Genomic DNA, 49,768 nt, shown 5'->3' on the forward strand with positions numbered 1-49,768 from the left:
CGAGGCGTTCGGCGAACAGCTGGACAAACTCTTCTCGATTCCGTGGAAAGGATACGAAGTGGACAACCTCTCGTGCTTCATCGGCCAGTACTGCCACGGCAACCAGCCCGACCACAGTTTCCCGTACCTCTATTATTTCATCGGTCGCCAGGAGCGTTCGCAGGAGTTGTTGGATTACATTCTCGACCGCTTCTACGGTATGGGGCCGGAAGGGCTGGCGCTGTGCGGTATGGACGATGCGGGCGAGATGTCGTCGTGGTACGTATTCAATGCCATCGGCCTTTACACCTATTCGCCGGCCGACCCCGAATATATCGTGACCGTGCCGCTGTTCGACAAGGTGCAGGTCGCGCTGGGCGACGGCAACCGCTGGACGATCCGCCACGACGAGCAGGGACGTAAGATCACGGGCATCACCTGCGGCGGCAAGCCCGTCGACGGTTGGTTCGTGTCGCACGATGCGCTGAACAAGGGCGAACTGGTGATTACGACCTCCGAAAAATAACGGTGCAGGGCAACCCCGCGCCTTTCGCTTCCCTCGGGCGGGAGCTTGGGCTGCCGGCCGGAACGTGCCCGAAGGTGCCGGAGCCGGGAAGGTGCAGCCGGGTGCCCGTGCCCGGGATGATCGTTGCATGAAGCGGCGGCAGGAATACCCCTGCCGCCGCTTCATGTCGTTTCTATGGGGTTGGGGTGTTGTTGGGGTTGGCGGGGCCCGGCTGCTGTTCCGGCCGTGCGGGTCAGGGCTTTTCGGCCCAAATGCGGATGGTCGGGCTTTGCACGTGCACGCCGAATTCGGCGGCTTTGGCGAGTATGCGCCGCGCCAGTGCGGCTTTCTCCGTATCGGGAGCATAGCGGAAATAGGCTTCCGCCGCACGGACGTGCTCGGCGTCGACGAGCGGGAATTCGCGCGTTTCGGGGATGCCGAATGCCGAATCGGGAAGTTCGTGCCGCTCTGCGGCGGTGAGGCGGTCGTGCGGTTTGGTCTGTGTCGTCATGGCTGTTGCAGCATTGGTGTTGTTGCGGGGATACGCAAATTCCCGGCCAGCCGCCGCTTTTTTGCACAGCGGCTGCTTCGTTGCCCAATGTGCTTCGCCCGGTGACGGCGCTTTACGCGATGATTGTGGCAACGATGCGGCGGCCCGGGGCGCGGTTACGGAACTCACAGAGGTAGATCCCCTGCCAGGTGCCGAGGTTGAGCCTGCCGCGGGTGACGGGAATGGTGAGTTCGACGCCCGTGAGCGTCGATTTGGCATGTGCGGGCATGTCGTCGTCGCCTTCGAGCGTATGGGTGTAGTAGGCCTCGCGTTCGCTTACCAGCCGGTCGAAGATCGCCCCGAGGTCGTTGCGCACGTCGGGGTCGGCGTTTTCGTTGATCGAAAGCCCTGCGGAGGTGTGCTTGACGAAGAGGTGTACCAGCCCGGCGTCGGGCAGCGGCTGAAGGTGGCATAGCACCTCGTCGGTAACCAGGTGGAACCCGCGGCTGCGAGGCGTGAGGGTGAATTCTGCTTGCTGAACCATGGTGGAATATTGATGTACGTGTGCAAAGGTACGAAAAATCGCAGTGCCCCTCACGGTGGCGTATCGCCTGTCTCTGTCGGATTTTTGTCGGATTGGCCCGATTGCAGGCGGTTCGGCGGTCGGGGATAATGTCGCAAAGTATTGTAAAATCCGGTATTTATTTTGATATTCGTACAATCAAATCCGATCGTTATGTCCGCCGTCCTGAATTTCCTGTTCCCGGGGGAACCCCGGGATTCCCGCAGCTCGTGGCTGCTGCTTGCTGCGCGTGTCGTTTTCGGCCTGCTGCTGATGTCGCACGGCATCGCCAAGTTGCAGAACTTCGAGGCGCTCTCGGCGACGTTCCCCGATCCGCTGGGTGTCGGGAGCCGGGTGTCGCTCGTGCTGGCCGTTTTCGGGGAGGTCGTTTGCGCGGCCGGGTGTGTGGCCGGGTTATTCTACCGGCTGGCGCTGATCCCGATGGTCTTTACGATGTGTGTGGCTTTCTTTGCGGTACACGGCGGCGATCCCTTTGCCGCACGTGAGCTGGCGCTGGTTTACCTGGTTGTCTTCGTCCTGATGTACGTTGCCGGCCCTGGCCGCTACGCCGCCGATACGCTCATTGCACAACGGATCCGCGCGCCGAAGCGTTAGCCCCGGTTCTTGCTGAGGGTGGGGAGGATAGTAGGGGTGCCGTGAACCCGTTTCGTCCCCGGCCTCCGGCCTGTCGGCCGCCGGATGGAAACGATGAAGGCAGATGCCTTTTATCATCTGCCCTCAGCTTTTTGCGGTCATAGACCTTTTTCGACTTGTGTACCCGGCTGAAACTGACCGGGCGGTCGTGATTCCCGATCTCGGCCTCACGGCTTGCCCTGCGGTTGGCCTTGAGGTAATCACGCAGTCCGTTCGTCTTTGTTTTCATCACTACATCGGTTTTACGGGGACAAAGATAATCGGAATATTTTAAGGGGGAGCGCCCTGAGGCTAATTTCCCGCTCCGGTGCCGTATTATGCCTGCTGCAGGTCGGCGAACCAATAGGAATAGCTCTTTTCCGATCCGTCGTCAAGGCGGATGCGGTAACTTCGGCGCAAAGGCGTGCCGAGCCGGAACGGGACGGGGGTGCGGAAGATCGGCCCGTCGTAACAGAATGTGTGGTATTCGCCGTTCTCGCCGTTGGGATCGACGCCTGCAGGCAGCGAGGCGATGAATGCGGGGTCTATTTCCTGCCCGATGGCGTCGGCACCGAGGCTGTCAGCCATCGTGGTGACGATGACCGTCCTGAGCCCCGAGGCGAGGAAGTCGTGCATCACCATGCCGGAGGATTCTCCCCAGAGCGGTTCCGCGACCCCGATGCCGTGGGGTGCGAGCTGCCTCTCGCGGTATTTGCGTACGTCGTGTAGGAAGATGTCCCCGAAGATGAAGCAGGTTACGCCCTGCGCCTTGAAATGCTCCACGGCACGGGACATGGCGGCGCCGTAGTCCTCCATATTGCCTTTCGGGGTGAGGTCGACGATGTGCAGGGGGATGCCGATACTGTCGGCCTGTGCCTGCAGCAGGGCGGTCGGGATGCCGTGCATGGTCGAGCGGTGCGTGTCTCGGTTTACGGTCGTCAGCAATGCGACGATTTCGTATTTGCCCGACTGCATCGCCCGCAGCAGGGCATGGGCGGAGTCCTTGCCGCCGCTCCAGTTGAAAACCGCCTTTATCCGTTCCATGTCACATGTCCGGCGTTGTGGAAGAATCCGCAGACGAGGGTTAGGTATTCGGGCAATTTGCCGTCCGTGCCCCATTTCAGGTCGATGCCGAAGAGCTCGGCGGTAGTTTTGCCGATGTCGAATCCGCAGGCTTCGAGCGACGGGCGCACCAGTTCGGGGTGTCGGCAGGGCTTCCCGTCGGGACGTGTGCAGGTGCCTTCGGGGCAGTGGAGGCATGTCCCGACGTAGGCGAACGACAGGCCGCCGTACTGCCGTTCCATCCCGAGTAATTGCTGTTCGAGGCGTCTGCGTTCGGGCAGGATCAGCCGTCCGGCTTCCGACGAGGGGAGCCCCTGCTTTTGCGGAACGATTTTCGTAACGGTGAGCAGTGCCGTGGCGTAGCCGGAAAGGTACCTCCCGACGCTGAATCCGAAAGGGGGGCATCCCCAGCTGCGCCCGTAATTGGGGCAGGCGCGGCAGTAGCCCCCGATCCGTTCGGCATCGCGGAAACGGGCGATGTAATCGGCAGCGGGAAGTTCTGCCGAAAAATCCCGGGCCGTATATGGAAGCGAAATATCCACGTGGTAAAAATAGCGGTTTTACCGTGCCGTGGTGCCGGTTTGTGAAAATAATCCGGATTTCCGGACAATTTTTCGGAATAATCCGCTATATTTGCTTCAGATTTGGTTCTCCGCTCCCCGTCGCGGGAGGGTGTGAAAAGGGAATCGGGTGCAAATCCCGGACAGTCCCGCTGCTGTGAAGCCCCGTGACGTTCCGAATATCTCAGCCACTGCCCCGCGGGGCGGGAAGGCTTCGGGACAGGGGTCAGTCAGAAGACCTGCCAGATCGATTCGTTGTCGGAAAGCCCCGCGGACTGGGCGTCTGGTTTCGGTCGTATGATGCTTTGGGATTTTATGCAATCGGCGTTTTGCAGGGATTACTGTCCTGTTTTTCGATGCGAGGTTTATGCGGACTGCCGGGCGGATCCGGACGTATTCCCGTAAGCCGTGCGGCGGAAATTTTGAGAATTGACAAACCGGAAAGGCATGGTAATATGGAACACGATGCTGTAATGAATTTTGGGATGCGGCCATGTCTTTTGTAAATAACGATGGTTATGAATATCGTACTGTATGGAGTATCGGCGGAAATCGCCGGGAAAATCGCCGGGAAATACGGCCTCAAACTGATAAGTACACCCGATAAGTTCCAGCCTTCGGGAACCGTGGTGCTGGTGCCGCCTATGGGCACCCCGCGGCAGTTGCTCGCTTTCTACAATGCCATGCTGCGCCATGAGGACGACGTCGATGCGGTGATCGTCTGCGGTATCGAATCCTGCGAGGCGGCCAGCACGGTGCAGTATTGCACGCCCCCGGGGAAATTCTTCTCGCTGGGCGGAGACCTCGAACCCGAAGAACTGGAGTCGGAGTTGTACGTGATCCTCGATTCCCTGTTCGCGGAAGGCAACCAAATCAATTTCTAAGTCCCGGGGGCAGGTATCGCCGCAGTTGCGGTGCACCGTTCCCGGCCGGCATAATCCGGAATTATATCCTCCCGTGCGCGGGCGGAACTGTTGCGTAATTTCTGCGTGCTGGGCCGTTTCGGGTATGGGTGTCCTGAGGTCGGTGCGGGGCGCCGCATGGGGTTATACCCGCGTGCAGCGTCGTGCGGCCGCGGTGCCCGGCATGTCTGCTGTGGGCATTATTTTCATGATGCCAGAATTTTATTTTCCCACGCAATGCTTTGAAAATATGTGCTTTAGCACTTCTTCGGAGGCTAACGAATTGCGTCCCGTGACACTGCCGACATGGTGGATGACCTGGCGGATTTCTTCGCTCAGCAGGTCGGTCTGAAGGCCGCTGCCGAGCCCGTCGAGGGCCCGGCGGAGCGCATCGCCGGCGGCCGTGAGGGCTTCGTAATGGCGGTTGTTCGAAACGATTGCGTCGCCGTGGTAGAGGGCTTCCGTATCCACAAAGGAGCGTAATATCCGGCGCAGGCTCTCTATGCCGTCGCCGTTGCGGGCCGAAATGCCGATCGTGCCTTCGGGCAGGGGGCAGTCCGGTGCCGTATCCGTTTTATTTACCAGCACCAGCAGTTTCTGGTCGGCACGGAGCGGGAATTCCGGGGCAACGGGCGCACCTGCTGCAAGGCGTGCCGCGTCGGTCATGTAAATCACGATCTGCGCCCGTTCGATGCTCGACATCGTGCGCTGGATGCCCATCTGTTCCAGCCGGTCGTCCGTTGCGCGGATGCCCGCCGTGTCGAGGAACCGGAAGACGACCCCGTCGATGTTGATCCGCTCCTCGATGACGTCGCGTGTCGTGCCCGCGATGTCCGAGACCAGGACGCGCTCTTCGTTGAGCAGACGGTTGAGCAGGGTGCTCTTGCCGACGTTCGGGGCTCCCGTGATCGCTACGGCGACCCCCTCCTTGATGGCATTCCCGAGCGTGAACGAATTGCGCAGGGCGTCGATATGCGCCCCGATCCGCTGCATCGCCTCCCGCAGTTGCGCGCGGTCGGCGAATTCGACCTCTTCCTCCGAAAAGTCGAGTTCCAGTTCGAGGAGCGCAGTGAGTTCCAGCAGCTTTTCGCACAGTCCTTCCAGCGCGTCGGAATAACCTCCCCGCATCTGGTTCGCGGCGAGCGCATGGGCCGCGCGCGACGATGAAGCGATGATGTCGGCCACGGCCTCGGCCTGCGAGAGGTCTAACTTGCCGGCGAGGTAGGCGCGGATGGTGAATTCGCCCGGCCCGGCCATGCGGGCGCCGGAGGCGGTGAGCAGCCGCAGGATCTCGGAAACGATGTATTGCGATCCGTGGCAGGAGATCTCGGCGGCATCCTCGCCGGTGTAGGAGCGGGGTGCACGGAATACCGTGACCAGCACGTCGTCCAGTACGCGACCGTCGTCCACGATCTCCCCGTAGTGTACCGTGTATCCTGCTGCTGCGGCCAGCGGTTCCCTGCCGCGGAAGATACGGTCGCAGATGCGCAACGCCTCCTCCCCGCTGATGCGGATGACGGCTAATGCCCCTCCTGCGGCGGTTGCCGGGGCTGCGATGGTATCGTGATCCCGGATCATGTTATCTTCCTTCGATGCGGATTCGCTGTCCCAGACGGAGTTTATGGGCGTTTTTGATGCCGTTCCAGCGCATCAGCTGCGCTGTGGTCACGCGGTAGCGGCGGGCGATGGCGCCCAGTGTATCGCCCTTCTTGACCACGTAGACCGTACCCGAGCGTTCCTGGCGTTTCTTGTCGATGTTCGCCGGGTTGATGTACTCCTTGAGGTAGGCCGAGTCTTTGGCGAAGATCGCAGGCTCGTTGGCGATGTATTGTGTGATGTTGCGCTGCGGCAGCACGAGCGTATAGGGTTTGGTCGTGGCCGGGATGATGTCGAGTTTGTATTGCGGGTTGAGCTGCCGCAGGGTTTCGATCGGGATGTCGATCGTCGAGGCGATCTGCCCGAGGTGCATCAGCCGGTCGATGCGGATGGTATCCGTGGCCAGCGGGATCGGGGCTTCGGTGAGTTCGATGCCGTGCTGGCGGTGGTAGGCATAGGCGTACGAGGCGCCGATGAATGCGGGGACGTAGCCGCGCGTTTCGCGGGGCAGGTAGTCGTAGATGTCCCAGAACGTGCGCCCGTTGCCGCCGGAGCGGGCTATTGCCTTGTTGACGTTGCCCGGGCCGCAGTTGTAGGCGGCGATGGCCAGCGACCAGTCGTTATAGATGGCATAGAGGTCTTTCAGGTAGCGGCAGGCGGCCTGTGTCGAGCGGACTGGGTCGCGGCGTTCGTCGACCAGCGAGTTGATTTCCAGTCCGTAGCTTTTGCCCGTCGAGGGCATGAACTGCCACAGGCCTACGGCGCCCATCGGCGACACGGCCGTGGTGGAAAGCGCCGATTCGATGATCGGCAGTGCCCGCAGTTCGACCGGGAGCCCCTCTTTGAGCAATTCGTCCTCGATGAGCGGGAAATAGTACTGCGACATGCCCAGGATGCGGCTGATCGTGCCGTAGCGCGAATCGGTGTAGCGGTTGATGTAACCCCGTACGATGCTGTTGTAAGGCAGCTGGATGGGCGAGACGAGCGCCCGCAGCCGCTGGATGTAGACCGAATCGGGGGTCGTGCCTTCGGCCGTGCTGTCGACCAGGATGTAGTTGTCGAAAAATTCCTGGTAGGAATCCCCGCATTGCCGTTCGCGCCACACGGCGACCAGCGAATCGGCCTGTTCTGCCGTGAGCCCGAGCGTCATGTCGTCGTACTGCACCTCGGCGGGGTCGGGAAGTTCGGGCTCCTCCGGCTCGGGGGCGGCTTGCTGCCCGGCCACGGGGGCAGCCGGGGGTGTTACGACGGCTTCGGTCTTGTTTTTCTTCTTGTCTTTTTTGCGGGGGCGGCGGTCGAGTGCCGGGGCCGGGACGGCGACTGCCAGTAGCAGCAGTATGGTCAGGAGGGTTCTCATCGGTTAGAATTTGATGCTCATGTTGAAGCCGAATACCGGGCGGTTGCCGCCGAGCGAGGGCACGTAGGTGTAGTCGACCATCGGTTCGAGGTTCATCGTCAGGTCGTCCGAGATGTCGTAGTCCTTGAGGTGGGCATCGACGTGGGCATCGACGATCTGCAATACGTACAGGCCTGCGGAGATGATGATGCACAGGTCGCGGTTGCGCCGGAAGTTGTTGCGCAGGTTGCGGATATAATCCGCCGAATAGCGGCCGTGGAATTCGTCGGTAGGCCCGTCAGGGAATTTGTCGGGGTTCTGTTCGTACTCGTTCAGCAGCCTGTACGCCTTCTTGAAACGCTGGTAGCCGCGGTTGTTCCAGTCGATGCAGTAGATCATCGCCGCGAAACCTCCGACCACGAAGGGGACTTTCCAGTAGCTTTTGTTGTAGATCTGCCCCGCGCCGGGGAAGATGCAGGCCAGCGTTGTGGCCTTCTTGACATTCGACACGTCGTTGGTCGAGTAGTTTACCGCCGCATCGCCGATGAAATAGATGTACGAGGCGACGGTCAGTCCCAGGTAGACCTGGCGGCGGGTGTTGCTGCGGATCATCTTGGCCTGCAGTGCGTCCAGTTCGGGCGTACGCGTGAGGTTTTTGTCGGTATAGGCGTCATACTCGCGCTTGAGCGGCTTGTATGTCCTGTTTTCGTTGATGTAGAGCGCCAGCCCCGCTCCCACCGTACCGTAGAGTATGGGCAGCTTCCAGTATTGTTTGTTGTATATCTGTCCGTAGCCGGGCAGGACGGTCGAGATCCAGCAGACCTTCGAAAGCGACATCGAGTCACTCATGAGCCAGCCTTTCTTGTGCCGCATGGAATCCGGTTCGGTCTTGATGCCGGCCAGCCTGAGCTGCATGAGCGAGTCCGTGGCGCGGATGTCGTCCGTGCGCAATGCCGTCACGGCGAGCGAATCGGCCGTGAAGTCCAGTGTCAGGAGCGAGTCGAGTTCGCGCGTGAGGGCGTTGTTGGCCAGCGAATCGCTCTTGTGGCGCAGCGAATCTGGCTTGACAAACATGCCGCCGCGTACGATGGTGCGTCCCCCGCGGTGGAGCTGTGCCTCGGCGGGGAGCCACAACATGAGCGCTGCGAGCATCGGCAGCAGGTGTCTGAACCGGATACTTACCATATTATTTAATGCGTCCCGAAAACCGTTCGATGAACTGTTCGATATCCTTGTCGTCGCCGAACCCGATGACGATGCGCCCGCCGCCGTTCTTCGAGCGTTTGATGCTGATGTCCTGCGAGAAGAACTTTTCGAGTTGCTCCACCAGCCGCGAATAGCTTTCGGGATACTCCTCGTCCTCCACATTCTGTGCCGCTGCGGCCGGTTGTTCGGTGAGCGAGCGTACCAGCTCCTCGGCCTGGCGTACCGAAAGGCCTTTCTTGATGATGCGTTTGAGCACGCGTACCTGCATCCCGTCGGGGGCGCCGGCGATGGCTTTGGCGTGCCCCATCGAGATGAGCCCCTCCTTGAGCGCCAGCTGCACCTCGTCGGGCAGCTTGAGCAGCCGCATGTAGTTCGAGATGGTCGAGCGTTTCTTGCCCACCTTTTCCGAGAGGGCGTCCTGCGTCAGGTTGCACTCGTCGATCAGGCGCTGCATTCCGAGCGCGATCTCTATGGCGTTGAGATCCTGGCGCTGGATATTCTCCACGAGGGCCATGGCGTGCAGGTTCTCGTCGTCCACCTCGCGGATATAGGCCGGGAGGCTCGTCAGGTCGGCGCGCTGCGCCGCACGCCAGCGGCGTTCGCCGCTGATGATGATATATTTTCCGTCGCCGGATTTCTTGACCGTGATGGGCTGGATGACCCCCAACTGGCGGATCGAGTCGGCCAGTTCGTCGAGCGCCTCCTCGTCGAACTGCGTACGCGGCTGCGTGGGGTTGGGAATGATCTCCGTGATGTCGATCTCGGACATCTGGCTCATCGGCTTGAGCTTGGCGTCGACGGCGTCGGTGCCGAATATGGCGTCCAGTCCGCGCCCTAATCCCTTCGGTTGTTTCATTTCGGTATGTTATTTTCTCGGTTTGCGGTTGCGCTTGAGGAATTCCCGGGCCAGCGTGAGATAGTTCTCCGAGCCGACGGCGCCCGCGTCGTAAAGCATGACGGGCTTTCCGTGCGAGGGTGCTTCTCCCAAACGGATATTGCGCTGAATTATTGTGTCGTAAGCCAACGGCCCGAAATGTTCGCGTACCTCGTTCACGACCTGGTTGTTCAGGCGGTTGCGCATATACATCGTCAGCAGGAAACCCTCGATGTCGAGCGCCGGGTTGAGGCCGCTCTTGACCTTGCGGATGGTGTTCAGCAGCTTAGAAAGCCCTTCGAGGGCGAGGTATTCGCACTGCACGGGGATGAGCACTGTATCGGCGGCCGTGAGGATATTGACGGTGGTGTAACCCAGCGAAGGGGAGCAGTCGATGAAAATGTAGTCGAACCTTTCGCGCACGGCGTCCACGATGCGCTTCATCACATGGTGGGCGTTCTCCAGTTTGGGCAGCTCGGTGTCGGCTGCTACCAGGTCTATCGACGACGGCAGCAGCCACAGGTTCTTCACGTCGGGGCTTTGCAGGATAACCTCCTCGGGTTTCCTGAGCCCGGCGATGCACTCGTAGATGCCTTCGAGGTTTATGTCGAAGCCCAGTCCGGAGGTGGCGTTGGCCTGCGGGTCGGCGTCGAGCAGCAGCACCTTCTTGCCCAGCAGGGCCAGCGATGCCGCGAGGTTGATGGCCGTTGTGGTCTTGCCCACGCCGCCTTTCTGATTCGCTAAAGCGATAACCTTTGCCATGTTTCAATCGGGTTTATAATCGGGCAAATTTAATGATTTAAAATGGAAATCCATAACCGTAACCGAAATTTGCTGATCTTTTCGGGAAATGGGCTGCGGCCCCGCCGGCGCAAATAAATTTGCTTTTGCCCTTGACTTGCACTATCTTTGGACTCGGAACGAATTGATAGTAACAGCCTATTATGACAGAAAAAAAACAGGGGGCTCCCGTTCGGGAACCCATGCCTGCCGGAGAGCCTGCGAAGGCGGCGGGCAATAAGGCGGACAATAATAAGATATGGCACTACAACGGAAAATTCCCCGTGGTGGTGGACTACCTGGTTTTCTTCGGCATCTTCCTGCTGGCGCAGGGCCTGGGGACTGCCGTGGCATGGCTGGCGGGGTGCAAATGGCCCGATCCGGAGCTGCTGGCCAGCCCCGACGAGGCGATAAGCACGGCGGAGCAGATCGCCGCCGGGCATTTCAATGCCATGACCTATTTTGTGTCGATGTCCGTGACGCTCGCGGGATTCCTCTTCTACCGCAGGCGAAGGCACGGCCCCACGGTCGTGGCGCGTTTCTCCCGGCGCGGGCTGAATCCCGTGCTGTTGCTCTGGGGGGTGTTCTTCATGCTCTCGACCTCGGTCGTGCTGGAGCCGTTTCTGAGCCTGATGCCCGAGGTGCCGAACGTCTACGGGCGCGGGGCGTGGGCGATCGTGACGGTCGTGGTGATGGCCCCGCTTTTCGAAGAGGTGATCTTCCGCGGTGTACTGCTCGAATCGACGCGCGTGCGGTACGGCGTGGTGGCCGCATGGCTGCTCTCGTCGGCCATCTTCGGCATCGTGCATGTCCATCCCACGGTGGTGGTGAACGCCTTTGTCATGGGCCTGGTGCTGGCCTTCATCTACCTGCGCACCGATTCGCTCTGGTCTGCGATCATACTCCATGCAATCAACAACGGCATAGCCTACCTGGCGCTGATTGCCGGACACGGTAATTCCATGCTCATCGACATGGTCGGTAGCCGGACGCTCTACGTGCTGTTGTATATCGCGGCGCTGGCCGTCTTCGCCGTTTCGGGTTACATGATGCTCGTGTCGCTGCGCCGTCTGAAGGCCGAGGAGAAAAATCGCGGCGCGGCGTAATAATCTGGGCGGAGGCTGCGTTAGTTACGAGTAAAAACAGTATCTTTGTCCTCCGGATTATGACTTTGCGAACGAAAATAGCGGTCGTGGCGGCTACGTTATTCCTGGCCGGTTGCCAGGAACTGCCCGGCTATTTTGCCAGCGATACCACGCTGGCGCGGGCGGGCGGCAGCGAACTGAAGATGCGCGATGTCGAGTCGGTAGTCCCGAAAGGGGTTACGGGCGAGGACAGCGCGGCCTTCATGAAGGTCTATGTCGACCGCTGGGTGCGCAAACAACTCAAATTGCAGGAGGCCGAGATCCTTTTTTCCGCCTCGGCGGACGATATCGACAAGATGGTCGAGGAGTACCGGCAGGCGCTGCTGATCCGCAAGCTGGATCAGCATTACGTCGACCGCAGCATCGACACGACCTTCACGGAGAACGAGATCGCGGCCTATTACAACGCGCACAAGGCCGATTTCCGGCTCGACCGTACGTTGGTCAAAGGGCGGATCGTGCAGTTCGGCGAAGGGTACCGCCAGGCGCGCAAATTGCGGGAGCTGATGGGGACGAAGAGCGAAGCCCGGCAGCAGGATTTCCGGGACATATGTGCGAAGAACGACTTTACGGTCACCGATTTCAGCGACCAGTGGGTGGATTTCCCGGAATTTCTGAGTTACCTGCCTACGCTCCGGTCGCAGAACTACGACCCGGTGCTCGCATCGACGGCCGTGCAGGAGATGCGCGACAGCCATTCGCACTACTATTTCCAGATCGACGCCGTGCGCCGCGAAGGGGAGCCCATCCCGCTCGAACGGCTGCGGGGGACGATCCGCCGCATCCTCTTCAACCAGCGCCAGAGCGAGATCATCCGCAGCCACGAGGAGGAACTTTATAACCGGGCGTGCGAAGGCGGGAGCATAAAGATTTTCGAAAACGAGAATACAAACGATAAAGAAAAAGAATAATGTTGAAAAAAGGTATGCTGGGGGCGGCTTTCGCCCTGCTCGTTGCCGGGGCCGGGGCGTTCGCGCAGAAACAGCAGGTGATGCTCGACAAGGTGGTCGCCGTCGTAGGGTCTTCGTCCATCCTCCATTCCGAAGTGGCGGAGTATGCCCGGCAGCTCACGGCCCAGCGCCGTGCCGAAGGATATACCTCCGACCGTGACCCGATGAACGAGGCGCTCGAGGCACTGATGACCCAGAAACTGCTCTTCAACCAGGCGCAGATCGACTCGGTGAAGATCAATGCGGGCGACATCGCCACGCATGTGGAACAGCAGATTCAGAATATGATCGAAACCGAGGGGTCGATCCCCAAACTCGAGGCCAAGCACCACATGGCCATTTTCAGCATTCGCGAGAACATGCGCCAGCGCTATGAGGAGCAGTCTTATGCCTCTTCCATGCAGAGCGAGGTCGTGAGCAAGGTGTCGGTCATTCCCGGCGAGGTCGAGCGTTTCTACAAGTCGATCGACAAGGACAGCCTGCCGACCGTGGCCGAACAGTATGTCTACGCCCAGATCACCCGTTTCCCCAAGTCGATCACCGAGGCCAAGCAGCGCACGCGCGAGCGCCTGCTCGACATGCGCGAACGGATCATTACCGGCAAGGCGAAATTCGAGAACCTGGCACGCATGTATTCGCAGGATCCCGGGACGATGATGCGCGGCGGCGAGATGGATCCCACCGAGCTCAACGGACTGGAAGCGCCGTTCGCCGACGCCCTCGAGAACATGAAGCCGGGGCAGATATCGGAGGTCGTCGAGACCCGCTACGGACAGCATATCATCCAGTTGCTCGACAAGCGCGGCAGCCTCTACCATTTCCGCCATATCCTGCTGCGCCCGGTCTATACGATGGACGAGCTCAACGAAGGGGTCGTGTTCCTGGACAGCATCGCCAACCAGATACGCAAGGATTCCCTCTCGTTCGACAAGGCCGCCCTCCAGTTCTCCGACGACGCCACGTCGAAGATGAACGGCGGTATCGTCTCGAACCACGACATCCTGGAGCGTTTCAATGCCTTCGAGGCCAAGCTCACCGTGACGAAGTTCCTGCGTGAGGATTTCGCGCACTTCGGTGCTCTGGACGACTACAACGCCCTGATCCGCCTCAAACCGGGCGAGATCTCGCCGGCATTCCTGACCGAGGACATCATGGGCAACCAGCTGGCCAAGATCGTCAAACTGGTGGAGATCATTCCCACGCATGTCGCGTCGCTCAACGAAGACTATCTCCGCTTGGAGGAGATGGCGCTCAATGCCAAGCAGGAGCGGGTGTTCAAGGAGTGGCTGACCAAGAAGATCGACGCCATGTACGTTTACATCGCCCCCGAATTCCGCGACGGGGAGTTCGAGAATAAAAGCTGGGTGAAATAAACCGTGCGCAGGCTCTTTACCATAGCTGCCGTCGTGCTGGCTGCGGGCAGTGTGATTTTCGCCCGCAGCGGGATGCAGGCACCCGGCCAGGAGCCCGAGCCCGAGAAGAAACTCATCGACCTGAAGTCGGACAACATGGGCCCCATAGCCCCCGGCGACTCGGTGATCTTCCTGGTCGGCAATTTCGCCGCGCAGCATAACGGCGCTGTCATTACGTGCGACAGTGCCGTGCGTTATTCGGACATGCGGATCGAGTTCTTCGGCAATGTCCTCATCAACAAGAATACGACCTATATTTACGGCGACCGCGCCGAATACAACGGCGAGCTGAACGAGGCACGGGTCTATTCCGACATCGTCAAGGTCGTCGACGGCGATGCCACGCTCTATACCTACCGGTTTGTCTTCAACACGAAGGAGAATATCGGCCAGTTCGCCGACGGTGGCGTGCTGATAAACCGGGACAACCGGCTCGAATCGGTGCGCGGCTACTATTATGCCAACACCAAGGATCTCGTTTGCGTAGACCGCGTCGAGATGCGTAACGACGAATACGAACTCAAGGGCGACTCGGTGGTCTACAACATGGCCACCGACAACGCTTTTTTCTTCGAGAATACCAACATCTGGAACAAGGACGGCGACTACCTCTATGCCGACCGGGGCGCGTACGACAAGGCCGATACGCTTTACCGGGTTACGCGCAACGGTTATGTGCTGACCGAGAAACAGGAGATGTGGAGCGACAGCATCGACTATTTCCGCGCCAAAGACCACGTGGTGCTGTGGCGGGACATCCAGATTGACGATACGGAGCACAAAGTACTCGCCTTCGGCGATTACGGCGAGTATTGGAAGGAACCGGGCGATATATTCCTCACGCGGCGACCCTCGGTGGTGAGCTACGACCTTACACAGGGCGATTCGCTCTTCATGCGTGCCGACTCGATGTTCCTCTTTACGGTCAATGAGAATGCCCGGCGCCGGGCAGAGGAGAAGGCCGCGGCCGATTCGCTTGCGCGTATGGGGGCCGATTCCCTGCAACGGCCCGATTCGCTGGGGCAGCATCCCGATGGATTGGCCGCGACGGCCGGCCCCGAGGAGGGACGTACCGAGCCCGGACTGCATCCCGGCGACGCAGCCGATTCGCTCGCGTCGACTGGCGGGGCGGATTCGCTCGCCGCAGGTTCCGGCTCCGATTCGCGGACGCATGGTTCGCCGCGGGCGGATTCGTTGCGCATGGCCGATTCGCTCTCCGTGCCGGGCAGCCTGCCCGACTCGTTGGACAGGGCTGCCGATACGCTGACCGTTGCCCAGCGCAAGGCCCTGCTCAAGGAAGCGGCGCGCAAGGCCAAGGCCGAAAAGAAGGCCGCGGCAGCCAAAATCAAGAAGGCGCAGCTCGATTCGATAGCCGTCAGACGCAAGGAGAAGACCACGGCCAAACTGCTGTTGCAGAAGGAGCGCGAGGAGGCGCGTCTGGCCGCCCGGCGGCTGAAGGCTGCGTCGAAGCTCAAAGCCCGGCAGGCGCGTGCCGCCCGCAAGGGAAAGGTGATCCCGGTCGATTCGGCGGCCCTGCGCGAACTGGATTCGCTGATCGAGATGAACATGGCCGAACAGGATTCGCTGCTCAACCTGCTGGCAGATTCGCTGTTGTCCGACACGACAGCGATGGCGCTTCCGGCCGATTCGGTCGACTCGCTCGCCCTGCCGCGCGACAGCATCTACCGCCTGATGAAGGGGTACCGCGACGTGAGGATCTTCAGGTCGGATTTCCAGACCGTGTGCGACTCGATCGTGGCGATCAGCACCGACTCGACGATCCACCTCTATATCGACCCCGTGTTGTGGAACCAGAGCAACCAGATCACTTCGGACGTGATGGATATTTTCACCGAGCGGCAGCAGATCAAACGTGCCGAATTCATCGGCAGCCCGATGATGGCCAGCCAGCTCGATACGACACACTACAACCAGGTGGCGGGCAAGACTATGACCGCCTATTTCTACAACAACCAGATATACCGCAACGACGTCAACGGTAATGCCCAGACCATCTATTACATGCAGGACGGCGAGCCGCCCGAGATCACGATGATGGGCGTTATCGAGAGCGGCGACTGTTCATTCTATATCGAGGACAAGCAGGTGGTGCAGATCACCTACCGAACCGAACCGGTCTACAACTTCTATCCGATGGACGATATCCCGCCCACGCAGGATCTCTACCTGAAAGGCTTTAAATGGGAGGGGGCGCGGCGGCCCGTGCAGGCCGATGTGTTCGACCGCAGGATCCGACCTTCGCAGCGGAAGGAACGTACGCGGCTGCGTCATCCAGATTTCCCGATCATGATGCGCATCGAGGAGCATAAGAAACGCCTGATCGAACAACGCCGCTGGGCGGATCGCAACGACCAGGTCGACCCGCTCACCGTCGAGTGGATGCGCGAACTGGGATACGAGGTCGGGCAGCCGCGCGAACCGCAACGTCCCGCGCCGCAGGCTGAATGACCGGCACCGCAACTCTCCGCCGGTAATTCGGACGGTCTATGCAACCATACGGAAACCGTAACAAAAGGCGAAAAGCGAAAAACTTTTCGCCTTTTGTGTTATTTTTGCAGCCGGTTATTCGTCAGTTGGTTTTACACATGAAAAAAAGTCTGATTGCACTGGCATTCGGGACGCTTGCCCTGGGGATGTCGGAGTTCGTGATGATGGGCATCCTGCCCGATATTGCCCGCAGCCTCGGGGTTTCCATCCCCGAGGCCGGACACCTTATTTCGGCCTATGCCCTGGGCGTTTGCTTCGGGGCGCCGCTTACGGTGCTGGTAGCCCGGACGCGCCCGCTGAAACAGATACTGCTGGCGCTCACGGCTCTGATCGCCGTCGGGAACCTGTGCGCGTCGCTGGCGCCGAACTACTGGATGCTGATGGCGATGCGTTTCGTGTCCGGCCTGCCGCACGGTGCCTTTTTCGGTGTCGGGTCGATCGTCGCAGAGCGGGTGGCAGATGCCGGGAAGCGCACGGAGGCCGTTTCGATCATGATCGTCGGGATGACCGTCGCCAACCTGTTCGGCGTGCCGCTGGGCACTTATATCAGCAATGTGCTGTCTTGGCGCACGACCTTTGCGATCGTCGCCGTATGGGGCGTGGTGGCGCTGACGCTCGTAAGGATGTGGGTGCCCCGCATGGAGCCGCTGCCCGATACGGGGCTGAAAGGGCAGTTCCGGTTCCTGCGCAGCCTTGCGCCCTGGCTCGTGCTGGCATCGGTGATGCTCGGCAACGGCGGGATCTTCTGCTGGTACAGCTATGTCAGCCCGCTGATGATCCATACCTCGGGTTTTACGGAGGAGAACCTTACGCTGATTATCATGCTGGCCGGTTTCGGCATGTTCGCGGGCAATATCCTCGGCGGGCATCTCTCCGACCGTTTTACGCCCGAGAAGGTCGTGCGTTTTACGCTGGCCGCGGCCACCCTGACGCTGCTCGGGATTTTCTTCGGGGCACATGTCCACTACCTTTCCGTCATGCTGATGACGCTCTGTACGGCTTGTCTGTTCTGTGTCTCGTCGCCCCAGCAGTTGCTGATCCTGGAGAATTCGCGTGGCGGCGAGATGCTCGGCGCAGCCCTCGTGCAGGTGGCTTTCAACCTGGGCAATGCACTGGGTGCCTATTGCGGGGGCCTGCCGATCGCCCACGGGCTGGGCTACGAATATACGGCGTTGCCCGGTGCGGGTTTCACCCTGTTGGGGCTGCTGACGGCCGTGGTTTATATCCGTAAATATCCCCGCCATGCGAAGCGATAACGGTGCGGAGCTGTTTCCGGTGGTCGACGAAGCCGGGAACGTGATGGGGGCGGCGACGCGTGCCCAATGCCACGGCGGCGGAATGTTGCTGCATCCCGTGGTACACCTGCACCTGTTCAATTCGCGGGGCGAGTTATACCTGCAACGGCGTCCCGTGTGGAAGGATATCCAGCCCGGGCGCTGGGATACGGCCGTGGGTGGGCATGTCGACTACGGCGAAACGGTGGACGACGCATTGCGGCGCGAGGTGCGCGAAGAACTCGGCGTGACCGGGTTCGTGCCCGAACGCGTGGCGGTGTACGTGTTCCGCTCGGAGCGCGAGCGCGAATTGATCTATGTCCACCGCACGGTGTACGATGGGGAGGTCGTCCCGAGTGACGAGCTCGACGGCGGGCGTTTCTGGAGCCGGGACGAAATCTTTGAAAATCTCGGCAAAGGCGTCTTCACGCCCAATTTCGAGGGCGAGGTGGAACTGGTACTCGGGGTATAGTTTTTTTTCGTATCTTGTAACCTGGAAACCGACAATGAAGCGACTGTCCTGTATGCCGCAGGGCATTGTCCAGCACTGACCGGTGCGAGGCGCAGGGATTGGTGCCGTTCCCCAAACGCATGTCCTATGGTGATGGCTGGTGCCGGATTTTTGCCTTCCGCAGTCGTTATCCTGTCGCCGGGGTTTCCGCCGCTGATGATTACAAAGGCCGTTAGGTCTGAAATTTGATAGAAATACCGTATGCAGTCTCTCCTTACACGTTGGGCCGACGCCCTGCTCGCATGGCTCGGACTCACTTCCGCATTGAATAACGGCTGGGATCGTTGGGTGGCTTTCGCCCTGGTGGTGCTGTCCGTCGTGCTTCTCGATTTCCTGTGCCGTAAGGTGCTCGTGCGCGGGATTAGGCGCATCGTGATGCGCACCAAAGCCACGTGGGATGACGAACTGTTCAGTTCCGCCGTGTTGAGCCGGCTGTGTAATATCGTCAGCGCCATCGTGCTGGTCATCGTCCTCCCCGTAGTTTTCGATGAACAGTCGGAAGCCAGGACGATCGTCACACGACTGATACAGGTGTACATCGTCGTCACGGTCTTCCGTTTTATCAACGCCCTGCTTTATGCGGCCTTCAATATCGTCTCGGCGCGTCCTGCGTGGCAGAACAAACCGATCAACGGATTGCGCCAGACCGGGCAGGGAATCGCAGCGCTGATCTGCGGTATCCTCATCGTCTCGATCCTGATCGGCAAGTCGCCCGCCATTCTGCTCACCGGACTGGGCGCTTCGGCGGCCGTCATCATGCTGGTCTTCCGCGACAGCATCCTCGGCTTCGTCTCGGGCATCCAGCTTTCGGCGAACGACATGCTCAAGGTCGGGGACTGGATCACCGTACCCAAATACGGTGCGGACGGTTCGGTGATCGAGGTGTCGCTCACGACCGTCAAAGTGCAGAACTGGGACAATACGATCGTTACGCTGCCGCCCTACCTGCTGGTGAGCGATTCGTTCCAGAACTGGCGCGGGATGCAGGCGTCGGGCGGCCGCCGCGTGAAGCGTTCGGTGAATCTGGACATGACGAGCGTGAAATTCTGTACGCCGGACATGCTGGCCCGGTACCGCAACATAGACATCATCCGCGAATATATCGACCAGACCGAGCAGCGGGTTGAGGAATACAATGCCGTGCATGGCATCCGCCCCGGTGAACGCAAGATCAACGGCCTGCACCAGACCAACCTCGGGGTGTTCCGTGCCTATCTGGAACGATACCTGCGCGATGAGGTGCCTGTCAACAAGGGGATGACCCTGATGGTGCGCCAGCTGCAACCGACGGAGACGGGATTGCCGATGGAACTCTATTTCTTTACGGATACGGTGGTGTGGGTGGATTACGAGCGCATCCAGTCGGATGTCTTCGACCATGTGCTGGCCGTCATCCCCGAGTTCGACCTGCGGGTGTTCCAGAATCCGTCGGGAAGCGATATCGAGGCGCTGCGCTATCAGAGGCCGGAGCCGGACGTGCCGGCCAAACCGGATGTTACAGAAAAATCATCAGCATCACCTGAATGATAATTACCCGCAGGAACATGCAGAGAGGGTAGACCGTGGCGTACGATACCGACGGGTTGTCTCCCTCGATCGTGTCGTTGGCATAGTTCAGTGCCATCGGGTTGGCCATGCTGCCGCACAGCATGCCTGCGACCGACCCGAAGTCGATGCGCAGGATGCGCAGCGCGAAGATACCCAGCAATACTACGGGGACGAACGTCAGCAGGAATCCCAGCAGCAGCCATAGTGCCCCTTCGGGGCGCATGACGGTCTCGAAGAAGTGCGTGCCCGCCTCGAGCCCCAGGCAGGCGAGGTACATCGACAGGCCCAGTGCCCGGAGCATCAGGTTGGCGCTGTACGTGGTGTAGGTAATCATGTGAAGGCGCGGGCCGAACGTGCCGATCAGGATGCCGACGATGATCGGGCCGCCTGCCAGGCCGAGTTTTACGGGCAGGCTGATGCCCGGGATGCTTACGGGGATGCTCCCGAGCGTGAGCCCGAGGATCAGGCCGACGAAGACTGCCACGAGGTTGGGCTCTTCGAGGTTTTTCACGGCGTTGCCGAGTATCTTTTCCACATGCTTGATCGCTGCGGCTTCACCCACGACCGTCAGGCGGTCGCCCATCTGCAAACGCAGGTCGGGTGTGGCCAGCAGTTGCACGCCCGAACGGTAGACGCGGCTGATGTTGATGCCGTAATTGTTGCGCAGGCGCAGCGAGGAGAGCTTCTTGCCGTTGATTTCGGGGCGCGTCACGAGGATGCGCTGCGAGATGAGCTGGCTGTCGACGGCGTTCCAGTCGATGTTCTCCGTGTTCCAGTCCTTCTGTTCCTGCTCTCCGAAGATCAGGCGCAGCGCATCGGCCTCGCCCGGGGTGGTGATCACGAGGATGACGTCGTCCTTCTGCAGCGTCTTGTCGGAGGTGGGGATCGAAACCTTTCCTTCGCGCCATACGCGCGAAATGACGAAATGGTGGTGGCTCTGAGCGGCTATTTCGTGTACGCTCTTGCCGAATACGGCCGGGTTGGTCAGGTGGTAGCTGGCAATGAAGACGTTTTTCCGGTGTTCGGCGTCCGGCTCCGGCATGTCGGCGGGGCGGACGAAGAGCTTGCGGATGAAGACGATGGCCAGGATGACGCCCACCACGCCCAGCGGATAGGTCACGGCGCAGCTCAGGGCGGCGCCGCTGGAGTCGACGCCCATCTGTTGCAGCGCCTGCTGCGCCGCTCCGAGCGCCGGGGTGTTGGTCGTGGCGCCGCACAGGATGCCCGACATGTCGGGCATCGAGACGTGCAGCGTATAGCTCATTGCCACGGCCAGCCCCGTGCCGAGCAATACTACCGCAAGGGCGGGCGACATCAGGCGCAGTCCGTCGGCGCGCAGCGAGTTGAAGAAGCCGGGGCCGACCTGCAGGCCGAGGGCGTATACGAAGATGATGAGCCCGAAGCTCTCGGCATAGTTCAGCATCGCCGGGTCGATCGACAGTCCGAAATGCCCGGCCAGGATCCCTGCGAAAAAGATGAATGCCACGCCCAGCGAGATGCCGAAGATGCGTATCCGGCCGAGGGCGATCCCGATCGTCGAAATGAGCGAAATAACCACGACGGCCTGCAGGGCCGAGTGTTCGACGAATAAACTTTTAAGCCATTCCATCCTTTCCGTTTGTGAATTTGCTGCAAAAGTAGGGCAAATTTTCCAGATACCCGCCTTTTTGCCGAACCTTTTGTGGGCTCATTGTGTCTGTGTGCAACATTTTCGGTCGGCAAGGTAAATCATTTTAGCTCCATGTTATGACAAAACAGACCCCGCACTATGCAGTTCAGGATAATTTACATATCTTTGCACTACCCTACTTCACACAGGGGATGGAGGGGGTAATTAGTGACGCAAAAGGGCTTCTGTGCCGGGTGGGAGTCTGAAAACCTTACCCGGTCGCTGCCGGAAAACTTTAGGGATTGGTTGTTCCGGACAGCATCAGGGCGGTCGATATCGGCCGCCCTGATTTGTTTATTATGTACGATCTGTTTACCTGCCCGGATTACAGTTTCAGCGGTTTCCCTCGGTAAAAATCCAGTATTTTCGAACGGAATACGAATTCGTATTTCGCCTGAACGAGTTCCGACTCGGCTTTTTCCATGCGGGTCTTGGCATCGTTGAAATCGAAAATGGTCGAACGGCCCGATTCCGCCTTCTGCTGTTCGTAGGCGAACGCTACCTCGGCCGAGGCGAGGGCTACGCCGGCCGAACGGTATTTGCTGTACGCCGCGTCGGCGTTGTACCACGCCTGTTCGATCTCCTTGCGCAGCGCCAGCTCGGCTTCGGTCAGCGCGAGCCGCTGGCTGCGGGCCGAAAGCTGTGCCGAGCGGATATTGTTGCGCGTGGCGCGGCGGTTGAAGATCGGGATGTTCATCGACAGTCCGACGTATTCGCGGCTGTTATGGCGCATCTGGGCCCAGAACTTATCGCTGTCGGCGCTGTACACCCCCGTGCCGTAGCCGCCTGAAAGCGAGATGGAGGGATAGAGTGCCGATTTGGCAATGAGGACTGAATTCTCCGAACTTTCGAGCCGCAGCCGCTCCGCCTTGATATGCGGACGGTTTTCCACTGCATAGTTGTAGACCCCGTCTGCCGTGCCCAGCCGGTGCAGCGAGGCGAGCGTCACGCTGTCGAGCTCCGGAACCACGACGTCGAACCCTGCGGCGCTCTCGCGGTTGAGGGCCTGGCTCAGGTTGAGCAGTGCCAGTTGCAGGTCGTTGCGGGCCTGGGTCAGGCTCAGCTGGTCTTTGGCCATGAGCGCCTCGCTTTCGTACCGGGCCGATTCCGGCTGTTTGCCGGCGGCGACCAGTTCGCGACTCTGCGTGGCCTGCAGGGTGCTCAGGGCGAGCTGGCGTTCGGCAACGTCGGTGAGTTCCTTGTTGTAAAGTACCTCCAGGTAGAGTGTCATGACGTTGATCGACACGTCTTCGCGGGCACGTTCCAGATCCTGCATGGCTGCGGCCAGGTCGAGTTTGCCGCCTTTGACCTGGCGGTTGATGCGCATGCCCTGGAATACGGGGAGGCTGGTCGAGATGTTGAGCGAACCCGAGGTCTGGTTGTTGTCCTTGTAAGTATTGTCGCTCGAGAGTACGCGGCCGAACGATGCGTCGCCTCCGATCGAGGCGTTCAGGTCGGGCAGGCGGCTGTATTTGGCCGTCGAGAGTTCCACCTCGTTCTGTTCGACCTGCAGGGCGCGTTGCTGCACGTCGATGTTGTTGGCCAGGGCATAACCGATGCAGTCGTCGAGCGACCAGGGCGTGCCGGGTGCCGGTGCTGCGGCGGCTTGAGGTGCAGCCGGTGCGGTCTGGGCCTCCGCGGACATTGCGCAGAGAGCAGCGGCAGCTGTACAGAGAGCGGCGAATAGGGTGCTGGTTTTCATGCTGCGGTGCATTTGGGGTTATTTCTTCTTGTCTTCCTTCGCGCCGCGGACTTTGTCGTCGGCGGTCACGCCTTCGGTAAGTTCGATGTTGATGCCGTCCGAAAGGCCTATCTTGACCTCGCGTTTATCGAAGGTCTGCTCTGCGATGTCCTCGGCGCTGGTGAGCAGGTAGACATACGTTTTCTCACCCTCGAATTCGACGGTGCTCTCGGGAAGCGTGAGCACGCCTTCGCGGCTTTCGATCACGATGCTGGCGTTGGCACTGTACCCGGCGCGCACGAAGACGTCGGCGGGAATCTTCACGGCAGCCTTCACTTCGAACATGATGACGCCGTTATCCTCGGTCGCTTTGGGCGAAACGTACTCCAGGTTGGCATCCAGTTCGACGTTCTGCAGGGCGCCGATCGTCAGTTTCACGGGCATGCCTTCGTGCAACTTGCCGACGTCCGTTTCGTCGACGTTGCCCCGGAAGAGCATGTTCGACATGTCGGCTACGGAGGCGATGGTCGTACCGTCGTTGAACGTGTTGGCCTGGATCACCGAGTTTCCGACCTTGATCGGCACGTCGAGGATCATACCGTCGATCGTCGATCGGATCTGCGTGTTGCTGAGCTCCTTGTAGCGGCTGGTGATGCCGTTTTTGACGATCTCCAGGTTCTCCTTGGCGTTCTGCAGTTCCTCCTCGGCTTTCTGGAGGTCGGTGCGCCCCTGTTCGAACTCCTCGTCCGAGACGACGCCCTTGTCGTGCAGTGTTTCCGTGCGGCCGAATTCGCGGCGGGTCTGCGCCAGCGATATTTCGGCTACCGAAACGCGCGATTCGGCGCTCGAAAGCTGTCCCATCTCCGGGACGACCTTAACCGTGGCGATCACCTCGCCCTTGCGCACCATCTGGCCGGCCTCCTTGTAGACGTCGGAAACGATACCCGAAATCTGGGGCTTGATCAGCACCTCGTCGCGGGGTTCGACCTTGCCGGTGGCGACCACGAATTGTTTGAGCGTGTCGAGTTTGGGTTGTACGATCGTGTAGACTACCTTTACCGGACGGGTCTTCTGCCACAGGAACACGAACGTTCCGAGCAACAGCGCCGCAAAGAGCACACCCAGAAAGATTTTCAGAAATTTTTTCATAGCCGTAATCTATTGAATTTGATAGTTATTCTTCACGTATTGCATCTACAGCCTTGATGCTCAGGGCCCGGTAGGCGGGGATGACGCCCGCCAGCAGGCTGCCCGCGACGAGGATGAAAAGCGCCAGCATGCCTGTCCCGAACGAGATCTGCCACGAGATTTCGGCCCCCTCCTGGGCCACGGTCACCGCCTGATAATAGATCGAGTCGGCCACCGACAGTACGCCCACCGCGGCCGTGAGGCCGACCACCCCGGCGATGAAGGTGAGGATGAAACTTTCGGAGAGTATCTGCGAGATGATGGCCGTAGGCGGTGCGCCCAGGGCGCGGCGGATGCCGATCTCCTGCGTGCGCTCCTTGACCAGCACCAGCATGATGTTGCTCACGCCGACGATGCCGGCCAGCAGTGTCCCCAGGCCCACGATCCATGTCAGGAACCCGATGCCCCAGAAGAGGCTCATCACCTTGTCGAACATTTCGGCCGTGGCCATGCACCAGGCGGCTTTCTCGTCGTCCGGCGAGATCAGGTGCTTGGCGAAGATCACCGACTTGCAGGCGGTTTCGACCTCTTTGCTCGGGGTGTCCTCCCGGCCGGCGATGGCCAGCATGTGGATCGAGTTGCCCCCGCCGTACATCTGCTGCGCGAGCGAGATCGGGGCTACGACCGTGCGTTCGACGTTGCTGAACGACATGGCCGTGCTCTGGCGCCGCATGACGCCGATAATGGTGAAATAGCTGTTGTTGACTTTGATGACCTTGCCGGTCGGGTCTTCCATTCCCGGAAACAGGTCTTTCTGTATCTGGGTGCCGATGACGCAGACCTTGCGCTTCTGCGCCATGTCGACGTCGTTGATGAAGCGGCCGTAGATGATCTTCTGTGGGTTGATCTGCTGGTAGTCGGGCATGTAGCCCATCAGCGAATAGTCGCCCTTGCGTTCGTTGTAGCTGCAATGGATCTCCCCGCCCCAGTAGACGCCCGAGGCGTACTGCACCTCCTTGAGCCCCCGGACGTTTTCCACGTCGTCGTTGTTCATGCGCCACCAGCGGTTCTTGGGCATGCCCTTGTAGGGGAGAGAGGTCTGCGAAGGCTGTATGAGCAGCGTGTTGGTCGACATGTCGCCCAGCTGTGCCCGGAACAGACGTCCCAGCCCCATGCCGGCACCCAGCAGTACGGTAAGCATGAAGATGCCCCAGAAGACGCCCAGTGCCGTCATGATGCTGCGCTTGCGGTTGCGGGAGATCGTCTGCCATATCTCGTTCCAGCGGTCTGTATCGAAAAATCCCATGGCTTCTACTTGTTATAACGCAGGGCGTCGATTGTCTTGAGTTGTGCGGCCCGGTAGGCTGGGACGTAGCCTGCGATCAGGCCGGCGATGACCAGCACGACCGTCGCGCTGACCGCAACGCCCAGGTCGAGCGTCGGGTTGAGGAAGATCGACGGCGCATGGCCGCCGCCCGTCGGCGGCGTCTGGTTGAGCATGTAGTTGACCCCTTCCATCATCGCCACGCCGAATACCATACCCAGGTAACCGAATACGGCGGTTATCATCACCGACTCGGTAAGGATCAGCCTGATGATCGACACGGGCTTGGCGCCCAGCGCCTTGCGTATGCCGAATTCGGAGGTGCGCTCCGTGACCGTCACGAGCATGATGTTGCTTACGCCGACGATGCCGGCCAGCAGCGTCCCCAGGCCGATGATCCAGACGAAGATGTTGATGCCTGCGAAAACCATCATGAAATTCTTGTAGGTTTCCATCGTATTGTCGAGCCAGATGGCGCTTTCGTCGTCGGGGGCGAAGTGGTGTTCGGCGGAAAGGCGCCGGATGACGCGCTTTTCGAACTCCTTCATCGCCTCGGTGGTGTGGACGCCCTTGATGGTGATGATGGCATTGTTCACTTCGGGGCTGTTGGCGTTGTAGAGCAGCTGCCCGGTGGTCAGCGGGATGTAACACGACGAACTGCTGCGCTGGGCGTCGCCCTTGTAGACGCCGACCACGGTGAATACCGTGCTGTCGAGCTTGATCCTTGCCCCCAGCGGATCGGCGCCCTTGAATAGCAGGGACTGCATGGCCTGGTCGATGACCAGCGACTTGCGGTATTCGCGGATGTCGGCGTCGTTGACGAAGCGCCCCTTTACGATCTCCACGCCCTCGCTCTGTTCGATCTTGGGCAGCGAGCCGCGCAGCCAGACCTTGGTGTATTCGTTCCCGTAGGTTGCCGTATGGTTGTCGAACCACGAGTTGGCAGCCACTTCGTCTACCTCGGGGAATTCCCGGGCGAGGATTTCGAGGTCGCTGTTCCACAGCCGGATGCGGCGCCCCTTCTGGTAGCCCATGTAGGGCTTCGAAGTACGGCCGCCGTAGAGGTCGATCGAGTTGGTGGCGTAGTTGCCGAAATTGGAGGTTACGCCGTTCTTGAGCCCGTTGCCCGAGCCCAGCAGGATGACGAGCATGAAAATGCCCCACGCGACCGAGAAGCCCGTGAGGAACGTGCGCAGCTTGTTGCGGCGCACCGATGTCCAGATCTCCAGCAGCAGTTCCCTCATCGCTTTCCGAGTCCGGTTTCGGTGATACTGCTGATGACGCCGTCCGTAAGACGGATGATCTTGTCCGTCTGGTCGGCGATCGACTGTTCGTGCGTGACGCAGATGATGGTCATGCCCATATCAACGTTCACGCTGCGCAGCAGGTTCATCACTTCCTGCGAGGTGGCGCTGTCCAGTGCGCCCGTGGGTTCGTCGGCAAGGATGATCTGGGGCTTGTTGATAAGCGCCCGGGCGATGGCCACGCGCTGTTTCTGGCCGCCGGACATTTCGTTGGGCATGTGGTCGGCCCACTCCCTGAGCCCCAGCATGTCGAGGTATTCGAGTGCCAGGGCGTTGCGTTTGCGGCGCGAGACGCCCTGGTAGTAGAGCGGCAGGGCGACGTTTTCGACGGCGTTCTTGTAATTGATCAGGTTGAAGGACTGGAAAATATAGCCGATCATGTTGTTGCGCGCAGCGGCGGCCTGCGTTTCGCTGAGGTTCTTGATCAGCCGTCCGGCCAGGTAGTAACTGCCGCTGTCGTAGTCGTCGAGAATCCCGAGGATGTTCAGCAGGGTGGATTTTCCCGAACCCGAGGCGCCCATGATCGAGACCAGTTCGCCCTTTTCTACATCGAGGTCGATGCCTTTGAGCACGTGCAGGGGTGACCCATTATTATAGGTCTTGTTGATGTTTTCCAGCTTTATCATATTCAGTCTGCCGTTATAAAGCGGTTTGCGATGTTGAGGGTTACAATCTGTAAGCGGTGTGTGAGGCGCTTGGGACAAAGGTAATAATATAATCTTGAAAAACAATTTATTTTTATCGAAAATCAATAAAAAATTACCAAACACCAATAAATGTGGTTATAATATCGGCAAATGTAAGCAAAAAATACATACTATGCAATACAGAGTACTAAAAATCATATATTAATCTTTCCGACCTATATAATATAAAGGTGGGAAAACCCCGTTTTATGCGCATATCCCGGTAGGGTGGCCGGTGAAAATCCCCATAAATGGCGATTGCCGCCTGAGGCCCGAATCGCTATTTTTGCAGGCAAAAATTACGTTATATGTTAAAAAAATAACATAAACGGTTTATGGGTAATGCTTTTTCGTTATATTTGTTGCGTTAGGTCAAGCATATGAGGAAACTTTTACTACTGTTTTTATGCACGATTGTCCCGGCTGTCGTGTCGGCGCAGCGTCTCGACGTTACGGGACGGGTGCTTGTAAAGGATACCGGCAAGCCGATCGGACAAGCAGTCGTCGAATTGCCGCAGTCCGGATTGTGGGCCGTGGCCGATGCCGACGGAAACTTCACGGTGAAGGGAGTCCCGGCCGGGGAAACGCGTTTTGTCGTTTCCTGCCTGGGGTTCGTTACCACCGAAGCCGAGGTCGACGTGCGTACGGGGATGGGGCCGGTCAGGCTTTATGCCCCCGAGGATAACCTGAAACTGGAGAGCGTCGTGGTGACGGCCAAGGAGGCGCCCAACGCCATGGCTACGTCGCGTACGATCGGCGGCAATGCCATCGACCACCTGCAAATGGTCAATGCGTCGGACATCTCGGCACTGCTGCCGGGTGGCAAAACGGTTAATCCCGACCTGATGAAGGACAATGTCTTTTCGCTGCGCAGCGGCGGGAGCACGGCCGGCAATGCGGCGTTCGGTACGGCCGTCGAGGTCGACGGCGTACGCCTTTCCACCAATGCTTCGCTGGGCGACCCGACGGGTGCCAGCACACGCAACCTGTCGGCGACCAACATCGAGTCGGTCGAGGTGGTGACCGGAGTACCTTCGGCCGAATACGGCGACATTTCGTCGGGTGTGGTGAAAATCTCGACCCGCAAGGGCAAGACGCCCTATACGGTGACGCTCTCCACCAATCCGCGCACCAAACAGATCGCCGCCTCGAAGGGCTTCGACCTGGGGCGGAACCACGGGGTGCTGAACAGCAACGTCGAGTATACGCGGGCCACGAAGAACCCCACGTCGCCCTACACCTCCTATTCCCGCACGGGGCTGGCGCTCAACTACCAGAATACCTTCGCCAAGGTTCTGCGTTTCAATTTCGGCGTAACGGCCAATATCGGCGGTATGAATACCGAGGACGACCCCGATGCCCAGAAAGGCGAGTGGGAGAAGGTGCGTGACAATGTGCTGCGTGCCAACACCTCGCTCAAATGGCTGCTGAACAGGTCGTGGATCACGAGCCTGGACTTCGACGCGTCGCTCAACTATACCGACAACCTTGCACGCAAGCGCACCTATAACCTCAATTCGACCTCCCTTCCGGCCGTCCATGCCGAACAGGAAGGGTATTACATCGCCGAGATGCTCCCTCCGGTCTATTATTCGACCAAATACGTCGATTCCAAGCAGCTCGACTATGCGGCCAACCTCAAGGCCACGTGGGTGCGCAGCTGGGGCGACGTGCACAGCAATGCCAAGGTCGGCGCTTCGTGGCGGGCCAACGGTAATGTCGGGGACGGGGAGTACTATGCGACTCCCTCCCTCGCGCCTAACGGTTACCGCCCCCGTCCGTATACGGACATCCCCTATATGCATAACCTCGCGGCCTACGTGGAGGAGACGCTGACTGTGCCGCTGGGGGCGACCACGCTGCAACTGATGGCGGGCCTGCGTGCCGAAAAGACCTTTATCAAGAATACGCAATACGAGAATACGTCGAGCCTCTCGCCACGCTTCAATCTGAAATTCCGCATCAACGACCATCTGACTGTCCGCGGAGGCTGGGGCATCACCGAGAAGCTGCCGTCGTTCAACGTGCTTTATCCGCTGCCCGAATACCGCGATACGCCCGTGTTCGCAACCACCTATGGCTCGGGGCAGAGCGCCTATGTTTATCACACGCAGCCTTACCAGATACTCTACAACGACAACCTGAAGTGGCAGCGCAACCGCAATTCAGAGGTCGGCGTCGACCTGCGTATCGGGGGCACCTCGGTCTCGCTGGTCGGCTATTTCAATCGCACGAAATATCCCTACAAGCTGAGCGCCTCCTTCGAGCCGTTCTCCTATAACATGATGGGCGTGCCGTCCACGCTGCCCGACGGGACGGCCTACACGATGCCGGCGAACCCGGCATTCCGCGTCGACAGCCAGACAGGCGAAATCTTCGTCCGCGACAAGGACAACCCTTCGGCCGGCTGGATCGCCATGCAGACCACTTCCACCAAGCGGACGTTCGTCAAGAATACCTACCAGAACAACGGTTCGCCCGTGGATCGCATGGGGCTGGAGTTCGTCGTGGAGTTCCCGCAGATCAACCCCATCCGCACGCAGCTGCGGCTTGACGGGGCTTACGGCTATACCAAATACGTCAACGAGGGTGAGGCATGCTACTATCCCTCGATCTCGACCGGCGGCGAGTTCTACCCCTATGTGGGGGTTTATCTCGATAACGGGGGCAGCTCAAACGTCACCTACAACGGCCGGAAGCTGCACGCGCTGGATATGAACCTCACGGCCACGACGCACGTGCCTTCGATCCGCATGGTCATCTCGCTGCGGCTCGAAGCCACGCTCGTGAAGCGCTCGCAGAACCTCTCGGAGTACAAGGGACGCGAGTATGCCTTCAACGTCGACGAAGACCGTAACCCCACCGGCGGGAGCATCTACGACGGCGACAGCTATACGGCGATCTGGCCTGTGGCCTACATCGACCTCGATGGCAATCGTCATCCCTTTACCGATGCCGAGAAGAACGACCCGGCCTTCTCCTCCCTGCTGTTGCGTTCGGGCAATGCCTACTCTTTCAACGGCGACGGTTACGACCCCTATTTTTCGGCCAACCTGAGCATCACGAAGGAGATCGGCGACCATGTCTCCGTCTCGTTCTACGCCAACAACTTCACCAATTCGCGGCCCTTCGTCGCGTCGTACGCCACGGGTGTCAAGGCGGTCTTCACACCCGATTTCTATTACGGACTTACGGTACGCCTTAAATTCTGAAAACGATGAGAAAGATATTTTGCATATTGTCCTGTCTGCTGGTGGCCGGTTGCACGTCGTTCGACAGGAACCCTTACGACGGTGCGCTGCGCGAACTCCGTGTGACGGCCGTGTATCCCGAGGGATACGCCGGCTATCTGCGCGAAGGCGTCGCGGTGAAACTCTCCGACCGCAATACGGGCAATGTCTATACCGCCCTGACCGATGCGCAGGGCCACGCCGGGTTCCGCGTCGCTGCCGGGCATTACCGGCTCTCGGTGCTCGACCTGCCCGACGATTCGGCGGTTTTCAACGGTACGATCGAGCAGGTCGACCTTGTCGGCGGGGACAAGGACGTCGACGTGGCGCTGAAATTTTCCAAGCCGGGTACGATCCTCATCAAGGAGATCTACTCGGGCGGCTGCATGCAGGATCCGCCGGCGACGGGGACTTATGCCGACGACAAATATATCGTCCTGCACAACAACAGTTTCGAAACCTATTACCTCGACGGGCTGTGCCTGGCGATGGTCGCCCCCTACAACTCGAACGCCAACAATCCGTGGACGAGCACCGACCCTTCGGGCAACATCGTTTTCCGCGATTATGCCGCCATCCCCGATTGTATCTGGATGTTCCCGGGATCGGGGACGGATTTCCCGCTGGAACCCGGCGCGGATGCCGTGGTGGCCTACTACGGCGTCGATCATACGCAGACCTATTCCCAGTCGGTGAACCTCAACCGCAAGGGTTGTTTCGTGCTCTACGATATGGTGCACTATCCCGGCAACAAGCTCCATCCCACGCCTGTTCCGGGCGACCAGATCGACCAGGCGCATTACATGAAGGTGCTGAAAAAGACCGGGACGAATTCGGCCGTTGTCTATGTGATTTCGCAGAATTCGCCCGCCATGATCCTCTTCCGGGCGCCCGAGGGGTTCGATATGGATGCCTACCTGGCCGACGACCTTCAGTCGACGGTTCAGAACGGCAGCATCACCTATTCGAAGATACCGTGGGACAACGACTGGATCGTGGACGGCGTCGAGGTATGCAACATGACCGAGGCGACCAAGAACAAACGCCTGCACACCGATGTGGATGCCGGGTATATCGGTTTCTCGGCCAAGGCGCAGGGGCATACCCTGCACCGGAAGCTGGATGAAGAGGCCACGGCTGCTGCCGGCTTCGAAAGGTACGTGGATACCAATAACTCGTCGAACGATTTTTATGAGCGTGAGACACAATCTTTGCGTGATTAGCCTATGAGACGGATTTTAACGATACTGATGCTGGTTGCCGTCTCTGCTGCCGCGGCACAGGAGCGTTTCGACCATATCTTCCGCCGCAATCCCTGGAACGGCGGCCTGAACGCTGCGGGTATCCGGCAGGACTCCCTGAGCCGTTCTTATGCCGAGATCTATTTCACCAAGGAGAACGGCGGGCTTGCGGGCCATTCCGCGTCGGACGACAGTTGGAATGCCGGGGCGAAAACCGAATCGGTGCGCCACCTGAAGAAGGTCTCGTTCTCGGGCGGTTTCGGCTACGACTATTTCGACGGCCGCAACATGTGCGGCTCGATGTTTACCGAGCCGGGGTATTACCCGGTGGACATCCTCGAATTTACGCCGGGGCGCAAGGTGCGCGAGGATTACACGTTCACGGGCGGCGTATCGGCCGTGCTGGGCAACCGGTGGACGGGTGGCCTGCGCGTGGAGTTCGAAGCCCGCAACTATGCCAAGCGCAAAGACCTGCGCCACAAGAATACACGGCTGGATTTCGAATTTTCGCCCGGCGTGATGTACCATGCGGGACGCTTTGCCGTTGGGGCGGTCTATATCGTGGGTACGAACAGCGAGAAGGTCGACGCGGAAGGCGTGGGCCCCGGTGCCGACCTGTACGAGGCATTCTTCGACAGGGGACTGCTCTACGGGTCGCTGGAGAAGTGGGGGAGCACCGACATACACCTCTCGACCAACGGCGTTTCGGGATTCCCCGTCCGGGAGAATACGCAGGGGGCGGGTGTCCAACTGCAATACGGGCCGTTCTATGCCGACGTCGCCTACCGCAACAGGCAGGGCGAGACGGGCGAGAGCCGGATTATCTGGCACCTGTTCGAAACGCACCAGGTGACGGCCAATGCCGCCCTGTCGCTGGGGACGGCACTGCGCAGGCATTTCGTGCGTGTGAACCTCGACTGGCAGACGCTCGGCACCGACGAGAACATCATCACCACCGAGACCATCAACGGCGTGCAGATCATCACTATACACGGTTCGACGCCAATTTTCGGGCGCAAGGGACTTGACCTGGGAGGCGAATACGAGTTCGTGGCACCGCATACGGATTTGCGTGCCGGGGTCGGTTATTCGCAGCTCAACCGCGAATCGACGCTGATGTACCCCTATGTCAAGGGGCAGAAGCTCCACTTTACGAAGATATATGCCTCGCTGATTCGCACGTTCGGCCTCTGGGAGCTGACCCTTGCGGCGGATTATCGCCTGGGCGGTTTCACGGAGCGCGAAAAGCAGTTCGAGACCCCCGGCGTGCAGCCGGGTGAATATCCCGGGCAGCTGACCGCTTATTACGATTACGAAAACGAATACCTCACGGCCAAACGGCTGGGGGCGGCGCTCGGGCTGCGGCGCAATATCAAACGGTTCTATATCGACGTATTCGCGCGTTACGAACACGGCTTCGGTCTGGAATACGTCGCGCAGCCCAACCGGGTCGCGGCGACGCTGAGTGTAGGATATAATTTTTAATTTAAAGGATAGGATTATGAAAAGGATTTTGACATTGACGGCAGTCGCGGCGATGGTTTTCACCGCCTGCTCGAAGGAGGAAAGCCCCGGGACGGGCGACAAGCAGGTGCGCATCACCCCGACGATCGCCAATCCTGCGCTGACGCCGGCAAGCATGTCGTCCGGCACGCGGGCGACGGACACCGATTTCGAGCTGAACGACAAGGTCGGCCTCACGATCACGATGACGGCGGACGGTTCGGCGTTCGTGGCGAACAAAGAGATGTCGTTCGACGGTACGGATTTCAAGACCGAGGGTTTCCTCTGGTACGAAGATGTCAACGCCACCTCGACACTCTTCGCCTATTATCCCTACCAGGCCGGTGCCGCGGCGCCTGCGGAGTTTTCGGTAAAGGCGGATCAGAGCGGTGCGAACTACACGGCTTCCGACCTGATCGTGGCCGTGAAGACGGGGGTCAAGCCCACGCTGTCGTCCACGCAGATGACCTTCAAGCACAAAATGTCGCGGATCGTCATCAGCGTGACGAACGAATCGGGTTTCGACATCCGGGACATCGTCATCAAGGGTGCTGTCGGCACCGGGGTGCTCGATCCTGCCACGGGCGATTTTACGGCCAAGGCGGGTGCCGAGGCATCCGACGTGACCGCCAATACGGCCACTGCCGAGAAAGTTTACTACGCGCTGCTGGTGCCGCAGAACGGTGTGCAGCTCAAGGTTACGGTCACCACGGCCGATGGTAAGATGCGTACGCAGACGCTCGGCACGACCGACCTCAAGTCGGGTGAGAACCGCCGCATGGACTGCAACGTGCAGCCGGCTGACATTCAGGTGAAATTCAGCGGCCCGATCGCGGGCTGGGTCGACGGAGATGACCTGCTGCCGGACGGCGACGGCGAAGTGGAGACCCCGACCGTCGAGTGGGGCGGCGTGAAGTACAAGATCGTCACGCTCAAGGACGGCCGCACGTGGATGGCCGAGAACCTGCGCTATGTTCCCGAAGGCAAAACCATATCGAGCGATCCGAAGGACGGCAACGGGGTGTGGTACCCCTGCAACCTCTCGAAAGCCGCCGACCCGTCGTTGACTGAGACCGCGGGCCTGCTGTACAGCTATCCCGTGATGCTGGGAATGACCGGCGAGATGACGGGCACCAATTTCGACCAATACGAGGGTGCGCAGGGCATCTGCCCCGACGGGTGGCATATCCCGACGAGGGACGAGTGGCTCAAGCTGGCGGGTGTCGGCAGCGGCAGCCTGTCCGACCCGACGTCGCCCTATTTCGACAAGACGCAGAGCGGCGGTTCGATTGCCGCGCTCAACAAGGACGGTTTCAATATTGCGGGCTGCGGCTATATCAATGCGGCGAGCGCCACGGCGACCCCGGCCTATATGGCCACGGTCTCGGCTGCCGACGCTTCGGCGTTCGGCATGGGATATTTCCCCAGCTCGACGGGTTACAAGGTTACATACAATACGGCCGACGATCCGGAAAGCGGCATCAAGAACATCCAGTATTATGCCGGTATGATAACTTACAACAAGAGTTACAATCGCATGACAATCGCTTACCAGGGTGGTTATGGCGCTGCCCCGGTTCGCTGTATCAAGAACAAGGAGTGATCCTCACCCCCGCACACAAACACACACAACACAAACAACAATAAATGAAACGTAAACCTAATTATCTGAAACACCTGCTGCAATGGGGCGTACTGGCTGCCATTGTCGGCACGGTGCTTTGGGCCAAATTCAGCGACAAACCCGTCGATGTCGAGGCATATTGTCCTTTCGGCGGGTTGCAGGCCTTCGGTACCTATCTGGTGAACAATTCGCTGGCCTGTTCGATGTCGATGCTCCAGATCATGATGGGCCTCGTGCTCGCCGTGGGAGTGATTCTCTTCAGCAAACTTTTCTGCGGGTACCTCTGTCCGCTGGGCACCGTCGGCGAGTGGATGGGCCGCGCCGGAAAGAAACTGCACCTGCAGGTCGATGTCCCTTCGGGCAGCGTCGTCGACAAGCTGCTGCGCGTGGTGAAGTACGTGCTGCTCTTCACGATCCTCTATTTCACGCTCTCGTCGAGCGAGCTGTTCTGCAAGAAACTCGACCCGTTCTATGCCGTGGCTACGGGTTTCAAGGGCGAAATCGTGCTTTGGATGTCGCTCACGAGCCTTACGCTGCTGCTCTTGGGCGGTTTCGTGGTAAAGATGTTCTGGTGCAAGTACATCTGCCCGCTGGGAGCTGTCAGCAACATTTTCAAATTCACGCTGCTGTTCGTGACCGCCGCCCTCGGCGGCTGGGCACTCGGTGCGCTGGGCGTTGCGAACGCGTGGGTCTGGACGATCGGCGGCGCATGTCTTGCCGCCTATATCGTCGAGATCGCCAAGATGCGCAGCTGCACCTTCCCCCTGATGTACATCAGGCGGGATTTGAACACCTGCAATAATTGCGGACTGTGCGAAAAGAAATGTCCTTACCAGCTTCCGATCCATGACTATGTGAAGGTGAAGCATGTCGACTGTACGTTGTGCGGCAACTGCATCGGTGCGTGTGCCAAGGATGCCTTGCAGGTCAACGGCCGTCGTTCGCTGCGCTGGGTGCCCGGGTTGCTGGCCGTGGTGCTCTTCTTCCTGGCCATATGGCTGGGTTCCACCATGGAACTGCCGACGATCGACGAAAAATGGGGCGACTACGAGAAGGTCGAGAACCTGCAGACGTTCGAGATGGAGGGCTTGCAGACGATCAAGTGCTTCGGTTCGTCGAAGGCTTTTTCGGCCAAGATGCAGGCCGTGCAGGGCGTATACGGCGTCAAGACCTTCGTACGCCGCCATGGCGTCGAGGTGCTTTACGACCCGGCTGCCACCGATACGCTGAAGATACAGGCTGCGATCTTTGCCCCGACGCAGCGCAAATATGCCATGCCAGGCGAGCAGGTGCCGGTGCTCGACGTGGTGAAGCTCGGCGTCGAAGGGCTTCACGACCGGATGGACATGATCTATTTCGGCATGGTGCTCCAGAAGATCGAGGGAGTCTACGGCTTCACGTCGGAATTCGCCTGTCCGGTGGATGTGACGGTCTACGTCGATCCGGCCGCCGGTATTACCGAAAAGATGTTCGGGGAGGCGATCGACGCCAAGGAACTGGTCATCCCGGCCAAGGAGGGCGAGAAGGTGATCCCGATGCATACGGTGCTTAAAAGCTATGCGGTCGCCGGACAGGTTTCGCGCGAGGAGTTTGCGCAGATCATGTTCCGCGATGTGGAGAAGCTCGCGGGCAGGTTCGTTGCCAACCAGGAGAAATGGGGGAATGACGAGCAGTTCCCCAAGGCGGTCTACGAGATGGTATTCCCCGGTATCGAGAAGATGCCGATCCGCAATGCGTTCCCCTATTTCAAGAGCTTCCTTTCGTGTACGGACGGCATCGTGTCCGTGGATTTCGTCCTGCGGGATATGAAACCCGTGATGCGTATCCACTATGTGAAGTCGATGTGGGACGACGCGAAGCTGTGGAAAGAGGTTTTCCAGGCCGAAAAATGGACGCTGCGCATGGCTGACGGCACCTTCAAGGAGGCCGACCCGCGGCTGAGATTCACGACCGAGGGCAAGACCGTCGAAGAATAACCGTAAACTTACCGGGAGGGTGTCGGCGACGGTGCCTCCCTTTTATAAGGATGAAAGATATGAGAAGATGGATAGCCTGTCTGGCCGTTGTGCTGCTCTGTATGCAGCCTGCGATGGCCGACGAGGGCATGTGGCTGATGCACCGGCTGGCGGAGATTTATCCGCAGATGAAGGCCCGGGGACTGAAAATCAAGGATAAGGAGATTTACAACGAGAAATCGGCGGCGCTGGCCGATGCCGTGGTGGCTGTCGACGGCGGCATGGGAACGGGCAGCATGATCTCCGACCAGGGGCTGATGATTACCAACCACCATGTGGCTTACAGCGACATCTGCGCCCTGTCGACGCCCGAGTGCAACCTGCTCGAAACGGGATTCTGGGCACGCACGCGCGATGAGGAGATTCCCGTCCCCGGCAAGACCGTGTGGTTCGTGCGCAAGGTGGTCGACGTGACCGACGAGGCCAATGCGCTAAAGGAGGAGATGAAAGCCGCCGGGAAATGGGGCATGATGGCCCCGCGCCGCCTCTATGCCGAACTGGAAGGGCGCTACGGCCGGGAAACGGAGTGCGAGGTGTCGTGCTACTCGATGTGGGGCGGCAAAATGTACCTGATGTTCTACTACGACATCTACAAGGATGTGCGGCTGGTGGGTACGCCGCCTGCGTCGATCGGTGCCTTCGGCGGCGATTACGACAACTGGGGCTGGCCCCAGCACAAGGGCGATTTCGCGCTTTACCGCGTTTATGCCGACCGGGAGGGGCGCCCTGCGGCCTATTCCGCCGACAATGTGCCGCTCAAACCCCGCCGCGTGTTGCAGGTCGCCACGGGCGGCGTGCATGACGGCGATTTTGCGATGGTGATCGGATTCCCGGGGCGTACGAACCGCTATGCGTCGTCGTTCGCGGTGGCTGAGAAACAGTGTGTCCGCAACCCGATCGTCGTGGCCAACCGCCATGACCGGATGGATATTCTCAAACGCCATATGGAGCGCGATCCGCGGGTGCGCATGGAGTATTCGGATGCCTATTTCGGCCTGAGCAACTACGCCGACTACGCCAAGTGGGAGAACAAATGCCTGCGCCGCTTCGATGTCGTGGCGATCCGTGAGGCCGAGGAGGAACGCCTGCAGCGCTGGATCGAGGCCGATTCGGCCCGCAAGGCCGAGGATGGGACGTTGCTCGAAGAGCTCGCGCGCGGTTATAAGGCGCGGCAGGGTGCCGAGCGCAACCTCAATTATTTCCGCGAGGCATGGCTCGGCCCCAGCGAGGCGCTGCTCGTGGCCAACCGCGTGTCATCGTACCTCGGCAAGCTCGAACGGCTGAAGCAGGACTCGCTGATCGTGGATTCGAAGGATGCCCGGAGCGTCGTGGCCGGGAGCGGCCGCCTGCGCCGTAACTACGATGCCGCGACCGACCGCGACCTGTTGGCGCGGATGGTGGTGAACTTCACGGCCAACGTGCCGCGCGAGATGTGGGGTGCGCAGTTGCAGGCGATGTACGACAAGGCGGGAGGCGATGCCGACCGCATGGCGCGTGCGGCGTTCGACGCCTCGTTTTGCAGCGATCCTGCGCGTTACGACGCCTATTTCTCGAAGAACCGGTCGGTTGCCGAAATACGCCGCGACCCCATGGTTGCGCTTACCGAATCGGTCACAGTACAACGTTTTACGGGCGGTGTGGACAAGGCCGAGAAGCGCGGCCGTGCGCGTGTCGGGCGAAGCGAGAGCCGCTATGCCGACGTGCTTTACGATTTCCGTGCTTCGGAAGGACTGGCGCAGTATCCCAACGCCAACTCGACCATGCGCCTGACCTACGGTAGCGTGCAACCCCTGAACCCTTCGGACGGCGTGCATTACGATTCGCGTTCGACGATCGCGGGTTATATGGAGAAGTACAACCCCGATGAATACGAATACCGCGTCGACGACCGTATGCGGCGGCTGATCGCCAAACGGGACTGGGGACGCTGGGGCGAGAACGATACGCTCTATGTCAATTTCCTGACCGACAACGACATTACGGGAGGCAATTCGGGCAGCCCCGTGCTCGACGGCAAGGGGCATCTTATCGGGCTTGCGTTCGACGGCAACCGCGAGTCGATGGCCGGCGACGTGTGGTTCCATCCCGAACTGGCGCGCACGGTGTGCGTGGATATCCGCTATGTGATGTGGGTGATCGACAAGTATGCCGACGCCGGGTGGTTGCTCGACGAAATGAAGTTCGCAAAATAATCCGGTGTGCCGGTGGTAACCGCGGCATCCCGACGTGTCAAGCAGACCTGCCATATGGCAGGTCTGCTTGTTTGCGGAGGGGTGGAGAGAGTGTGCCCGGGCACACGGATTTGATCTCAGATCCCCGTTGTCCGGCAGCAATGCCTGGTATAGGGGCTGGGTAGATGCCTCCGATAAGCGTCCCGTTTGATCGGGGCGCTTCTATTTGAGCCTCAGGAAGGAGTAGCCGAAGCGTTCGCAGGCGGCTTTTTCCAGTTCTTCGCGCACCGAGGGGTGAGCGACGGCGATCAGTGCCCGCGCCCGCTGGGCGAGGTTGCGGCCGCGCAGATGCGCAACGCCGTATTCGGTCACGATGTGCTGCACCATGTGGCGGGTCGTCACGACGCCTGCGCCGGGCGTCAGCAGCGCCTTGATCTTCGATTCGCCCTTGGGGGTAGTCGACGGGATGGCGATGAAGGTTTTGCCGCCCTCCGACAGGGCCCCTCCGTACATGAAATCGTGCTGCCCGCCTACGCCCGAAATGATGCGCTCGCCAACCGAGTCGGCGCAAACCTGCCCCGTGAGGTCTACCTCGACGGCCGAGTTGATCGCCATCACGCGCGGGTTCTCGCGGATGCGGAACGGGTCGTTCGTCCATGCCACATCCTTCATCACGAGGTCTTTGCGGTAGTCCATGTAATCGTACAGCCGGCGCGAGCCCAGCGCCAGCGAGGCGACCGTTACACCCGGCATGACCCGTTTGAGCGAGTTGTCGATCACGCCGCTTTCGAGCAGCGGCAGCACGCCGTCGGTCATCGCCTCGGTATGCAGCCCGAGATGTTTGTGGCCCGTGAGCGCGGCCAGCACGGCGTTGGGGATCCCGCCCACGCCGATCTGCAACGTCGCCCCGTCGGGGATCAGTTCGGCGATGTGGTTGCCGATCCTGCGTTCGATGTCGGTGGGGGTCGCCGAGGGCACTTCGACCAGCGGGTCGTCGACCTCGACGGCCGCGGCGACGCGCGAGAGGTGGATCATGGCGTCGCCGTAGGAGAACGGCATGGCCGTGTTGACCTGCGCGATGACTGTCCTGGCGCATTCCACGGCCGAAACGGCCAGGTCGGCCGATACGCCGAACGAGCAGTAGCCCTCCTCGTTGGGGCGAGAGAGGTTGAGGATTGCCACGTCGACGGGCAGCGTCCCGTCGCGGAACAGCCCCGGGATTTCGCCCAGGAAGGCCGGGATCGATTGCCCGTAGCCCTGGGCCAGCCAGCGGCGGATGTTATTGGCCACGAACAGGCTGTTGACCAGGAACGTATCCTTGTATTCGGGGCTGCAATAGGGGGCGTCTGCCCTCCCGACGGCGAATCCGGAGTAGAGCGTGACATCGGTGAGCTCGGCGGCACGGTCGGTCATGGCACGGACGAGTACTTCGGGGATCGAGGTGCTGCCCTGAATGTAGACGTTGCTGTGCGGGCAGATGAGCTTTACGGCTTCGGCGGCTGTCGTGAATCGCATAGGCTTATCGGTGGTTTTGCCCGAAGGCGGTTAGGCGTGTTTCGAGCAGTTCGAACTGCTCGGGGCAGTTCAGTTGCGAAACGCAGACCCGGATGCCCGGCTGGCGGCTGCCGGTCGATGTGAGCGATATGGCGCAGATGCCGTAAAGGAGCAGTTCGCTCAGCAGCTCCGCGCTGGAGAGTCCGCCGTAGCCGACGGTGTAGAAGAATCCGTCGCTGACGGTTTCGTCCTGGTCTTTGTCGTAGACGATGCGGAAGCCGTGGCGCCGGAAGATCTCCTTGGTGAGGCGGGCGCGCCGGGCGTATTCCGAGGTTTCGCCCACGAAATCGAGCTGCCCGTCGGCCGCAGCGCGGAACATCGCCGCCAGGGCGTGCTGCGCCGAGTGGCTCGTGCCCGACGAGGCGGCATAGAGGAACGTCAGGACATAGGCGTCGCCCAGGCGCCCCATGCCGTAGCGCTGTTTGAGCGCGGGGTAGTGCCGCGGGTAAAGTTTGTCGGAGATGGCCGCGATGGCGATGCGCTGGCCGGCGTAGCTGAATATCTTCGAGCCGGAGATCATCAGGATGTAGTTGTCCGTGTATCTGGCCACGGTGGCCTGGTAGGGCGCTTCGAAGGGGCGTCCCAGGGGTTTGCGGAAGTCCATGCAAAGGTAGGCGAGGTCTTCGATGACGATGGCGTCGTATCGGGTAGCCAGCTCGCCGATCGTACGCAGCTCATCCTCGGTGAGGCATATCCACGCCGGGTTGTTGGGGTTCGAATAGACGATGGCGGCGATGTTGCCCTGTGCGAGGTAGCTTTCCAGCTTCGGGCCCAGTTTTTCGGCGCGGTATTCATAGATGTCGAACGACGCGCTGGGGATATCGAGGATCTGCACCTGGTTGCGCTGCACGGGGAATCCGGGGTCGATGAAGAGGATCGTATCCTTCCCGGGCGTGAGCTGCGAGCAGAGCAGGAAAGCCGTAAAACTGCCCTGCATCGACCCGACCGTCGGGATGCAGCCCTGCGGTGCGACCCCGACGTCGAGAAACGCGCGGATGAAACGCGCGGCCTGTTGTTTGAGTTCGGGGATGCCGAACATGTTGGGGTACTGCGACGCCACGCCCGATTGCAGGGCCCGGCATTCTGCTTCGACTCCCGCCTTTTCGGGCGGAAGTCCCGGTACGCCCATTTCGAGGTGCAGGAATTCCATCCCCGTCTGTGTTTCCATGATGCGGGCTATGTCGCCCGACTGGCGGATCGTCGCCTGGGCGATGTCCGCGATGTCCATGCGCTCCAGCGCGGAGTTGAGCACGGAGCGGTCTATCGGCAGTTTTCCCATTGTGCGGCCTGTTTTTGTGCGTATGCGTAGCCTGCGCGGAATGCCGCGAGGTTCGTGTCGACGATGGCGTCGCCCTTGCGGGCGAAAATGGCGCGTATGCCCGCTTCGAGTTTTTCGGGTGCGATGCCCAGGAACGGTGCTGCGGCGCCCAGCAGCACGATGTTGGCGGCACGGGGCGATGCGGCCTGGCGGGCGATGGCATCCACGTCGAGCGCCACGCTGTGCGGCAGGGAGGCTATCTCCCGCCCGAGCGTATCGGCATCGGGATAGTCGGGGATGTTGATCAGCGGGGCGGTGTTGGTGATGACCCAGCCCCCGGTCGAAAGCCACGGCAGGTAGCGGAGTGCTTCCATCGGTTCGAGCGAGATGATCAGGTCGGCGGCACCTCGCGGAATGAGGTCGGAGGCGATTTTATCCGACGAGATGCGCAGGTTCGACTGCACGTCGCCGCCCCGCTGGCTCATGCCGTGGACTTCGGCCTGCTTGATGTGCAACCCTTCGTCGAGGGCGGCCCTGCCGATGACGGTGGCGATCGAGAGGATGCCTTGTCCCCCTACGCCCGAGAGTATGATGTCGCGTTTCATGGTTTGCCTGTTTTTAGGGTTTTGCCGCCGGGTGGTCGCCGCGACGGGCGTGTCGCTATTGTTTCTGTTTGGTTGCGTTGTGCCGTTTGGCGGTCTGTATGCATTCGCGGCGGGGGATGATGACCGAAACGCCGTCGTAAGCGATCTCTTCGCGGAGCATGGCCTTCATCTCTTCGCGGGTTCGGGGCAGCGGCACTACGACGCGGATGTGGGCGGGGTCGACGCCCAGGCCGGCGCATATCTGTTCGAGGCGTCCCGTGCCGGCCGAATCCTGGCCTCCGGTCATGCCGGTGGTGAGGTTGTCCGAAATGACGACCGTGATGTTCGTCCCCTCGTTCACGGCGTCCAGCAGCCCGGTCATCCCCGAGTGGGTGAAGGTAGAGTCGCCGATGACGGCCAGGGCGGGGTGCTGTCCGGCGTCGGCTGCGCCTTTGGCCATGGTGATCGAGGCGCCCATGTCGACGCAGGTGTCGATGGCATGGAACGGCGAGAGCCACCCCAGCGTGTAGCAGCCGATGTCGCTGAATACCTTGGCATTTTCATATTCGCCGGCGACCTCTGTCAGTGCCGTATACATGTCGCGGTGGCCGCAACCCTGGCACAATGCGGGCGGACGGGGGACGACGATGCCGCTGGCGGCGAGGGTCGCGTGCGGGGCGAGCCCCAGGGCCGTGCGTACGCTGTCCGGAGTCAGTTCCCCGGTGCGGGGCAGTTCGCCCGACATGCGGCCGCGGATCTCAACGGGCGCAGGCAGGATGCCGCGCAGGGCTTCTTCGACGACGGGTTGTCCCTCCTCGATGATGAGCAGCGCCTTGCATTCCGACGCCATGCGGCGCACGAGTTCCTGCGGCAGCGGGTATTGCGATATTTTGAGCACCGGGTGCGGGCATCCGTCGGGATAGTTCTCCGCGAGGTAGTTGTAGGCGATGCCGCAGGCGATGATGCCCAGCGATTTGTCTTCAGCATCGGCGTAACGGTTGAAGGGGCTTGCGGCCGCCTCCTCTTCGAAGCGGGCATAGTCGGCGAGCAATGCCTCGTATCTTACGCGCGAATTGCCCGGCATCAGCACCCATTGGCGCGTCTGGGCGGGATAGGCGAGGCTGTTCTCGGAGCGTGCCTCGCGCGGTTCGACCATGGCGCGCGAGTGGGCCATGCGGGTCGTAAGGCGCATCAGTACGGGGATGCGGTATTTTTCCGAGAAATCGAACGCGGCCTGCACCATCTCGTAGGCCTCCTGCTGCGTGGAGGGCTCGAACGTCGGGACAAGGGCGAACTTGCCGTAGAAGCGTGAATCCTGTTCGTTCTGGGACGAGTGCATCGAGGGGTCGTCGGCCGCCACGACGACCAGCCCGCCGTTGGCTCCCGTCATCGCCGAGTTGACGAAGGCGTCGGCGGCGACGTTCATGCCCACATGCTTCATGCACACCAGGGCGCGTTTTCCGGCAAACGACATGCCCAGCGCCTCCTCCATCGCCGTCTTCTCATTGGCCGACCATGTGCAGTGGATGCCCCGCTGGGCGGTGAGCGGATGTCCTTGTATATATTCGGTGATTTCGGTCGAAGGCGTGCCCGGATAGGCATAGACACCCGACAACCCTGCGTGGAGCGCCCCCAGTGCGAGGGCTTCGTCTCCGAGTAATAATTCCCGTTTTGCCATGAGGTCGTGCAGTTATGCTGTTTTTACAAATTTAAGGAATTTTTAATTAAAAATCCACTTTTAATGATGAAAAATCACACAAAACCACATTTAATATTTAAAATATTATATAAATAAGTGTTTTTGAGAAAAATTGTAATATGCCATTCGTTCCATACAATGACGACTGGCAGGAGCGGGTATAAAAAAGCAGCCGATCCCGAAAGACCGGCTGCCCCGTTTGCGTCATTTATTCCCCGAATAGTGTTTTCAGTAATTCGGGCGTTTCGATTTCTTCACAATTTATGCTTCCCAGAAGCACGCGGCCCTTTTCGGTCAGCGAAAAGTACATCTGCCGCTTATCGTTCGTGCCCAACTCCCGGTTTACGTAGCCTTTCCCTTCGACCGAGCGGAGCACCTTCGAGGTGTTCGACGGAGTAAGCCCCAGCATTTCGCCCAGCTCCCCGCAGGAGAGACGTCCGGCTTTCGACAGGCTGCATAAGGCCATGCCTTCGTTCAGGCAGATCCCGTATGAGCGTTCGAGTGCCGCTTCGAACCGGTTGACAGCCCGTTGCAACTCGCGGATCCTACACAGTTTTTCCATTGTCTGCCGGTTTGTGTATGGCCTGTTTGCCGCAGTGCCCGACGCATTTGCCGCATTCGATACACTTCTCCGGGTCGATGACCGGAAGTCCGAATCCCGATTGTGTGATCGCCCCGACGGGGCAAACCGTCAGCAGCGGGCACCGGTGGTTCTGCGGGCAGCGGAGATTGTCGACGGTGAGTGCCATGCCTGTCTACTTGTTAAGCAGTACCTTGTCGATGGCCTCCTTGAGCGACGCCTTGGGCAGGGCACCCTGTGCGATCTGGGGCTTGCCGCTGGTGGGGATGAAAAGCAGCGTCGGGATCGAGCGGATGCCGAACGCGGCGGCGAGCTCCTGCTCCTCTTCGGTATTCACCTTGTAGATGTAGATGCTGTCGCCGTACTCGGCAGCCAGCTCTTCCAGAACCGGGGCGAGTGCCTTGCAGGGGCCGCACCACGATGCGTAGAAGTCGATGAGCGCCGGTTTGTCGCCGAGGTACTTCCACTCCGTAGGGTTCGTTTCGTAATTTGCGACTTTGGTCAGGAAATCCGCCTTGGTCAGTGCGATAGTTTTCATGGTATTCTCTTTTTTAGTGTTGTTTTCCTTGTTGCTGCCGTTTGCGCAGGCTGCCAGGCCGAGCATGCACATCGTGGTCAATAATAGTTTTTTCATGGTCATTATCCGTTTTTATAGTTCTTCTGTATCAATAACGATGCAAAGATGTAGAATATTTTCCATTAAAACAAATTTCCTGTGGAAAATAATTGTCGGATAAGAAATGAATTATTAAAATGCCGGGAGCGCGATAGTCGTTATAATAACAATCGAACCGATCCGGAACGAAAGGTTCGATTGTTTTTGGGGGTTACCACAATTCCATCTGAACAGCTTCGATATGGCACTTTTCAGGGATGTAGATGCAGCCGGGATTCTCCCGGATCGTCCGGGTAATGAAATCCCTGAATTTTCGTTCAGAATCTTCTTCGTTGAATATGTCCCTGCCGATTATTTCATTTAGGGCGACCCAGTTGAACGTATTGGCTTTGTTGAAGAATCTTCGGAACCATATTCTTATTTCTGTTCCGTTCCGCACGCGGATGCTGGAACTGTTTTCCGAATTGTTGCTTGTCTTCACCTGGAGTAAAGAGCCGTCTTCCTTGCAAAAGTCGACCGCGTCTATGGTGCTTCCCCAGCAGCAATACCAGCCATACGGGTGCAAAATTGTCGCCAGATATTCTTCGAGCAGATTGCCGACCATCCCCTCGATTGTCATCATGATGGAGTGCCCTTTTTCAAGAGTGTCTGCGAAATTGTCGTCGATATCTTCTCTTCGGGTTCGGAGAATTAATTTTACGGCGGGATCCGGTTTTGTTTGGGATTTTTTGCCATGCCGTTTCGACGGCCTGCCATTGTATCCTGAAAAGTATCGTGAAACCCATTTCTTGACATATTCTTTGAGGGGGATGGGCTCGTCCTGGTTAAACCCCAATGCTGGTAGATTGCGTATATCGCTAAAGGCCACACTCAGGACGACTCCTAATTCTTTCGTGTAGGCGTCTTTTGCAAAAGTTTTCGCAAGCGAGATCGCTTTTTCGCCTGAAAAATCATCGAATTTAGTCGTTTCTTTCATTGGGGGATGTTTTTCTGATAAAGTTAATGATTTTTTACTTTATTTATGGCGTTATCCCCGGGTTTTCTTTTCCAATCGGTTTGCACCTTGGTTTACATAAACGGTAAGAACCGAGGGAAAACAGGCTTGAAACGAGGCGCGGAAAAACCACCTGTATTGCCGAAAGAGTTTGGTTTCAGCGATGTAACTCGCTAAAAAACAATAGAGGGAGCAATTTTCTTTGCTCCCTCTTCGTGACACCGACAGGACTCAAACCTGTAACCTTCTGATCCGTAGTCAGATGCTCTATTCAATTAAGCTACGGTGCCGAATTGCGAATGCAAATGTAGGGCGGTGCTGATTGATAGATAGTTACGGCTGTGAATTTTGTCGATGATTTTCTCTTTTTCGTGCTCTTGTTCGGTGCGGTTTAAACATTGGTTTAAACATTTCGGGTAATTCGTTTATCCCAAAGTTGGGTTAATAAATTAAGTGAATTAGTTGATTGTTTGATAAATAGAAAAAGTGACAAACTACGTCGAAAGGGCAATTATATAGCCCCTCGTTTTTAGTCTGTCACTTGTCCTTGTCAAAGGAAAACGCCGCATTTTTTCGGCCTCTCTCCTTAATCTTTATAGATACGATGCAATTCAACTCCACATTTTCAGGGTATTAATGTTGTGAGTTGCTCTTGTAAATAGCTAGTAAAATCTTTTGATTTGGCCATATTTATAAGATTTGCTTCTGGATGCTCTATTTTATATTGATTAATTGAGTTTAACATAAAATTTAAGATAGTTTGGAATATCCTACTATCGTATTGCGATAAATCAAAATTGACTATTTGATCATATATAATCGAATTTGTAGTTAAACTGAAATATGGAGCAAGCCATGCAACATGCAATTTAAAATTAGCAATGACGCCTTTTTGTTGTCGATTTGCTATTCCAACTATATAATTGTTGGTTTTACTCGTGATTAAACAGCAGTTTAAATAACCTTTAAAATTTCTTTGAGAATTAAATATTTCTTCGTAAATAGTATTATTTCTTAATAACGCAGTGGGTTTTGATCTCGCGGTATGAGGATCGCTGAATATTATTGCCCGAATTGCCTGTGCTGTATATTGTATTGAATATATTTTGCTTGATGGTTTACCTTGATTTTTATAATAATTTTTACGTCGATCATAATAATATCCTTCGTTTAAAAAGTATAATTCTAGATCGCGCTGAACTGTTTTTGTTGCCCGTAGTAAAGCTGGTGCAACCACATTTTGATAATTAGTAGATGCAATAATATTATCAATGATTTCTTTGTCTGTATTAATGATTACTTTGACAAGAACAGCTCGGTCATCACTTAAATCTCCGCTATGTGAGTTGAAGATTGAATAAGATGTTTGTAGGCCATTCACGATCTGAACATTCTCTAATGTTAATTTTTTTCCTAATTGATTAGGATTTTCTGCAATAATAGTGATGCCATTATTAAACCACCAAAAATCCTTATCTAAACCTTCCGCTATAGTGGTTTTTATTCCTTTGTTAACGTCAACTTCTCCTTGAAAATGTCTAATATTTGATTCAAATAGATCATCTCGGATTGAACCCGTTTCAGAGGTTAAGAAAGACTTGTAATTCCCTAATTTCACCACTCCAACATAACCTATGTCCTCACCAAAACTAGTTGATAATGGTGTATCTTTAAATTCTAAAACCAACCGATTGTTTTTTGTTGTTTGATATAGTTGGATGAGTTCTTTGCAACTATAGTTTTGAAAAAAAACATCATTAATGGAAAAATTACTCTTTGTTACTTCAAGTAATTGTTCTTTTTTACTGATAAAAGACGATGATATTTGTATTTCAGATGCCGCACAAACATATAGGATGTTAACTGTTATTCGTCCTCCATTAGTTGCTGTTTTAGTCCAAATATCTTTAAGAATTTGAGTCCGTTCAACAATTTCTGGGTTAAATCTTGTGAGTAATTCGTCTTGTGTTTTCGTTAAATTAAGTAATGCGGGTATTGTTGTAATTAAACGATCCAATGCCGTTTCTTTGAATGAAGATTCTTTTTTACATTGTGTAATAATAAATTTGACATTTGTTGATTTATTGAATCTAATATCGTCAACATCATCAAATGAATCAATAGCTATATTATTTACAAGAATAATAATAGAATCTATTCCTCCATCATTCCCTCCGTCTACGATAGAATTAACAATGCTATCATATGAAATGTCGTAAAGTTTGTTAATTTGCAATAATGCAAATCGTTCAAATAGTTCGGAATCATTTAATTCCAACTCATTTTCTTGTTTGAATCGGGCAATGCACCCATCAAGGATAACCCTATCGTTACTATTCATAGCAATTATTTTTTTCAAAATTAACAAGAAAGGCGGAATAATGCAATTTTTAATTTATAAACATTCTTAAGTAGTTTTCGCAGAATCCCGCTAACGGGAATTTCACCACCTCGTTCCGTCCGTCGGGCGTGGTGTAATGAAATAATATAGCGTTCGCTCTGACAAGGCAGTCGAATAAATTTACCGTTTCGCTCATGCCTTCCATCTTTATCTCGTTGGCGATTATTATTCCTATTATATCGTTTATCTCTTCAAGGTCGCTTTTCCACCCGATTATTCATTGTTTGTTTTTTACAAGTGCGATTTCAACGGGTTTATTTATGTCCGCTGTTTCGGGTGAGAAAACAAAGTAAAACATTTCGGGACAAATCTCATTTTGAGGTTTTACGACTATTAAGCCTATTCCCTCTGTCTTGCTCCATTCGACCAACTTACATATAGCTTGTTTGTTCTCTCATGCTTTGGTCATTCATTCAGTTTTCGGTTGTTTGTATCTGTTCATTTTAGCTAAAATTTATATTGTTATTTATCTTTATAAAGATAAGATTATTAGCGGAATAAACAAAATAAGAAAGTGACAAACTCTGCAAAAGGGTCTTATAGACTAACCTTTTCACAAAGTCTGTCACTCAGAATAGAAAGGACAAACCTACGCAAACGGTTTAATTTATAGACCGTTTTTCAAAGTCTGTCCTAATATTTTGTCTTTTTTTATTTTAGATTTTTCTCGGTT

The 49,768-nt window shown here is 58.1% G+C and carries 40 protein-coding genes, 1 tRNA gene and 1 riboswitch (1 of these 42 running past the window's edge); of the genes, 16 read left to right on the forward strand and 25 right to left on the reverse strand.

Annotated elements, in window-relative coordinates; all coding sequences use genetic code 11:
* On the forward strand, positions 1-505 hold the final stretch of the coding sequence (locus B3C38_RS05800; RefSeq protein WP_286726173.1) for a GH92 family glycosyl hydrolase. 1,631 nt of this gene lie to the left of the window's left edge; 505 of the gene's 2,136 nt are visible here — the last part of the coding sequence; its start codon lies beyond the left edge, outside the window; it ends in the stop codon at positions 503-505.
* A gap of 232 nt (positions 506-737) precedes the next feature.
* Here the strand turns inward: B3C38_RS05800 and B3C38_RS05805 are convergent, their stop codons facing one another.
* Positions 738-995 (reverse strand): DUF6582 domain-containing protein, encoded by a 258-nt coding sequence (locus B3C38_RS05805; protein WP_022331916.1) that lies wholly within the window; start codon positions 993-995, stop codon positions 738-740.
* Between the two features lie 112 nt (positions 996-1,107).
* On the reverse strand, positions 1,108-1,518 hold the full coding sequence (locus B3C38_RS05810) for a secondary thiamine-phosphate synthase enzyme YjbQ (protein WP_022331917.1): 411 nt from the start codon (positions 1,516-1,518) through the stop codon (positions 1,108-1,110).
* 192 nt (positions 1,519-1,710) lie between these two features.
* Here B3C38_RS05810 and B3C38_RS05815 point away from each other — a divergent pair, with 192 nt between their 5' ends.
* Positions 1,711-2,151 (forward strand): DoxX family protein, encoded by a 441-nt coding sequence (locus tag B3C38_RS05815; protein WP_022331918.1) that lies wholly within the window; start codon positions 1,711-1,713, stop codon positions 2,149-2,151.
* Positions 2,152-2,505: 354 nt separating this feature from the next.
* On the opposite strand, the gene B3C38_RS05820 is transcribed toward B3C38_RS05815, so the two are convergent.
* Together B3C38_RS05820 and B3C38_RS05825 are read right to left on the reverse strand one after the other, a co-directional pair.
* Complete coding sequence (locus tag B3C38_RS05820; RefSeq protein WP_055210854.1) at positions 2,506-3,213, reverse strand: ATP-binding protein; 708 nt, start codon at positions 3,211-3,213, stop codon at positions 2,506-2,508.
* On the reverse strand, positions 3,201-3,773 hold the full coding sequence (locus tag B3C38_RS05825; RefSeq protein ID WP_022331920.1) for a DUF2284 domain-containing protein: 573 nt from the start codon (positions 3,771-3,773) through the stop codon (positions 3,201-3,203). Before B3C38_RS05825 ends, B3C38_RS05820 begins: the two co-directional genes overlap by 13 nt.
* A gap of 86 nt (positions 3,774-3,859) precedes the next feature.
* Positions 3,860-4,052: riboswitch (cobalamin riboswitch) on the forward strand.
* Between the two features lie 257 nt (positions 4,053-4,309).
* Here B3C38_RS05825 and B3C38_RS05830 point away from each other — a divergent pair.
* Positions 4,310-4,675 carry a hypothetical protein gene (locus tag B3C38_RS05830; protein ID WP_018694742.1) on the forward strand — a complete coding sequence of 122 codons (366 nt, stop codon included), beginning with the start codon at positions 4,310-4,312 and terminating at the stop codon, positions 4,673-4,675.
* A gap of 240 nt (positions 4,676-4,915) precedes the next feature.
* Here the strand turns inward: B3C38_RS05830 and mnmE are convergent, their stop codons facing one another.
* Genes mnmE through B3C38_RS05855 form a run of 5 tightly spaced genes read right to left on the reverse strand, consistent with a single transcriptional unit; the run spans position 4,916 to position 10,467 of the window.
* The gene (gene mnmE / locus B3C38_RS05835; RefSeq protein ID WP_022331921.1) at positions 4,916-6,271 is read right to left on the reverse strand and encodes a tRNA uridine-5-carboxymethylaminomethyl(34) synthesis GTPase MnmE; all 1,356 of its coding nucleotides are present in this window, start codon (positions 6,269-6,271) and stop codon (positions 4,916-4,918) included.
* A gap of 1 nt (position 6,272) precedes the next feature.
* Positions 6,273-7,646, reverse strand: coding sequence for a lytic transglycosylase domain-containing protein (locus B3C38_RS05840; protein WP_286726177.1), 1,374 nt, complete (start codon positions 7,644-7,646; stop codon positions 6,273-6,275).
* A gap of 3 nt (positions 7,647-7,649) precedes the next feature.
* On the reverse strand, positions 7,650-8,810 hold the full coding sequence (locus B3C38_RS05845) for a DUF5683 domain-containing protein (RefSeq protein WP_286726178.1): 1,161 nt from the start codon (positions 8,808-8,810) through the stop codon (positions 7,650-7,652).
* Between the two features lies 1 nt (position 8,811).
* Positions 8,812-9,687 carry a ParB/RepB/Spo0J family partition protein gene (locus B3C38_RS05850; protein ID WP_022331924.1) on the reverse strand — a complete coding sequence of 292 codons (876 nt, stop codon included), beginning with the start codon at positions 9,685-9,687 and terminating at the stop codon, positions 8,812-8,814.
* Positions 9,688-9,696: 9 nt separating this feature from the next.
* Entirely contained in the window at positions 9,697-10,467 is a 771-nt protein-coding gene (locus B3C38_RS05855) for a ParA family protein (protein ID WP_022331925.1), read from the reverse strand.
* 182 nt (positions 10,468-10,649) lie between these two features.
* On the opposite strand from B3C38_RS05855, the gene B3C38_RS05860 reads away from it, so the two are divergent.
* The 7 genes from B3C38_RS05860 to B3C38_RS05890 all read left to right on the forward strand — a co-directional run bounded on the left by B3C38_RS05860 (position 10,650) and on the right by B3C38_RS05890 (position 19,812).
* Positions 10,650-11,591 carry a CPBP family intramembrane glutamic endopeptidase gene (locus B3C38_RS05860; RefSeq protein WP_286726182.1) on the forward strand — a complete coding sequence of 314 codons (942 nt, stop codon included), beginning with the start codon at positions 10,650-10,652 and terminating at the stop codon, positions 11,589-11,591.
* A gap of 59 nt (positions 11,592-11,650) precedes the next feature.
* A complete protein-coding gene (locus B3C38_RS05865) occupies positions 11,651-12,541 on the forward strand; it encodes a hypothetical protein (protein WP_022331927.1) in 891 nt (296 codons plus the stop codon).
* On the forward strand, positions 12,541-13,953 hold the full coding sequence (locus B3C38_RS05870; protein WP_237957344.1) for a peptidylprolyl isomerase: 1,413 nt from the start codon (positions 12,541-12,543) through the stop codon (positions 13,951-13,953). The genes B3C38_RS05865 and B3C38_RS05870 overlap by 1 nt, the downstream gene beginning before the upstream one ends.
* A 3-nt stretch (positions 13,954-13,956) precedes the next feature.
* Positions 13,957-16,461 (forward strand): OstA-like protein, encoded by a 2,505-nt coding sequence (locus B3C38_RS05875; protein ID WP_022331929.1) that lies wholly within the window; start codon positions 13,957-13,959, stop codon positions 16,459-16,461.
* Positions 16,462-16,598: 137 nt separating this feature from the next.
* On the forward strand, positions 16,599-17,756 hold the full coding sequence (araJ, locus tag B3C38_RS05880) for an MFS transporter AraJ (RefSeq protein ID WP_256166018.1): 1,158 nt from the start codon (positions 16,599-16,601) through the stop codon (positions 17,754-17,756).
* Entirely contained in the window at positions 17,743-18,246 is a 504-nt protein-coding gene (locus tag B3C38_RS05885; RefSeq protein WP_022331931.1) for an NUDIX hydrolase, read from the forward strand. Before araJ ends, B3C38_RS05885 begins: the two co-directional genes overlap by 14 nt.
* A gap of 240 nt (positions 18,247-18,486) precedes the next feature.
* Entirely contained in the window at positions 18,487-19,812 is a 1,326-nt protein-coding gene (locus B3C38_RS05890; protein WP_022331932.1) for a mechanosensitive ion channel family protein, read from the forward strand.
* On the opposite strand, the gene B3C38_RS05895 is transcribed toward B3C38_RS05890, so the two are convergent.
* From B3C38_RS05895 to B3C38_RS05920, 6 genes are all read right to left on the reverse strand, one after another.
* Complete coding sequence (locus B3C38_RS05895) at positions 19,781-21,442, reverse strand: putative transporter (protein ID WP_055202815.1); 1,662 nt, start codon at positions 21,440-21,442, stop codon at positions 19,781-19,783. The genes B3C38_RS05890 and B3C38_RS05895 overlap by 32 nt on opposite strands.
* 385 nt (positions 21,443-21,827) lie before the next feature.
* On the reverse strand, positions 21,828-23,216 hold the full coding sequence (locus tag B3C38_RS05900; RefSeq protein WP_055202813.1) for a TolC family protein: 1,389 nt from the start codon (positions 23,214-23,216) through the stop codon (positions 21,828-21,830).
* A gap of 6 nt (positions 23,217-23,222) precedes the next feature.
* Positions 23,223-24,332 (reverse strand): efflux RND transporter periplasmic adaptor subunit, encoded by a 1,110-nt coding sequence (locus B3C38_RS05905; RefSeq protein ID WP_055202811.1) that lies wholly within the window; start codon positions 24,330-24,332, stop codon positions 23,223-23,225.
* A gap of 25 nt (positions 24,333-24,357) precedes the next feature.
* Positions 24,358-25,617, reverse strand: coding sequence for an ABC transporter permease (locus B3C38_RS05910; RefSeq protein WP_018694758.1), 1,260 nt, complete (start codon positions 25,615-25,617; stop codon positions 24,358-24,360).
* A 5-nt stretch (positions 25,618-25,622) separates the two neighbouring features.
* A complete protein-coding gene (locus tag B3C38_RS05915) occupies positions 25,623-26,879 on the reverse strand; it encodes an ABC transporter permease (protein ID WP_286726203.1) in 1,257 nt (418 codons plus the stop codon).
* On the reverse strand, positions 26,876-27,565 hold the full coding sequence (locus B3C38_RS05920) for an ABC transporter ATP-binding protein (RefSeq protein WP_022331936.1): 690 nt from the start codon (positions 27,563-27,565) through the stop codon (positions 26,876-26,878). The genes B3C38_RS05915 and B3C38_RS05920 overlap by 4 nt, the downstream gene beginning before the upstream one ends.
* A 440-nt stretch (positions 27,566-28,005) precedes the next feature.
* Between B3C38_RS05920 and B3C38_RS05925 the strand changes: the two genes are divergently transcribed.
* From B3C38_RS05925 to B3C38_RS05950, 6 genes are read left to right on the forward strand one after another with little or no spacing between them, the layout of a single operon-like run.
* Positions 28,006-30,837, forward strand: a complete 2,832-nt coding sequence (locus B3C38_RS05925; RefSeq protein WP_286726206.1) for a TonB-dependent receptor — start codon at positions 28,006-28,008, stop codon at positions 30,835-30,837.
* Between the two features lie 5 nt (positions 30,838-30,842).
* A complete protein-coding gene (locus tag B3C38_RS05930; protein WP_286726208.1) occupies positions 30,843-32,078 on the forward strand; it encodes a DUF4876 domain-containing protein in 1,236 nt (411 codons plus the stop codon).
* Between the two features lie 3 nt (positions 32,079-32,081).
* Positions 32,082-33,581, forward strand: coding sequence for a DUF6850 family outer membrane beta-barrel protein (locus tag B3C38_RS05935; protein ID WP_286726210.1), 1,500 nt, complete (start codon positions 32,082-32,084; stop codon positions 33,579-33,581).
* 16 nt (positions 33,582-33,597) lie between these two features.
* Positions 33,598-35,202 (forward strand): fimbrillin family protein, encoded by a 1,605-nt coding sequence (locus tag B3C38_RS05940; protein WP_286726212.1) that lies wholly within the window; start codon positions 33,598-33,600, stop codon positions 35,200-35,202.
* A gap of 44 nt (positions 35,203-35,246) precedes the next feature.
* Positions 35,247-37,199 (forward strand): 4Fe-4S binding protein, encoded by a 1,953-nt coding sequence (locus B3C38_RS05945; RefSeq protein ID WP_286726214.1) that lies wholly within the window; start codon positions 35,247-35,249, stop codon positions 37,197-37,199.
* Positions 37,200-37,258: 59 nt separating this feature from the next.
* Complete coding sequence (locus B3C38_RS05950; RefSeq protein WP_286726216.1) at positions 37,259-39,430, forward strand: S46 family peptidase; 2,172 nt, start codon at positions 37,259-37,261, stop codon at positions 39,428-39,430.
* 201 nt (positions 39,431-39,631) lie between these two features.
* Here the strand turns inward: B3C38_RS05950 and B3C38_RS05955 are convergent, their stop codons facing one another.
* The 10 genes from B3C38_RS05955 to B3C38_RS06000 form a co-directional block, all read right to left on the reverse strand.
* On the reverse strand, positions 39,632-40,924 hold the full coding sequence (locus tag B3C38_RS05955; protein WP_022331945.1) for an acetyl-CoA hydrolase/transferase family protein: 1,293 nt from the start codon (positions 40,922-40,924) through the stop codon (positions 39,632-39,634).
* 4 nt (positions 40,925-40,928) lie between these two features.
* The gene (locus tag B3C38_RS05960) at positions 40,929-42,242 is read right to left on the reverse strand and encodes a pyridoxal phosphate-dependent aminotransferase (protein WP_286726218.1); all 1,314 of its coding nucleotides are present in this window, start codon (positions 42,240-42,242) and stop codon (positions 40,929-40,931) included.
* Positions 42,224-42,826 (reverse strand): indolepyruvate oxidoreductase subunit beta, encoded by a 603-nt coding sequence (locus B3C38_RS05965; protein ID WP_286726220.1) that lies wholly within the window; start codon positions 42,824-42,826, stop codon positions 42,224-42,226. The genes B3C38_RS05960 and B3C38_RS05965 overlap by 19 nt, the downstream gene beginning before the upstream one ends.
* A 55-nt stretch (positions 42,827-42,881) precedes the next feature.
* Positions 42,882-44,483 (reverse strand): thiamine pyrophosphate-dependent enzyme, encoded by a 1,602-nt coding sequence (locus tag B3C38_RS05970; RefSeq protein ID WP_286726221.1) that lies wholly within the window; start codon positions 44,481-44,483, stop codon positions 42,882-42,884.
* 229 nt (positions 44,484-44,712) lie between these two features.
* Entirely contained in the window at positions 44,713-45,066 is a 354-nt protein-coding gene (locus B3C38_RS05975; RefSeq protein ID WP_055202788.1) for a MarR family transcriptional regulator, read from the reverse strand.
* Entirely contained in the window at positions 45,050-45,253 is a 204-nt protein-coding gene (locus tag B3C38_RS05980; RefSeq protein WP_022331950.1) for an ATP-binding protein, read from the reverse strand. The genes B3C38_RS05975 and B3C38_RS05980 overlap by 17 nt, the downstream gene beginning before the upstream one ends.
* A gap of 6 nt (positions 45,254-45,259) precedes the next feature.
* Positions 45,260-45,718, reverse strand: a complete 459-nt coding sequence (gene trxA / locus B3C38_RS05985) for a thioredoxin (protein WP_022331951.1) — start codon at positions 45,716-45,718, stop codon at positions 45,260-45,262.
* A gap of 193 nt (positions 45,719-45,911) precedes the next feature.
* A complete protein-coding gene (locus B3C38_RS05990) occupies positions 45,912-46,676 on the reverse strand; it encodes a SinI family restriction endonuclease (protein ID WP_286726226.1) in 765 nt (254 codons plus the stop codon).
* A gap of 234 nt (positions 46,677-46,910) precedes the next feature.
* Positions 46,911-46,984 (reverse strand) — tRNA-Arg (locus tag B3C38_RS05995).
* Positions 46,985-47,319: 335 nt separating this feature from the next.
* Positions 47,320-49,035 carry an AIPR family protein gene (locus B3C38_RS06000; protein ID WP_286726228.1) on the reverse strand — a complete coding sequence of 572 codons (1,716 nt, stop codon included), beginning with the start codon at positions 49,033-49,035 and terminating at the stop codon, positions 47,320-47,322.
* Positions 49,036-49,768 lie beyond the last annotated feature (733 nt).

Origin of the sequence: Alistipes sp. UBA1686 (assembly GCF_002320215.1) — a bacterium.
GTDB classification, from domain to species: domain Bacteria; phylum Bacteroidota; class Bacteroidia; order Bacteroidales; family Rikenellaceae; genus Alistipes; species Alistipes onderdonkii.

Coding starts and splice junctions, on each gene's coding strand:
- B3C38_RS05805 (WP_022331916.1), bottom strand. CDS start 995: ATGACGACACAGACCAAACCGCACGACCGCCTCACCGCCGCAGAGCGG.
- B3C38_RS05810 (WP_022331917.1), bottom strand. CDS start 1,518: ATGGTTCAGCAAGCAGAATTCACCCTCACGCCTCGCAGCCGCGGGTTC.
- B3C38_RS05815 (WP_022331918.1), top strand. CDS start 1,711: ATGTCCGCCGTCCTGAATTTCCTGTTCCCGGGGGAACCCCGGGATTCC.
- B3C38_RS05820 (WP_055210854.1), bottom strand. CDS start 3,213: ATGGAACGGATAAAGGCGGTTTTCAACTGGAGCGGCGGCAAGGACTCC.
- B3C38_RS05830 (WP_018694742.1), top strand. CDS start 4,310: ATGAATATCGTACTGTATGGAGTATCGGCGGAAATCGCCGGGAAAATC.
- mnmE (WP_022331921.1), bottom strand. CDS start 6,271: ATGATCCGGGATCACGATACCATCGCAGCCCCGGCAACCGCCGCAGGA.
- B3C38_RS05840 (WP_286726177.1), bottom strand. CDS start 7,646: ATGAGAACCCTCCTGACCATACTGCTGCTACTGGCAGTCGCCGTCCCG.
- B3C38_RS05845 (WP_286726178.1), bottom strand. CDS start 8,810: ATGGTAAGTATCCGGTTCAGACACCTGCTGCCGATGCTCGCAGCGCTC.
- B3C38_RS05850 (WP_022331924.1), bottom strand. CDS start 9,687: ATGAAACAACCGAAGGGATTAGGGCGCGGACTGGACGCCATATTCGGC.
- B3C38_RS05855 (WP_022331925.1), bottom strand. CDS start 10,467: ATGGCAAAGGTTATCGCTTTAGCGAATCAGAAAGGCGGCGTGGGCAAG.
- B3C38_RS05860 (WP_286726182.1), top strand. CDS start 10,650: ATGACAGAAAAAAAACAGGGGGCTCCCGTTCGGGAACCCATGCCTGCC.
- B3C38_RS05865 (WP_022331927.1), top strand. CDS start 11,651: ATGACTTTGCGAACGAAAATAGCGGTCGTGGCGGCTACGTTATTCCTG.
- B3C38_RS05870 (WP_237957344.1), top strand. CDS start 12,541: ATGTTGAAAAAAGGTATGCTGGGGGCGGCTTTCGCCCTGCTCGTTGCC.
- araJ (WP_256166018.1), top strand. CDS start 16,599: ATGAAAAAAAGTCTGATTGCACTGGCATTCGGGACGCTTGCCCTGGGG.
- B3C38_RS05885 (WP_022331931.1), top strand. CDS start 17,743: ATGCGAAGCGATAACGGTGCGGAGCTGTTTCCGGTGGTCGACGAAGCC.
- B3C38_RS05890 (WP_022331932.1), top strand. CDS start 18,487: ATGCAGTCTCTCCTTACACGTTGGGCCGACGCCCTGCTCGCATGGCTC.
- B3C38_RS05895 (WP_055202815.1), bottom strand. CDS start 21,442: ATGGAATGGCTTAAAAGTTTATTCGTCGAACACTCGGCCCTGCAGGCC.
- B3C38_RS05900 (WP_055202813.1), bottom strand. CDS start 23,216: ATGCACCGCAGCATGAAAACCAGCACCCTATTCGCCGCTCTCTGTACA.
- B3C38_RS05905 (WP_055202811.1), bottom strand. CDS start 24,332: ATGAAAAAATTTCTGAAAATCTTTCTGGGTGTGCTCTTTGCGGCGCTG.
- B3C38_RS05910 (WP_018694758.1), bottom strand. CDS start 25,617: ATGGGATTTTTCGATACAGACCGCTGGAACGAGATATGGCAGACGATC.
- B3C38_RS05915 (WP_286726203.1), bottom strand. CDS start 26,879: ATGAGGGAACTGCTGCTGGAGATCTGGACATCGGTGCGCCGCAACAAG.
- B3C38_RS05920 (WP_022331936.1), bottom strand. CDS start 27,565: ATGATAAAGCTGGAAAACATCAACAAGACCTATAATAATGGGTCACCC.
- B3C38_RS05925 (WP_286726206.1), top strand. CDS start 28,006: ATGAGGAAACTTTTACTACTGTTTTTATGCACGATTGTCCCGGCTGTC.
- B3C38_RS05930 (WP_286726208.1), top strand. CDS start 30,843: ATGAGAAAGATATTTTGCATATTGTCCTGTCTGCTGGTGGCCGGTTGC.
- B3C38_RS05935 (WP_286726210.1), top strand. CDS start 32,082: ATGAGACGGATTTTAACGATACTGATGCTGGTTGCCGTCTCTGCTGCC.
- B3C38_RS05940 (WP_286726212.1), top strand. CDS start 33,598: ATGAAAAGGATTTTGACATTGACGGCAGTCGCGGCGATGGTTTTCACC.
- B3C38_RS05945 (WP_286726214.1), top strand. CDS start 35,247: ATGAAACGTAAACCTAATTATCTGAAACACCTGCTGCAATGGGGCGTA.
- B3C38_RS05950 (WP_286726216.1), top strand. CDS start 37,259: ATGAGAAGATGGATAGCCTGTCTGGCCGTTGTGCTGCTCTGTATGCAG.
- B3C38_RS05955 (WP_022331945.1), bottom strand. CDS start 40,924: ATGCGATTCACGACAGCCGCCGAAGCCGTAAAGCTCATCTGCCCGCAC.
- B3C38_RS05960 (WP_286726218.1), bottom strand. CDS start 42,242: ATGGGAAAACTGCCGATAGACCGCTCCGTGCTCAACTCCGCGCTGGAG.
- B3C38_RS05965 (WP_286726220.1), bottom strand. CDS start 42,826: ATGAAACGCGACATCATACTCTCGGGCGTAGGGGGACAAGGCATCCTC.
- B3C38_RS05970 (WP_286726221.1), bottom strand. CDS start 44,483: ATGGCAAAACGGGAATTATTACTCGGAGACGAAGCCCTCGCACTGGGG.
- B3C38_RS05975 (WP_055202788.1), bottom strand. CDS start 45,066: ATGGAAAAACTGTGTAGGATCCGCGAGTTGCAACGGGCTGTCAACCGG.
- B3C38_RS05980 (WP_022331950.1), bottom strand. CDS start 45,253: ATGGCACTCACCGTCGACAATCTCCGCTGCCCGCAGAACCACCGGTGC.
- trxA (WP_022331951.1), bottom strand. CDS start 45,718: ATGAAAAAACTATTATTGACCACGATGTGCATGCTCGGCCTGGCAGCC.
- B3C38_RS05990 (WP_286726226.1), bottom strand. CDS start 46,676: ATGAAAGAAACGACTAAATTCGATGATTTTTCAGGCGAAAAAGCGATC.
- B3C38_RS06000 (WP_286726228.1), bottom strand. CDS start 49,035: ATGAATAGTAACGATAGGGTTATCCTTGATGGGTGCATTGCCCGATTC.